Origin of the sequence: Aeromonas aquatica, from assembly GCF_000764655.1 — a bacterium.
Lineage (GTDB): Bacteria > Pseudomonadota > Gammaproteobacteria > Enterobacterales > Aeromonadaceae > Aeromonas > Aeromonas aquatica.
Genome location: NZ_JRGL01000099.1, coordinates 1 through 40,717, shown reverse-complemented (window position 1 = coordinate 40,717; position 40,717 = coordinate 1). Strand labels below are relative to the sequence as shown.

At 60.9% G+C, this 40,717-nt stretch carries 31 protein-coding genes and 1 tRNA gene; 12 read left to right on the top strand and 20 right to left on the bottom strand.

Features of this window, described 5'->3' with window-relative positions; genetic code table 11:
• Nucleotides 1-313 precede the first annotated feature (313 nt).
• Nucleotides 314-401 (bottom strand) — tRNA-Ser (locus LG30_RS0111895).
• A 184-nt stretch (nucleotides 402-585) separates the two neighbouring features.
• Between LG30_RS0111895 and LG30_RS0111890 the strand changes: the two genes are divergently transcribed.
• The 3 genes from LG30_RS0111890 (at nucleotide 586) to LG30_RS0111880 (ending at nucleotide 4,046) form a co-directional block, all read left to right on the top strand.
• Nucleotides 586-1,242 carry a Bax inhibitor-1/YccA family protein gene (locus LG30_RS0111890; RefSeq protein ID WP_033130923.1) on the top strand — a complete coding sequence of 219 codons (657 nt, stop codon included), beginning with the start codon at nucleotides 586-588 and terminating at the stop codon, nucleotides 1,240-1,242.
• 268 nt (nucleotides 1,243-1,510) lie between these two features.
• Nucleotides 1,511-3,667 carry a YccS family putative transporter gene (yccS, locus tag LG30_RS0111885; RefSeq protein WP_033130922.1) on the top strand — a complete coding sequence of 719 codons (2,157 nt, stop codon included), beginning with the start codon at nucleotides 1,511-1,513 and terminating at the stop codon, nucleotides 3,665-3,667.
• A 22-nt stretch (nucleotides 3,668-3,689) separates the two neighbouring features.
• A complete protein-coding gene (locus LG30_RS0111880) occupies nucleotides 3,690-4,046 on the top strand; it encodes a TusE/DsrC/DsvC family sulfur relay protein (protein ID WP_033130921.1) in 357 nt (118 codons plus the stop codon).
• Nucleotides 4,047-4,157: 111 nt separating this feature from the next.
• Here LG30_RS0111880 and dedD read toward each other — a convergent pair whose 3' ends face one another.
• The 7 genes from dedD to LG30_RS0111845 form a co-directional block, all read right to left on the bottom strand.
• Nucleotides 4,158-4,928 (bottom strand): cell division protein DedD, encoded by a 771-nt coding sequence (gene dedD / locus LG30_RS0111875; RefSeq protein WP_033130920.1) that lies wholly within the window; start codon nucleotides 4,926-4,928, stop codon nucleotides 4,158-4,160.
• A gap of 54 nt (nucleotides 4,929-4,982) precedes the next feature.
• Complete coding sequence (gene folC, locus LG30_RS0111870; protein WP_033130919.1) at nucleotides 4,983-6,251, bottom strand: bifunctional tetrahydrofolate synthase/dihydrofolate synthase; 1,269 nt, start codon at nucleotides 6,249-6,251, stop codon at nucleotides 4,983-4,985.
• A 1-nt stretch (nucleotide 6,252) separates the two neighbouring features.
• On the bottom strand, nucleotides 6,253-7,116 hold the full coding sequence (gene accD / locus LG30_RS0111865; protein WP_033130918.1) for an acetyl-CoA carboxylase, carboxyltransferase subunit beta: 864 nt from the start codon (nucleotides 7,114-7,116) through the stop codon (nucleotides 6,253-6,255).
• Nucleotides 7,117-7,234: 118 nt separating this feature from the next.
• Nucleotides 7,235-8,044 (bottom strand): tRNA pseudouridine(38-40) synthase TruA, encoded by an 810-nt coding sequence (gene truA / locus LG30_RS0111860; RefSeq protein WP_033130917.1) that lies wholly within the window; start codon nucleotides 8,042-8,044, stop codon nucleotides 7,235-7,237.
• A gap of 158 nt (nucleotides 8,045-8,202) precedes the next feature.
• Complete coding sequence (locus tag LG30_RS0111855) at nucleotides 8,203-10,311, bottom strand: FimV/HubP family polar landmark protein (RefSeq protein WP_033130916.1); 2,109 nt, start codon at nucleotides 10,309-10,311, stop codon at nucleotides 8,203-8,205.
• Between the two features lie 296 nt (nucleotides 10,312-10,607).
• Entirely contained in the window at nucleotides 10,608-11,624 is a 1,017-nt protein-coding gene (locus LG30_RS0111850) for an aspartate-semialdehyde dehydrogenase (protein WP_033130915.1), read from the bottom strand.
• 138 nt (nucleotides 11,625-11,762) lie between these two features.
• Nucleotides 11,763-12,884 (bottom strand): 4-phosphoerythronate dehydrogenase, encoded by a 1,122-nt coding sequence (locus tag LG30_RS0111845; protein WP_033130914.1) that lies wholly within the window; start codon nucleotides 12,882-12,884, stop codon nucleotides 11,763-11,765.
• Nucleotides 12,885-13,201: 317 nt separating this feature from the next.
• Here LG30_RS0111845 and LG30_RS0111840 point away from each other — a divergent pair, with 317 nt between their 5' ends.
• Nucleotides 13,202-13,924, top strand: coding sequence for a phosphatase PAP2 family protein (locus LG30_RS0111840; RefSeq protein ID WP_033130913.1), 723 nt, complete (start codon nucleotides 13,202-13,204; stop codon nucleotides 13,922-13,924).
• A 177-nt stretch (nucleotides 13,925-14,101) separates the two neighbouring features.
• On the opposite strand, the gene LG30_RS0111835 is transcribed toward LG30_RS0111840, so the two are convergent.
• Nucleotides 14,102-14,923: a MetQ/NlpA family ABC transporter substrate-binding protein gene (locus tag LG30_RS0111835; protein ID WP_033130912.1), complete on the bottom strand. Its 822-nt coding sequence runs from the start codon at nucleotides 14,921-14,923 to the stop codon at nucleotides 14,102-14,104.
• 288 nt (nucleotides 14,924-15,211) lie between these two features.
• On the opposite strand from LG30_RS0111835, the gene def reads away from it, so the two are divergent.
• From def to LG30_RS0111820, 3 genes are read left to right on the top strand one after another with little or no spacing between them, the layout of a single operon-like run.
• Nucleotides 15,212-15,715: a peptide deformylase gene (gene def, locus LG30_RS0111830; RefSeq protein WP_033130911.1), complete on the top strand. Its 504-nt coding sequence runs from the start codon at nucleotides 15,212-15,214 to the stop codon at nucleotides 15,713-15,715.
• Between the two features lie 44 nt (nucleotides 15,716-15,759).
• On the top strand, nucleotides 15,760-16,299 hold the full coding sequence (locus LG30_RS0111825) for an isochorismatase family protein (RefSeq protein WP_033130910.1): 540 nt from the start codon (nucleotides 15,760-15,762) through the stop codon (nucleotides 16,297-16,299).
• Between the two features lie 5 nt (nucleotides 16,300-16,304).
• On the top strand, nucleotides 16,305-16,505 hold the full coding sequence (locus tag LG30_RS0111820; RefSeq protein ID WP_238566428.1) for a hypothetical protein: 201 nt from the start codon (nucleotides 16,305-16,307) through the stop codon (nucleotides 16,503-16,505).
• Nucleotides 16,506-16,527: 22 nt separating this feature from the next.
• Here the strand turns inward: LG30_RS0111820 and modF are convergent, their stop codons facing one another.
• Nucleotides 16,528-17,991: a molybdate ABC transporter ATP-binding protein ModF gene (gene modF / locus LG30_RS0111815; protein ID WP_052101008.1), complete on the bottom strand. Its 1,464-nt coding sequence runs from the start codon at nucleotides 17,989-17,991 to the stop codon at nucleotides 16,528-16,530.
• 327 nt (nucleotides 17,992-18,318) lie between these two features.
• On the opposite strand from modF, the gene asp reads away from it, so the two are divergent.
• Together asp and LG30_RS0111805 are read left to right on the top strand one after the other, a co-directional pair.
• Complete coding sequence (asp, locus tag LG30_RS0111810) at nucleotides 18,319-20,196, top strand: serine protease Asp (RefSeq protein ID WP_033130909.1); 1,878 nt, start codon at nucleotides 18,319-18,321, stop codon at nucleotides 20,194-20,196.
• A 19-nt stretch (nucleotides 20,197-20,215) separates the two neighbouring features.
• On the top strand, nucleotides 20,216-20,677 hold the full coding sequence (locus tag LG30_RS0111805) for a serine protease chaperone (RefSeq protein ID WP_033130908.1): 462 nt from the start codon (nucleotides 20,216-20,218) through the stop codon (nucleotides 20,675-20,677).
• Between the two features lie 220 nt (nucleotides 20,678-20,897).
• Here LG30_RS0111805 and LG30_RS0111800 read toward each other — a convergent pair whose 3' ends face one another.
• The 4 genes from LG30_RS0111800 to LG30_RS0111785 all read right to left on the bottom strand — a co-directional run bounded on the left by LG30_RS0111800 (nucleotide 20,898) and on the right by LG30_RS0111785 (nucleotide 25,315).
• Nucleotides 20,898-22,457: a sensor domain-containing diguanylate cyclase gene (locus LG30_RS0111800; protein WP_161785829.1), complete on the bottom strand. Its 1,560-nt coding sequence runs from the start codon at nucleotides 22,455-22,457 to the stop codon at nucleotides 20,898-20,900.
• A gap of 304 nt (nucleotides 22,458-22,761) precedes the next feature.
• Complete coding sequence (locus LG30_RS0111795; RefSeq protein ID WP_033130907.1) at nucleotides 22,762-23,466, bottom strand: EAL domain-containing protein; 705 nt, start codon at nucleotides 23,464-23,466, stop codon at nucleotides 22,762-22,764.
• A gap of 753 nt (nucleotides 23,467-24,219) precedes the next feature.
• Nucleotides 24,220-24,915: an EAL domain-containing protein gene (locus tag LG30_RS0111790; RefSeq protein WP_033130906.1), complete on the bottom strand. Its 696-nt coding sequence runs from the start codon at nucleotides 24,913-24,915 to the stop codon at nucleotides 24,220-24,222.
• Nucleotides 24,908-25,315 carry a winged helix-turn-helix domain-containing protein gene (locus LG30_RS0111785; RefSeq protein ID WP_033130905.1) on the bottom strand — a complete coding sequence of 136 codons (408 nt, stop codon included), beginning with the start codon at nucleotides 25,313-25,315 and terminating at the stop codon, nucleotides 24,908-24,910. The genes LG30_RS0111790 and LG30_RS0111785 overlap by 8 nt, the downstream gene beginning before the upstream one ends.
• A 943-nt stretch (nucleotides 25,316-26,258) precedes the next feature.
• Here LG30_RS0111785 and LG30_RS0111775 point away from each other — a divergent pair.
• Nucleotides 26,259-28,646 carry a beta-glucosidase family protein gene (locus LG30_RS0111775; protein ID WP_033130903.1) on the top strand — a complete coding sequence of 796 codons (2,388 nt, stop codon included), beginning with the start codon at nucleotides 26,259-26,261 and terminating at the stop codon, nucleotides 28,644-28,646.
• Nucleotides 28,647-28,724: 78 nt separating this feature from the next.
• On the opposite strand, the gene LG30_RS0111770 is transcribed toward LG30_RS0111775, so the two are convergent.
• Together LG30_RS0111770 and ppsA are read right to left on the bottom strand one after the other, a co-directional pair.
• Nucleotides 28,725-29,702: a helix-turn-helix transcriptional regulator gene (locus LG30_RS0111770; RefSeq protein WP_033130902.1), complete on the bottom strand. Its 978-nt coding sequence runs from the start codon at nucleotides 29,700-29,702 to the stop codon at nucleotides 28,725-28,727.
• A 318-nt stretch (nucleotides 29,703-30,020) separates the two neighbouring features.
• Nucleotides 30,021-32,396, bottom strand: a complete 2,376-nt coding sequence (gene ppsA, locus LG30_RS0111765; protein WP_033130901.1) for a phosphoenolpyruvate synthase — start codon at nucleotides 32,394-32,396, stop codon at nucleotides 30,021-30,023.
• Nucleotides 32,397-32,705: 309 nt separating this feature from the next.
• On the opposite strand from ppsA, the gene ppsR reads away from it, so the two are divergent.
• Nucleotides 32,706-33,518 (top strand): posphoenolpyruvate synthetase regulatory kinase/phosphorylase PpsR, encoded by an 813-nt coding sequence (gene ppsR / locus LG30_RS0111760; RefSeq protein WP_033130900.1) that lies wholly within the window; start codon nucleotides 32,706-32,708, stop codon nucleotides 33,516-33,518.
• A 113-nt stretch (nucleotides 33,519-33,631) separates the two neighbouring features.
• On the opposite strand, the gene LG30_RS0111755 is transcribed toward ppsR, so the two are convergent.
• On the bottom strand, nucleotides 33,632-33,925 hold the full coding sequence (locus LG30_RS0111755; protein ID WP_238566427.1) for a hypothetical protein: 294 nt from the start codon (nucleotides 33,923-33,925) through the stop codon (nucleotides 33,632-33,634).
• Nucleotides 33,926-34,281: 356 nt separating this feature from the next.
• On the opposite strand from LG30_RS0111755, the gene LG30_RS0111750 reads away from it, so the two are divergent.
• Complete coding sequence (locus LG30_RS0111750) at nucleotides 34,282-35,658, top strand: amino acid permease (RefSeq protein WP_033130899.1); 1,377 nt, start codon at nucleotides 34,282-34,284, stop codon at nucleotides 35,656-35,658.
• 138 nt (nucleotides 35,659-35,796) lie between these two features.
• Here LG30_RS0111750 and LG30_RS0111745 read toward each other — a convergent pair whose 3' ends face one another.
• The 3 genes from LG30_RS0111745 to LG30_RS22395 form a co-directional block, all read right to left on the bottom strand.
• Nucleotides 35,797-37,182, bottom strand: a complete 1,386-nt coding sequence (locus LG30_RS0111745) for an SVAGG family GlyGly-CTERM protein (RefSeq protein ID WP_033130898.1) — start codon at nucleotides 37,180-37,182, stop codon at nucleotides 35,797-35,799.
• Between the two features lie 107 nt (nucleotides 37,183-37,289).
• Complete coding sequence (locus tag LG30_RS0111740) at nucleotides 37,290-38,195, bottom strand: ROK family protein (protein ID WP_052101002.1); 906 nt, start codon at nucleotides 38,193-38,195, stop codon at nucleotides 37,290-37,292.
• An 82-nt stretch (nucleotides 38,196-38,277) separates the two neighbouring features.
• Nucleotides 38,278-40,717 (bottom strand): hypothetical protein (locus tag LG30_RS22395; RefSeq protein ID WP_033130897.1); only part of this gene is annotated, 2,440 nt, incomplete at its 5' end.

Below are 40,717 nucleotides of genomic sequence, written 5' to 3'. Positions count from 1 at the left end.
TGATGATGAAAGAGAAGGCCCGATTGGAACACGCCTCAGAAGGAGGTGCCGATCAGGGATACTGGGTGCTGATGTAGGCAGGAGGCCGTCTCATGGGATCATGGGATCATGGGATCATGGGATCATGGGATCATGGGATCATGGGATCATGGGATCATGGGATCATGGGATCATGGGATCATGGGATCATGGGATCATGGCCGCTTATAACCAGCGTCTTGGATAAGATGAAGAGCTGTTATACCAACAGCGTGCCAGACACGGCAGATACAAAAAAGCCCAAGCGATGAATCGCTTGGGCTTTTTCTCAAGATGGCGGAGGAGGTGGGATTTGAACCCACGGATGGTCGCCCATCGCCGGTTTTCAAGACCGGTGCATTCAGCCGCTCTGCCACCCCTCCGAACGGCGTGCATACTACGTCAAGCCCTTGTTCATATGCAATACATATTTGTTCTGGAACAATGGGCTACAACTGGTTGGAGAGCCGCTTGAAATCAGCACTCGTCATCCTTACATTCAGTGCATACAATGCGTTAACGAAGCGGAATGTGCCGCCTCAACCCGGAAATCAAGAGGACATCAAGATGGATACCCGTTCTATCTACACTGGCACCCAGAGTGCCGCGCGTGACACCAACAAGGTGCTGCGCAATACCTACATGCTGCTTTCCCTCACTCTTGGCTTCTCTGCCGTGGTGGCCGGGGTTGCCACCGTGATGAACATGCCGCCCCTGCACTGGGCCGTGTTCCTGATCGGCGTATACGGGTTGATGTTCCTGACCCAGAAGAACCGCGACAACGGCATGGGGCTGGTGTTCACCTTCGCCCTGACCGGTCTGCTTGGCTACAGCCTGGGCCCCATCATCAACATGTACATGAACAATGGTGGTGGCGAGATCGTGATGACCGCCCTGGGCGGTACCGCGCTGACCTTCTTCGGGCTGTCGGCCTATGCCCTGACCACCAAGCGTGACCTCTCCTTCATCGGCGGCATGCTGTTCGTCGGTTTCTGGGTACTGCTGGTGGCCATGGTCGCCAACATCTTCCTGCAGATGAGCGCCCTGAGCCTGGCCCTGTCCGCCATGTTCATGCTGTTCTCCTCCGGCGCCATCCTGCTGACCACCCAGCAGATCATCCGCGGCGGCGAGACCAACTACATCTCCGCCACCGTGACCCTGTATGTCTCCATATACAACATCTTCCTGAGCCTGCTCAGCCTGCTCGGTGGCAACCGCAACTAAGCACAACCCGTACAGAAAACCCCGCTTCGGCGGGGTTTTTATTGGCCGCCACCCCTGCTAGGGTGGAGGCGAGTCGGTGCGAAAGCCTGCATGAACAACGCGGCCCTGATTTGGATCAGGGCTCTTTCGTGGCCGACGGACTATCCTCTCGCTTTCGATTCGCTCAAGGGTTGCATCTCTCCCATGCCCATGGTTTTTGTCAGTCTGCTGCACCGTTCACTGATTACTCACTCTACTTATGGCCCTGCACTCAAGGACGGTGTCTCCCATGCCCATTGATCTCGCGGGCCTGCTGCGCCGTCTCCTTAGCGACAGCCATATCTACTTTGCCCTCAAGGTGTTGCTGGCCATAGTGGGGCTGCTCGCCTTCGCCCTGGTAAGCGGCGACATCTCGCTGACCGTGTTGCTCTCCCTCGGGGTAGTCGCGGGCGCCATTGCCGAGACAGACGACAGCCTCTGGGGCCGGGTCAAGAACCTCGCCATGACGCTGGTGTGCTTCCTGTTTGCCTCCCTCTGCGTGCAGTACCTCTTCCCCACCCCCTGGTTGTTCGCACTTGGGCTTGCGGGCTCGACCTTCATCTTCGTGATGGTGGGGGCGCTCGGCCAGCGTTACGCCACCATCAGCTTCGGCGCTCTGCTCATCGCCATCTATACGATGCTGGGGGCCGCCAAGGCGCCGGATCTCTTCTACCAGCCGCTGGCCCTCGGCGCCGGCGCCCTCTGGTACGGGCTGGTGTCGCTGCTCTGGCTCTGGCTCTTGCCCTACAAGACGCTGCACGAGCAGCTCGCACAGAGCTACTTCGCCCTCGGCCGCTACCTGCTGGAAAAATCCCGTTTCTTCCCGGCCGACGAACACGGCTCCCAGGCTATTCGCCACAACCTGGCCCAGCTCAACATCAACCTGGTAAACGCCCTCAATCTGACCAAGACGGCGCTCAACGCCCGCCTCAGCACCCGCCATCAGGCGGCGCCCGAGCTCGCCAGCCTGCTGCGCCTCTATTTGCTGGCGCTGGAAATTCAGGAGCGCGCCACCTCCAGCCACTACCCCTACAGCAAGCTGGAGGCCGAGCTCAAGCAAGGCATCGTCCTCGACGGCTTCCAGGAGGTGTTTCTGCAACTCTCCGAGGCGTGTCAGCAGCTGGGCTACGCCATCCTGGTGCACAAGCCCTACGTCCATCACAAGCGCATCCACTGGACCCTGGAGGCCCTCGGCGATCAGTTGGAGTTCACCCATCTCAAGCAGCACTATCCCAAGACGCTGCTGACGCCGATGAAGTTCCTGCGCCGCAACCTCGCCAACATCAACCAGCTGCTGGCAAGCGCCGAGGAGTTGCAAAACCCGGCCCTGCCCCCCCAAAGCCTGCCCATCCTGGCGAGACCTGCGCCCCTGCCGCTGCTGACCCTGTTCAAGCAGCACCTGACCCCGAACTCCATGGTGTTTCGCCACGCCCTGCGCCTCACCCTGGGGCTGGTGGTCGGCTATGGCATACTGCAGGCGTTCCATCTGGACAAGGGCTACTGGATCCTGCTGACCGTCTTGTTCGTCTGTCAGCCCAGCTACAGCGCCACCCGGCGCCGGCTGGTGCAACGGATGCTCGGCACCTTCGCCGGCATCCTGATCGGCGTGCCCGTGCTCTGGCTGTTCCCCGAGTTGCATCTGCAGCTGGGGATCATGGGACTCGCCGCCTTCCTGTTCTTCACCCAGGTGCGCAGCAACTACAGCGCCGCCGTCTGCTTCATCACCCTCTATGTGCTGATGGCGTTCAACCTGCTGGACGGCATCGGCTTCGCCATCCTGGGCCCGCGCCTGCTCGACACCTTCCTCGGCTGCCTGCTCTCCTACGCCCTGGTGGCCTGGCTGTGGCCGGACTGGCAATACAAGCGGCTGCCCAGCCTCATCGCCAATTCGCTGTCGGCCAACGCCCGTTATCTCTCTGCGGTGCTCGCCAGCCTGCATCGCCAGCGTGACGAGTCCCTCGACTACCGGGTCGCCCGCAAGTGTGCCCATCTGGCCGACAGCGAGCTGGCCATGGCCTGGCAGAGCATGCTGGTGGAGCCGAGCAAGCGCCGCCGCTTCCTCGAACTCTGTTTTACCCTCACCTGGCGCAACCACGCCCTGCTCTCCTACATCTCGGCGCTGGGGGCCCATCGCGACAAGCTCGAGCCTATCCCCGAGCTCGACGAGATCAGCCGCCACATCAGCCATACCCTGGAGAGCGCCGCCGGCCACATGGCGGGGGAAATGCCGGCGCAGCTCGAGGGCCAGTGCCCGCTCATCGCCCCGGACAGCAGCGAGGAGCAGCTGATGCTGACCCAGCAGCTCAACCTCATCAGCCAGCTGGCGGACGAGCTGCTGGAACTCGCCAACGAGAGCCGGTTGCTCACGAGAGATCAAGACGCTACCATGCCCGCCCAATCCCGATAGCCTTATTTGCGAGGAGCCCCCTATGTCTGAGCCGCAGTCTGAACATCATCAGCTGGCATTCAATGGCCACACCATCGAGACCGATGCCAAGGGTTATCTGCGTCACATCGAAGACTGGAGCGAGGCGCTGGCACTGGTGCTGGCCGAGCGGGAAGGCATAGTGCTGGAGGAGCCGCACTGGGAAGTGGTGCGCTTCGTGCGGGCGTTTTATCTGGAGTTCAACACCTCCCCCGCCATCCGCGCCCTGGTCAAGGCAATGGAGAAGCAGTACGGCCCCGAGAAGGGCAACAGCCGCTATCTCTACAAACTGTTCCCGGAAGGACCCGCCAAGCAGGCCACCAAGATAGCCGGCCTGCCCAAACCGGTGAAATGCATCTAAAAACCAGCCAGGTCTCTCGCCGAGAGACCCTGAACGGGTACCAAAAAAATACCGCGCCCATCTGTGAAATGAGGCGCGGTATTTTTTTGTTCGGCGTTCGTCAAACCCGCATCAGGGGTTGTATGCCACCACAGAGCCACCAAGCCCGGTCATCTGGCTTATTTTGCTCTGCATGCCCTGCAGCTTGGCCTTGGACACATCCGGCCCGACGAAGACCCGGGTTATCTGGCCTTGCACCGGTGTTCGGGGTGAGGTCTGAGCCGAGTAGCCCGCCGCCCGCAGTTTGCTCACCAGGGCATTGACACTGTCTGCGTTCTTGAAGGCGCCGAGCTGCAAGATCCAGCTGCCCTGAGCAGGGGCCGCCGCGGCAGGTGCCGGAGTAGCCGGGGTCGTCATCTTGCTCGCGATGAGATCGTCCATGGACTTGATCTGACCCACCTGCGGCTTGGTTTCCACCGGTTTCTTCACCTCGACCGGTTTGGGGGGAACCGGTTTTGGCTTGGGCTGCTCCACCGGTTTCTTGGCAACCACCTCGGGCTTGGGCTGAGGCTGGGCAACCGGCTGGGTCACGGGCTGCTGTGCCTGGGCGGCTGACGGCTGATTGGCGGCCAGGGTCACGGCACCGCCGATCTCCTCGACCTGCCACTGCTCGGCCGCCGCCGCCTGTTGCTGGCTGGCGACGTGGTCCGCCGGCAGGGTGCTGGCGGCCGAGACCTGCAACGCGGGCTTGGCCGGCTCAAGCTCGGGACGCAACGGGATGTTGGCAAAGGCCTCGTCCTTTTGCTCCAGCTTGTTGCCGTCCATCAGATCCGGCAGAAAAATGACAACCAGGGCGACCAGAATAACGGTCCCCACCAATCTGTTTTGAAACTTCGAAGCCAAGTTAATTTCCACCCATGTTACTTAGAACCTACTGCTATTTTGCGGACACCAAACTCAGGCATTCACCGCCAGCACGTCGGCGACAGTGTAAAACGAGCCGAAGACAATGACCATATCATCAGGACTCGAAACGGCCAGCGCAGCCCGATAAGCCTCAGTCACCGACTCAAACAGCACGGCCGGCCCCTGCTCGCCCGGCGTTGCAACCAGGAGTGCGGCAGCCAGCTGAGAGGAAGTGGCGGCGCGCGGACCCTGCAGGCTCGCGAGATGCCAATCGTGGATAAGATCGCCCAGCTCAGCAAGGGAACCCGCCATGTCCTTGTCTTTGAGCATGCCGACCACGGCACGCCGTTTCCCCTTGCAAGGGATCAGGCGCAACTGGCTCGCCAGATAGGCCGCAGAATGCGGATTGTGGGCCACATCGACGATCACCAGAGGCGCGCTTTGCAGCCGCTGCATCCGCCCGGCCAGCCGAGCCTCCGCCAGCCCCTGCCGGATGGCAGTCTCCGGCAGCGGCAGTCCCAGGGACTCCAGCGCCGCCAGCACGGTCACCGCGTTCATCAGCGGCAGCGCGGGCTTGGGCAAGCCCTGCCAGTGGTGCAGGCCGTGGTAATCCCAGCCCTCGTCGCGCTCATCGGCAAAAAAGTCCACCCCGACCTGGCGCAAGCAAGCCCCCAGACGCAGGGCTTCGCTCGCGATGGTCTCAGGTGGGTTTGGCTCGCCGCTGATGGCGGGTTTACCCGCACGATAGACACCGGCCTTCTCCACCGCCACCGCCTCGCGGGTATCCCCGAGCCAGTCACAGTGATCCAGCGCGATGGAGGTGATCATGGCGACATCGGATTCCACCACGTTGGTGGCATCGAGCCGACCGCCCAACCCCACCTCCAGCAGCAGCACGTCCGGCGCGGCGCGCCCGAACAGCCACAAGCCCGCCAGGGTCGCAAACTCGAAGAAGGTGAGCGCTATCTCGGCGCGGGCCGCTTCCACCGCGGCGAAGGCGTCGCAGTGATCTTGCTCTGAGAGCTCCTCACCATCGATCCGCACCCGCTCGGTGAAGCGCAGCAGGTGCGGCGAGGAGTAGACCCCCACCCGGTACCCGGCGACCATCAGTATGCTGGCCGCCATGGCGCAGGAGGAGCCCTTGCCATTGGTGCCCGCCACCGTGATCACCTTGAAGGGCAGCTCGGTGAGGCCCATGCGGCGGGCGACGGCGCCGACCCTGTCCAACCCCATGTCGATGTTGACCGGGTGGATCTGCTCCAAATAAGAAAGCCAGTCGACCAGCGACCGGCTTTGGGAAGATTGCATCTGTGAACTCATCTTACTCTTCGATGACTTGGGTGTTCATCAGCTTGGCCAACAGGCTGGCCAGGCGGTTGCGCATCTCGCGGCGGTCGATGATGAGATCGATGGCGCCTTTCTCCAGCAGGAACTCGGAACGCTGGAAGCCTTCCGGCAGCTTCTCGCGCACCGTCTGCTCGATGACCCGCGGGCCGGCGAAGCCGATCAGCGCCTTGGGCTCGCCCACGTTGATGTCACCCAGCATGGCCAGGCTCGCGGAGACGCCACCCATGGTGGGGTCGGTCAGTACAGAGATGAAGGGCAGACCCGCCTTGGTGAGCCGGTCCAGCGCCGCACTGGTCTTGGCCATCTGCATCAGGGAGAACAGCGCTTCTTGCATCCGCGCCCCACCGGAGGTGGAGAAGCAGACCAGGCCGCGACCTTCCTTGATGCACTCCTCGACGGCGCGCACGAAGCGGGCACCGACCACGGAGGACATGGAGCCACCGATGAAGGAGAACTCGAATGAACAGGCGACGACCGGCACCCCCTTGAGGGTCCCCTTCATCACCACCAGCGCATCTTTTTCTCCCGTCTCTTTCTGAGCGGCAGACAAACGATCCTTGTAGCGCTTGGAATCCTTGAATTTCAAGATGTCCTGCGGCTCCAGCTCGGCCGCGACTTCGCTGCGGCCTTGCTCGTCGAGGAAGCTCTCGAGGCGGGCGCGGGCGCGGATCCGCATATGATGATCACACTTGGGGCACACTTCGAGATTGCGCTCCAGTTCTGCCCGGTAGAGCACCTGTTCGCAAGCGGTACACTTGGTCCACACCCCTTCCGGAATGTTGTGACGACGCGGTGTAGTGATCTTGCTCTTGGGAAGGATCTTCTCAAGCCAGCTCATGGAATTCCTTAATGCTTTTGTGCCTGACAAAACGCATCGGGCCTTGGTAGTTCAATGACTTACGGCGCGATGGCAATAAATGACGGATCATTAAACCACAAATTTTCGGGGCCAGTTACTAAAAACTGGTCGTACCCGGTGCCGAGTCCGGCAGCCAGAGCGGGCCGAGTGGCAACTGCGGCAGGGCGAACTCCGCCGGGTAATCCACGTCCACCAGATAGAGGCCCCCCGCCTTGGCGGTCGGCCCGGCCAGATTGCGATCCTTTGCCGCCAGCACCTCGGCAATCCACTCCACCGGTTTGAGGCCCTGCCCCACCAGCAACAGGGAGCCGGTGATGTTGCGCACCATGTGGTGCAAGAAGGCGTTGGCCTTGATGTCGAGCACGATGTAGGGGCCGGAGCGGCTGACGCACAGGTGGGTCACGTTGCGCCAGGGGGTGTTGGACTGGCAGGCGATGGCCCTGAAGGTGCTGAAGTCGTGCTCCCCGAGCAGACTCTGGCCCGCCTGGTGCATCAGCGTCGCGTCTATGGTCTCGTGGTAGTGGCTGACGCCGCTGCCGAGGATGGCCGGGCGATAGTTGTGGTTGTAGATGACGTAGCGGTAGCGACGGGCGGTGGCGCTGAAGCGGGCGTGGAAGCTCTCGTCCACCTCCTTCACCCAGCGCACGGCGATGTCCGGCGGCAGGTTGGAGTTGAGCCCCAGGGTCCAGGCCCCCTCGGCGCGGTTGGCGTGGGTATCGAAATGGATCACCTGGCCGGTGGCGTGTACCCCGGCATCGGTGCGACCGGCGCACTGGATGGACACAGGGTGGTTGGCGATGCGGCTGAGGGCAGTCTCCAGCTCGGCCTGTACGCTGATCACTTCTCGCTGACGCTGCCAGCCGAAATACCGGCTGCCGTCATATTCAATACCTAGGGCAATTCGCATGGATGACACTTGTCTTATGGGAAACGGTGAAAGAAACGGGGCGGATTATACGCGCTTGAGTCAAAAAGTCCCAAACCTGCCGGATCCTGGCGACCCGGCACAGGCCCCATAACAAAGAGGGCAGCCCACGGGCTGCCCTCTTCATCGTCACAAGCGCCTTAACCCAGGCGTTTGAGCAGCCTCTCGGCTTCGGTGCGCTGGTGCTCGCTGCCCTGGGCCGCGGCCTCTTGCAGCAGCTCGCGGGCGCTCTCCTTGTCGTCGATCTCGAGGTAGGCGCGGGCCAGATCCAGCTTGGCTCCCACCCCGCCATCGTCCGCATCCACATCGAAACCTGTGGACTGGGGCAACACCTCGGGAAAACCATCCAGCCCTACGTCCAGGGAGAAGCCCTGATAAGGCTCCTGCTCCGAATTGCTGGCGTTGGCCTCGGCCAGGAGCTTGTCGATCTCCACGTAGTCGTTCGCCTGAACCTGCTCGCGGGGCTTCACCTTGCCCGGATGAGAGTCCACCTCGGTGAAGGCATCCTCGAAATCGGCGAGGGCCAGCTCGTTGGGATCCCAGGCCGACGGTTGGGCAGCGCCCTTGGCCTGCGTCGGTTCGAGTCCGAGCTCGGCCAGCATGTCGTCCACATCGCTCTTGCCGTAATCGGCCGCTTCACTCTTCGCCGTCGGCGCCTTGTCGGCGGGCTCGTCGAAGGCTGAGCCAAAATCGCTCAGATCGAAATTGGCGAGCTCCTCGTCACGGCGGCGAGCGGTGGCCGTCGACAGCTGATCCTGGGCCAGATCGGTATCCAACTCCGCATCCAGCTCGGCAAACAGGGCGGCTTGCAGCTCCTCCTCGCTCATCAGGTCATCGGCCGGATCATGCCTGGGCTTGGAGGTATCGAAGGCGCCCTCGTGGGCCAGGTCGAGCTCGGGCACCAGATCCGGATCCCGGTTGGCCGTGGCCACCGCCGGCTCGATGTCGAAGGCGGACAGCGCCAGATCCCCATCGTCGCTGAAGATGACATCGTGGGATTCTGTGAATGCCGCGGGGTCATCCGGCACATTGAGATCCGGCTTGGGGTGCATGGGTTCATCGTCGGCGATGCCGACCGTCATCAGCTGATCGAACTCGCTGCTCTCCTCCCCCATCACCATAGCGGTGGATTCGGACAGGCTCTTCTCCTGCTCTTCCAGCTCACGGCGGGCACGGGCCCGCAACCAGAGTGTCACCAGCGCCAGCACCAGCAGCACGGGCAACAGGATGATCATGGCGAGGTTGAGCGGTGAGGCAAGCAGCTCCATCAGCCAGTTCTGCTTGTGTACCGGGGCCACCACCGGCGGTACCGGCTTGGCCTTGAGCTCGGCCACCTCTTTCTCGAGTGCAGTCTGATCCAGCAACTGGGCCTTGAGGGTCTCCACCTCTTCGGTCAGGGATTGCAACCGCAGCTTGAGCCTGTGGTTCATCTCGGTGACCTGACCGAGCTGGGCATTGGCATCTTCCAGCGCCAGCGCCATCTCGGTGGAGGGCTTGCCGACCGGGGCCGCGACATCCGCAGGCAGAGGGGCTGGCACGCTGGCCACGGCCGCGCTGGTTGCCACCGCCGCGCTCGGGGCTGGCTCGGCAACCTTGACCTGCGCCGTCACTTCGCTCGCCGCGGGCGGCGTGCCGACCTTGGCCGTGGCCACGGGGATAGGCGCAGCCTTGGGCGCCGTGGCGGCAGAGGCCTTGGTGGGCGCGGCGGCGACCTGAGTCTCGACCGGCTTGGCGGGCTGGGCATGTTTGTTGGCCAGGTATTTGGGGCTCAGCCCCTTCCAGCTGGCGTTGTCGCTGTTGAAGCGCTGGCGAGCCTGGGCATCGGTGATGCGGCTGGCCTCGGCGGCGCTTGGCAGCAGAATATGGGATCCCACCAGGATGTGGTTGATGTTGCCATCGGCAAAGCTGCGGGGATTCTTGTCGTAGATCGCCACCATGGTCTGGTAGACGCTAACCCTATTAGAGGGTCTGTGCTTGCTCGCCAGGCTCCAGAGGGTGTCGGTAGGACGGACGGGGCCATAACTGCCCGCCTGGGCGGGGGCGACCTGACGCACTATGGGCTGCGCCTTGGGCAAGGCGACGGGAGCCACGGGCTGGGCCTGAGGCTGTGGTTGCACAGCGGGTGGCGGTGAGCCATCCGGCCCCTTGAGCTCGACAAAGAAAGGCTCGCGCCCCGCCTCGTCGGCCTGAACCGTGCCCAGAAGACCCAATGCGAGTAGCGTTGCCAGCGTTATGCGGGAATGTCCCATGTTCGTTCCTTCGTATGATGGCCCTATCACATTGAAAAATCTGGATAGTTACCCCAAAACAATCGGCTCAATATAAATCAGGCGCCAGTCTCAAGCCAGCGATCCGACATATTTAGCGTTCAACTCGTGCCCGGCGCACGCCCAATGCGGGCCTGCGTACCGGACAGAGTGTAGAAAAAAACTTAATCGACTGATCTCACGCAACATTCCCAACACCGGAGACTGCGTGTCTGGTCACATCTGGAAACGCGGATCCGAGGCGGGGCTCCTTCCCCGCCACCGGGCAACCCCCTGGCTTAGAGGTAGTCACGCACCAGCAGCTCGGCGATCTGCACGCTGTTGGTTGCCGCGCCCTTACGAACGTTATCGGCCACGATCCACATATTGATACCGCTCGGGTGAGAAATATCCTGGCGCACCCGGCCGACCAGCACCTCGTCCTTGCCGGTGGCGTCGCGCACCGGAGTCGGGTAGTCGGCGTCGTCATCGAACAGGGTGACGCCCGGGGCGTTGCGCAGCAGCTCCTTGACCTGATCCGCGTCCAGCGGCTGATGCAGCTCGACGTGCACCGCCTCGGCGTGACCGTAGAACACCGGCACCCGCACGCAGGTCGGGTTCACGGCGATGTTGGCATCCCCCAGGATCTTCTGGGTTTCCCACACCATCTTCATCTCTTCCCGGGTGTAACCGTTGTCGGTGAAGGCGTCGATCTGCGGGATCAGGTTGAAGGCGATCTGCTGCGGGTAGAGGGTCGGCTCCACCGGACGGCCATTGAGCAGGTGTGCGGTCTGGCCAGCCAGCTCGCTCACCCCTTCCTTGCCGGAGCCCGAGACGGACTGATAGGTCGCCACGTTGATGCGGGCGATGCCCACCTCGTCGTGCAGGGGCTTGAGCGCCACCAGCATCTGGATGGTGGAGCAGTTCGGGTTGGCGATGATGTTGCGGTTGCGGAAATCCGCCAGCGCGTCCGGGTTCACTTCCGGGATCACCAGGGGGATGTCTTCGTCGTAACGGAAGCAGGAGGTGTTGTCGATGACGATGCAGCCCTGCTCGGCGGCGATCGGTGCCCACTTCGCAGAGATCTCGGCCCCGGCGGAGAAGAGCGCGATCTGCACCTGGCTCCAGTCAAACTCCTCCACGTCCAGGATCTCGCGGTTCTTGCCACCAAAGCGCACCGTATCACCGGCGCTGCGGCTGGAGGCCAGCGGATAGAGGGTGGCGACCGGGAAGGCACGCTCCTCCAGGATCTCGATCATGGCCTGACCCACGGCGCCGCTCGCGCCCAATACCGCTACGTTGAATTGCTGACTCACTGATGTTCTCTCCTGTGATGATGACGGTGACGGCTGGCGCCACCGCTGGCAGGCAGACCTGCCTGATATGAGGGCTGGGGAGTCGACCTGGGCCGACTCGGGCCGGGCGACATCGCCCTGGCCGATATGGGATCCGGGCTAGCCTGGCCGGACCATGAAACCGAGCCGGGCCAGCGTCTCGCCGGCGAAGGGGCCACACACCTGCAAGGAGGATAGCTCCCGTCGCTCCGGGTAATGTTTGCGCTGCTCATCGAAGCTGCCTGGCTGCTCAATCCGGTTGCGAAAACGGGCGTCGTCCCGGCGCACGTCATAAATAAGGTGGACGAGCTGCTTGATGAGCGCCTGATCGCTGGCCTGACCCGGCGTCAGCTCACGCACCTCGGGGGCAGGCAGCAGGGCTTGCAGATCCTGGCGCGGCGTGCGCCCAAGCTGCTGGCAGAGCGCCTGATACAGCATCCAGGTGCCGCGCGCCTTGCCTTCCAGGCTGTAACCCGCGATGTGCGGGGTCGCTATCTCGGTATGGGGCACCAGGGCACGCAGGGGCTCTGGTTCTCCTTCCCAGACGTCCATCACCAGTCGCAACGGTGCATCGCTCTGCTGGCGGGCGAGCAGGGCCTGGTTGTCCCACACCTCGCCCCGGGAGGCGTTGATGAGGAACTGCCCCGCTGGCCTTGCCGCAATCTCGCTCTCCCCCAATAAATGGAAGGTCGCGTCCAAACCGGTGCGGGTCAGCGGCACGTGGAAGCTGACGAAATCGGCCTCGAGCGCCGTCTGGTAATCCACAAAGCCCGCGGCCCCTTCAGCCCTGGCACGGGGAGGATCGCAGCGCAGCACTCGCATGCCGAGCGCCTCGGCCTTGCCCGCCACGCACTCGCCGGTGTTGCCCGCACCGATGACGGCGAGGCTCATCTCGCTCAAGACCAGCTCATGGCGCTCCGCCAGCACCAGCAGGGCGGACAGCACATAGTCACCGACCGAAACTTTGTTGCAACCGGGGGCGCTGAAGAAGGGGATGCCCCGCGTGGCCAACAGCGACTTGTCGATGTGATCCGTGCCTATGGTGGCGGTGCCGACGAAACCGAGCCGTGGGCTGCTCGCGAGGAGCGCGGCATCGACCCGGGTCACCGAGCGCACCAGCAGCACATCGGCGTCCTGCAGATCCGCCGCCGAGATCTGCCGTCCGGGCAGGGAGACCACCTCGCCGAACTCGGCAAACAGCTCCCGGGCATGGGGCATATTTTCATCAACGACGATTTTCATCAGTTTCTCTTATGAGCTTGAGGGTCACAACCGGCCACAGGGGCGCCATTCTAGCGCAAAGCGCCTCGAGTTTCAGATGCTTATTCTCGACTCGCCAGGGCCATGGCCCGTGCTCGGTGCCCCCCGCTGCCACCTGGTCCATGGCGTTTCACCTCGGAGAGGCGGCCCGCGTGCACCGCACCGGCGGGATCCGCCGCGAACGGGGATTTGTAACCGCATGTTGTTGTCCCTGCCCCGCGACTTGACCCGGGGATCCTGGCTGGCACAATGGCGCCTCTTTTTTAGCGGCCGCTGGCCGCCCCGTTAAGAGCCTCGTCATGACAACGCCACCCTCTTCGCTGCCGCGCCGTCAGGTGCTGGCTTTCAGCGCCGCCCTGATCCTGCCGCTGGTGCTGCTGGCCTGCCTGCCCTGGCAGCCCTTCATGAGCCATGCCCTGCAATCGCCCTGGCTCTGGTGGCCCTATGCCCTCACCCGCATGGTGGACCTGCCCGGCCTCGCCGTCACCCTCGCCGCCCTGCTGCTGCTGACCCGACACAAGCTGACGCTGGAGAGATCCGCCCTGCTGGCCCTGGGGGCGGCGCTGTTTGCCGTGCTGGCGGGGGATTGGGTGATCAAGAGCCTCATCAAGCAGCTGACCGAGGAACCCCGCCCCTATCTGCTCTGGCTGGAGGGTCAGAACCTCATCCCCGCCATCCGCCAGTTCTACGCCGCCAGCGCCGAGCTGCGCAGCGAGCAGGTCCACGCGGCGAGCCAGTTGCTGGCGCTGCCCCAGTGGCTCGGCAACCACTGGCAGGGGGAGGTGAACTACGCCTTCCCCTCCGGCCATAGCATCGCCGCCATGAGCCTCGCCCAGTTCTTCGGCCTGATCTGGCTGGCCCGCGCCCCGCGCGGGGTCTGGTTGCTGCCGCTCTGGGCCGTCGGCATCGCCCTGTCACGCACCCTGATCGGCATGCACTGGCCGCTGGATGTGCTGACGAGCGCCCTGCTCGGCAGCCTGACCGCCCTGCTGGCCGCCCGCTGGTGGCTGCACCGTTACTGACCCAGTACCTATGCGGTAAGGACACAAGGCACACTCTGTTTAACAGGCAGCCTGACCCATCTGCTTCTGGCCGCCCGCCGGTGGCTGCACCGTTACTGACTCGTCGGCAAGATACGCAACGCATCAATGACAACGGGCACCCTGGGGTGCCCGTTATTCTATCCGTCGTGCGGGCTATCAGCCCTTGCTCTGCCAGCCCTGGGGGTACTTGTAACCCTGGAAACGCTTGGCGGCGTAGGCCTTGAACTCGGGGGAGTTATAGGCGGCTATCAGATCCTTGGCGAACGGCTTGGCCGCGTCATCGCTCTTCACCACCACCCAGTTGATGAAGTCGTAGCTGCGCTCGAGGAAGAGCCCCTCACTGAACGGGATGCCGCTCGAGGCGGCGAAGTTGCCGTTGATGACGGAGAAGTCCACGTCTTCACGGGAGCGGGGCAGTTGCGCCGCCTCCAGCAGCACCAGCTTGATGTCGTGGGGATTGCTCACCACATCGAACTCGCTCGCCTTGAGGGGGTTGATCCCCTCTTTCAGGGTGAGCCAGCCGAGATCTTGCAGCATCAGCAGGGCCCGCGCCTGGTTGGTAGGGTCGTTGGGGATGGCGACAGTGCTGCCTTCTTTGAGCGCCTTCAGCTCACCCAGCTTGCCCGCATAGAGCCCCATGGGACCGGTCGGCACCTGGGTGATGGGGGCCAGGGAGAGGCCCCTGTCTTTGGCGAAGCTCTCCAGATAAGGCTTGTGCTGGAAGCAGTTCACATCGAGCGAACCGTCCGCCAGGGCGATGTTGGGGGTCACGTAGTCGGTGAACTCCACCAATTTCACCTTGTAACCCTTGGCCTCCAGCTGCGGCTTGATGGAATCGGTCACCATGTCGGCAAAATCCCCCACCGTGGTGCCGATGACGATCTCCTGCTTGGCGGGATCGGCGGCAAGGACGGTGAAAGAGACGCTGCTGGCGAGCAGAGCAAGGGCGGAGAGCTTGAAGAAGGAACGGCGCTGCATGGGGACTCCTTGTCGTACTGATCATCGAAACGGTGGCCGGGTTGCGGTCTTTGCCACAACGAGCAGAACCACCACAACCATCTAGCCATCCAAATGGCTAATTGCAGCCACCATAACAGAGCCTTTCGACTTCGCCAAGCAACAAAATAAGACATGTTTATGAGCCGATAGCAAAAAGCCCTGATATAAAAGGAGTACCGATTGAGATTCATCAAGATACCCAGTGATCGGCATGCACGTAAAACATCGATGTATCCCTGGGTAAAAACCATTTGAAGATGAGATGAAATGTCCATTTTGACTATCCTGACGATCCCGGATCCTCGCTTAAACCTGCCAGCCACGCCTGTTACCGATATAGCAGCAGTACAAGACCTTATCAGTGACATGCTCGAGACCCTGTATGCCACCAGCAATGGTATTGGACTGGCGGCATCTCAAGTGGGCCGACAGGAGGCTGTCGTCGTGATCGATATCTCGGAAGAGCGTAATAATCCGCTGATATTGATCAATCCCGAGGTTATCTCCGGTGAACAGAAGACCATGGGAGAAGAGGGCTGTTTGTCGGTACCCGATTATTACGCCGACGTTGAGCGCTTCACCAAGGTCACTGTCAAGGCGCAGGATCGCCATGGCCAACCACTGCTGCTGGAGCAAGATGGCTTCCTGGCTATAGTGCTCCAGCACGAAATCGATCACCTCAAGGGCAATCTCTTTATCAACTATCTGTCACCGTTGAAACGCCAGATGGCATTGAAGAAGGTCAAAAAAAGCCTGACACGCAACCGTTGAAGAGAGTCCCATTTTACCTGTCAGATCCCATCAAAGGAGCCACCATGCTGACTACCTCCACCATCGGCCTCTTGGTCGTCGATATCCAGGGCAAACTGGCCCGCCTGGTCGAGGGGAGTGAGGAGCTGATCGCCAACACGGCGCGGCTGGTGCAGGGGGCGCAAGCCCTGGGCTTGCCGGTGATCTGGCTGGAGCAGAATCCGGACAAGCTCGGCGCCACCGTGTCCGAGCTGCAGCCGCTACAAGCCAGCAGCCCAGTGCTGGCCAAGTTCAGCTTCGGCGCCCTGGGGGAGCCACAAGTGGCAGCGATCCTCGCCCAGAGCGGGGTCAAGCACTGGCTGGTGTGCGGCATCGAGGCCCATATCTGCGTCTACCAGAGCGTGCTGGGACTGCTCGATAGCGGGGCCAGCGTCTCGCTGGTGACCGATGCGGTCTCATCCCGCGATCCAGCCAACCGGACGCTCGCCATCGGCCAACTGGCGGCACGGGGCGCGGCCCTCACTTCGGTGGAGATGTGCCTCTACGAGCTGATGGGGGACTGCCGCCATCCGGCGTTTCGCCAGATCCTCTCCTTGGTGAGATAAGCGCCATGATGGATAACATGGCGCCCTTTATGTTTGGTCTGTTCGCTTTCCAGGTCGCACTGGTAGTCACCATGATCGGCATGGCGGCGACTCGTCTCTATCTGGGCTGGCTCTGGCTTGGTTCCATGCTTTTTTACGCGCTCTGGTGGCTGCTACTCGGCTATCCCCCACTCCTTCCCGAGGGGTGGCCAACGCTGTCCCAATAAATAGCACCGAGGCCTGGGCCAATCACAATGATTCGCCCTCCCCCAATCGCTCCTGCAGATAGCGATAGCCGCCGGCGCCATCCGGCACGAAGCTCAGGCGGTGGCTGAGGCCGGGGGGCGCATCCTCGGCGTGATGGGAGACGAACAACAGCTGGGTGCCCTCGCCGATGAGGCGCACCACCATCTCCCGTACCAGATGGCGGTTGAGGGGATCCAGCCCCTGCAGCGGCTCATCCAGGATCAGCAGCGGCGGATGCTTGACCAGGGCGCGGGCGATGAGCACCAGCCGCTGCTGGCCGAAGGAGAGGCTGTGAAACGGCAAGGCCCCCTGCTCCCCCAGCCCAAGCAGGGCCAGCCACTGGTTGGCGAGGGCCAGCTGGCGATCCCCGGGGCGGCTGTAGAGGCCGATGGAGTCGTAGAAGCCCGACAAGATCACCGTCTGCACCGAGCAGTTGACGCGATAGTCCAGATGCAGGGCCGGGCTGACCAGCCCGATGTGGCGCTTGATCTCCCAGATGCTCTCGCCGCTGCCCCGGCGCACTCCGAAGAGATGCAGATCGTTGCTGTAGCCTTGCGGATGATCCCCGGTGATGAGGGAGAGCAGGGTCGACTTGCCCGCGCCGTTGGGGCCCACCAGTTGCCAATGTTCCCCCTCCGCTATGGTCCAGTCGAGCCCGTCGATGACCACCTGCTCCCCGTAGGCAACCCGCAGCTTGCGCATCTGCACCCGGGGACCCGTAGGCAAGGGAGTGGGGGCCGCCGGGGGCGGCGGCAGCTCCGCCAGGGTTCCTTCGACCCGTGCCAGCTGGGCCACTTCCCGGCTCCCCAGCACGGCCGCGCGCTCTCCTGCCAGCAGCAGGCAGCGCTCCCCGAGCAGGCCGAGGTGGCTGGCAAAGGGGGGGATCTCGTCGAAGCGGTTGACGATCACCACCAGCCGCAGCCCCTCCGAGGCCAACTGGGCCAGCAGCACCATCAGCTCGTGGCGCGAGCCCTGATCCAGTCCATCGAACGGCTCGTCCAGCACCAGCAGCTCCGGCCTTGCCAGCAGGGCGCGGGCCAGCAACAGCTTGCGCCCCTCGCCACTGGAGAGATAGCGGTAGGGTCTATCCCAGAGCCCTTCGATGCCAAAGCGGGCCAGCAGGGCCCGCGCCTCAGGCTCCTCCCCCTCCTCCAGCATCAGGCTGGATACCTGATAGCCCGCCTCCTCCTCTTCCCCCAGCATGTCGGTGTTGCGCCGCTGATAATCCCGCTCGCCGAGTTGCTGCTGGGATTCGAACGACAGGCGCGCCGCCGCCAGTTGCCCCCGGGCCTGCCCCGAGTGCAGGGCGAGCTCGCCGCACAGGGCCGCGGCCAGCGCCGTCTTGCCGCTGCCGTTGCTGCCGACGAAGGCCCAGCACTCCCCCGGGGAGAGGGTCAGTTCGGGAATGAAGAGGGTGCGATCGCCGCGAAGGGCCAGCCTGGCCGAGTGCCACTGCAATAGGGTCATGAGTCCATCCTGTTAACCTGTCTGTCGCTACCTTAACAGGGATCGCGGCGGACAGCAGCCATGGACGGCACAGGGGAAGACGCAGAACAGATAGCCCTGGCACGGGTTAAAAACAGGGCGATCTATAGACAAAAAGATCACTAGCAATGGATGCGAATAGCTCTCAATAAAACATGATCTCCATCCCGTTTATACCCCCATATGGGTCAAGGTGAGATTTATATGAACCCCATCACAATGCTGAATTGAGAGCCTTTTGAATCGTAATTTCTCATGTATAGATGCCAGCGCACCTCGGACGGTGCGCCCTTAAGATGGAGTTTATCAATGAGAAAAACATCACTAGCCTTGGCAATCACGGCCCTGCTCTCGGCCCTGCCTGTCACTTCGGTTCAGGCCAATGAGAGTTGTACCCCCCTCACCGGCAGAGAAGCCAATCTGGATACCGGCCGCGCCAGCGCAGAGCGCTGCCTGCCCGGCATCAATCCTCTACAGGATCAGCAGTGGCACCTGCTCAACAGCGGTCAGGATTCCTTCAGCGCCCGTGGCGGCGTGGCGGGCAATGACCTCAACCTCTGGTGGGCCCACCGCACCTCGGTACTCGGCCAGGGTATCAACGTGGCCGTGGTAGACGATGGTCTGGCCATCGCCCACCCGGACCTGGCGGACAACATTCGCCCCGGCTCCAAAAACGTGGTGACCGGCAGCAATGACCCGACCCCGACCGATCCGGACAGTGCTCACGGCACTTCGGTCTCCGGCATCATAGCCGCGGCCGACAACACCATCGGCACCCGGGGGGTGGCGCCCCGCGCCCAGTTGCAGGGCTTCAACCTGCTCGACGACAATAGCCAGCAGTTGCAGCAAGACTGGCTCTATGCCCTCGGCAGCAGCCAGGCCAGCCGTGACAACCGCGTCTTCAACCAGAGCTACGGCATGAGCCTGGTCGACCCGCAAGGGGCCAACGGGCTGGATCAGGTACAACTCGATCGCCTGTTCGAGCAGATGACCCAACAGGATCAAGGGGCGGCCTATATCAAGGCGGCGGGCAACGGCTTCAGCCGCATCGCCGCCGGCAACTATGTGCTCAACCGCACCGGCGGCGAGCTCAGATTGCCTTTTGAAAACAGCAACATCGATCCCTCCAACAGCAACTTCTGGAACCTGGTGGTCAGTGCCAGCAACGCGGATGGCGTGCGCTCCTCCTACTCGAGCGTCGGCAGCAACGTGTTTCTGACAGCCCCGGGCGGCGAGTACGGCACCGCCTCACCGGCCATGGTGACCACCGACCTGCCCGGCTGCGACATGGGCTACAACCGGGTAGACGATCCCAGCACCAACCGGCTGCACGGCAACCCGGCGCTGGATGCCAGCTGTGACTACAACGGCACCATGAACGGCACCTCCTCGGCCACCCCGAACACCGCCGGCGCCATGGCGCTGCTGATGTCGGCCTATCCGGATCTGTCGGTGCGGGATCTGCGGGATCTGTTGGCGCGCAACGCCACCCGCATCGATGCCAATCAGGCCCCGGTGCAACTGAGCTACAGGGCAGCCAACGGCCAACAACGCCAGGTGATCGGGCTGGAAGGCTGGGAGCGCAACGCCGCCGGAGTCTGGTTCAACCCGACCTATGGCTTTGGCCTCATCGATGTGAACAGGACCCTGGCGAGCGCCGCCACTCACAATCCCTTGCCGCCGCTGGTCCAACTGCCGTGGCAGAAGGTGACGGTGCAGGATCGCGTCGCGGGCGCCATCCCGGATCTGGGCAGCAGCCCGACCACCTCCAGCACCCGGGTCAGTCAGCCGCTGACCGTGGAAGCGGTACAGGTGCTGGTCACCCTGGATCACCAGCGTCTGCCTGACTTGCTGATCGAGCTGGTCTCCCCCTCCGGCACTCGCAGCGTGCTGTTGAACCCCAACAACAGCCTGGTGGGGCAATCCCTCGACAGGCAACAGCTGGGATACGTGCGCACCAAGGGGCTGCGCGACATGCGCATGCTCTCCCACAAGTTCTACGGTGAATCCGCCGAGGGAGAGTGGCAACTGGCGGTGACCGACGTCGCAAGCGGCACCCGTCAGGTCTCCTTGCTCAATCGCGGCACCAATGTGCGCAGCACCCTGACCGAGCGCAACAACAGTCAGCCGGGTCAACTGCTCAACTGGTCCCTCAAGGTGATCGGCCATGACGCAGCCCCCCTCTAACGTGCACAGGAGTCACAACATGAAACACAGCTTACTCAGCCTTGCCCTGGCAAGCCTGCTGGCCTCGGTCTCTATTCAGGCCACGGCCGACGAGTCGGTGGTTGTCGATGGCAAGCAGTACCGCACCATAGAGGTGAACGGTCAGACCTATCTCACGCCGGATAACGGCAGCAAGAAGCGCGTCGCCCGCAGCCTGGACGGCCAGGCAACCCAACCCAGCCTGCGCAGCGGTGACGTCTTGTTGCAGGGGGTCGCCAGCCCCGAGCTGATTGTCAGCGGCACCCTGCTGGTGGCGGCCGAGGACGCCGAGGCGAAGGCGCTGGCGAGCCGTCACGGTCTGCGCTTCAAGCAGAGCAGCGGCGGCATCGCCCTGTTGGAGGCCAAGCCCGGCACCGATCTGAACGCCATCGCCAGCCAGCTGAAACAGGAGGGTATAGAGGTGCAGATCGAGCTGGGGGGCGCCCAGCAGCAGCCCAAGTGAGCTAGCATCCGATCCAGCGGGATCATCTCAAAGGGGCCGCTGGCCCCTTTTTCATGGTCGGCCAGCCGCCGATGGATATGGTGAGAGAAGAAGCCAGGATCCTGGCGATGGAAGATGGCCCGCATCTGGGCACCCTCTGCCACGCCTCGCGCCCGGCCGGCAAACGGGCGCGGTCAACTCCCACCAGCACCACCGTAGAGAAGGGGGCAGGGTTGTCCCATCAAAGACCTGTGGCGCGATAAATGCGATCCTTGCCATCTTGCTTGGCGCGGTACAAAGCCTGATCGATCTGCTCCATCAGCTCTTCCGGAGTGCGCCCCTCGGCCGCACCGATGCCGCCGCTGAAGGTTACCTTCATCGCATCATCCCGCCATTTCATCTCACCCACCCCTTGGCGCCACTGTGTCATCAGCCACTCGGCCTCGGCCAGGGTGCAATGTTCGAACAGGGCGACCAGCTCCTCGCCACCATAGCGGCACAGGGACGCCGCATTGGCAAGCCGCTCCTGCCCCAGCGAAGCACAACGGCGCAACACCACATCACCGACGCCATGGCCATAGCCGTCATTGATGCTCTTGAAATTGTCGAGATCGACCAACGCCAGCACGAACGACCTCCCCTCGCTGTGCAGTTGCCTGAGCCGTTCATCCAGGAAGCGTCGATTGTAAAGGCCGGTCAGCGCATCCCGGTTGGCCGCATCGTGTGACGCCTGCAAGCGATCAGAGACCAGATTCAGCTCCTCGTGCAGCTCCGCTATCTCCGGAAAATCGGGCAAAATCATCGTTGCTCTCTCCTGCGTCGAACTCAAACGCAGCAGGCGCACCATCTGGATAAGCCCCCCGATCAGCGCCGACAGGCGCAAGCGAAAGAGGATAGCCATCACGGTGAACAGAGCGCTCGATAACAGCAGCAGCACCATGACGGCACCACCCCCCACCACGGCCACCGCGTCTCGCCTCGGCTGCGTCGTGATGGCCAGTATGTTCGAGCGCCCCGGCAGAGCCTGATAAGCCACATACTGACCGACCTCATCCGAGAAGAAGGTGCCGGATGCTCCCTCCAGCCGCGCTATCCAGGGATAGGCGATGACCTGACCATTGAACTCGGCCTGTGAATGGACCAGGATCTGACCCGTGCTTCGGTCAAACAGCAGGTGATTCAAGCCGTTGTCCCGGTAGAGCATGGTGCTGAGCCGCTGCGACCAGGCGGGCAGGTTGATATCGAGGCTGATGACGCGATCCTTCACCCCCCCAAAGGGTCTTAGCCGATGGGAGACGGTCAGGGTATAGGCCCCGGTCAGCGCATCCTGATAGGCCCCGGTCCAGCTGAAGTCGGACGTTCTGAGCGCCCCCTTGAACCAGGCACGGCTGGTCGCGTCAAGCTTGGTGGCGTCCCAGGCCAGATCCTGCTCCTCGTTGTTGGAAAAGCTCTGTCCGCTCGAATCGGCGTAGAAGATCAGGTTCAGCTGATTGCCGAGTGTCACCTTGCCATTCCATAGGTTGCGACTGAAGGCTTTGGTCTCTTCGGAGAAGGTCAGGGGGCGCAGCTGGTCGGCATTGACCTCGGTGGCCAGCACCTGCTCTACCTGCTCGAGGCTCTCCTCTTCGGCGATCGCAATGGCGTGGTTGAGAATGATCAACTTCTGCTCCACCCCGGCGCGATGGTTAAAGATGGAGAGTGCAAACACACCCCCGATCCCCAGCAGCATGGGCATGGCCAGTAACCAGAAGTATTTGGTACTAAAAGCATATTTGGTCGTTGGACGGACAGTGTGAGACATGCAGGAAACCCTCGATACATCCCATGGTATGGTCCCCGACCCGCTCGCTAAAAAGCAGGCATCTGTCCGCCTTGTCCATATTGGCGACATGGCTCACTCAGGTCAGGGAAATTCATTGATGCACAACGACATCACACCGATATTGATATCAGCCATCAATGTATGGTGATTCATCGCCGTTGCTTCCTGTTTATAAGATAAGGGGCGTTGGCGTTTTATTTTCTACATATCCATATTAACCACGACCGAACACACCTAATAGGTACTCACCTCATTCCTTTGGACCAAGGAGGTTATTCAGATATCACTGACTCGAGATGAGATTGCGTGATAATTTGGCCCGCCAATAAAAACCCTGCCCCTGAACATAACCATGCAACTTGACGAAGGAGAGATGATGCTTGTTTTCGATCCCTTCGATGATCACATTGTCATGTCCCCACGCAGCCGTGAGCCTGGTCATAGCGCTGCCATCACACCGGGTGAAGCTGCGCCAGAAGAACTGTTTATTGACTCTGATGCCATCGAACAATGCTGATGATACATGGTCCATGGACAACAATGATTCGTCGGCATTGTTTATCCATAACTTGACCCCTGACTGTCTGAGCCTCGCCATATTACTCAACGCCGTATCAGAGATGCCGCCGGCTATATCCGTCATCTCAAAGGCCATGCTCAGCCCGAAATCCGATATAAACGAAATGAAGTCTTCCCAGGATATAAAACATTCCATCAACTCCATATCGACACTGAGAAACGCCGTGTGATAGAGGCTACTGTCGTTTTTATGCAGATCTTGGAAAAACGCCAGTTGCTGTATGAATAGCCATGCGGCGTAGGGGGTGGTCATGCTGTTGAAATCGGCTTTGGAGAAAACTGCCTTATGTTCTGAAAATGAAATAACTGCAACTGCCATAATATCCCCGGCACGGAAATTGGCAATGGGTTCAATTGTGTGCCTGACATAATGAGAACCTTTGGCGCCATGGCTTATGGTGATCGTCATCCGCTATTATCCCTCCTGAGTGGCGTGGATAGAATAGGGTGACAGTCACCAGACAATGACGACAAAAAGCAACTCGAATGAGTCACCACATCATCTCTGATATCCACACCAAACATGGCCACCGCTTTTCCAACCCATGCCATGACCCTGTCTGGCTCACCGGTATCTCCCCTTATACGGGGCTATTATCAATTCTATTGCTGTATCCAGACTGAATCATTTTATGCTCACAAATAAGGCGATCGGTGAATGGCCATGACATCACTCCGCCACCAATTAACAATAAGGTTGTTATATAACAATGACATATGAGCACGCGACTGAGAGAAGGGGAAAGAATGAGCAAGATGAAAAAAATGAACTTTCAATCTTTTTTGGCATTAAACTCTGAGTTCATTACATTAATTGAAACCAAGGATCACCGCGAGAAAACGCTTTCAAAGTCAGTCTTTATTTCATGACGAGGAGATAGCCCATAAGAAGCCTGGTATCTGATAGGTTCCCATAACCCTCTTATTGCTTGATTTGATATTCAGGTGTTATCGACAGCGGTGACGAATGTTATTTCCATGGAAAACGGCGCCATTGCGGCGCCAATTCATCATTGTTGGGTTGTATCAGCCCGAGCTCAGCCAGCCTTGTGCCGATAGGTGATGAAACCCGGGCCATCGGACGGGCTTCGCATACTCTGGCCCGAACGAGGTCGATATAAGGACGCTGAGTTATCTTCGATGGGCGGGTCCCTGCATGGCTTCAGTGCCAGTGGGCATGCCGCGACAGTTTCGCTCGCCAATGAAATCCCTGCCCTTGCACCAGTCCCCGGGCCCTGACAAAGGAGAGGTGGTGCCTGTTCTCGACGCCCTCGACGATGACGCTCTTGTTGCCCCAGACCGTGAAAGCATGCTCCATAAAGGCCGCGTCATTCCTGTTGAAGCATTGCCAGAAGAAGCGCTTGTTTATCTTGATGCCGCTGAAGGCGTGCAAGATATCGGCAGGCACCTTGTACAAGGCGTCATCGGCATTATTCAGCCAGAGCGTCACTCCCAGCTCCTTGAGCTGCAGGAGACGCTCCAGAGCCGGCGCTGACATGCCATCGACCAGGCTGGCCGTGTCGCAGCCGATGCTCAGCCGGAATTGGAGGATGAAGGGGACGAAGTCTTGCCATGACAACCAGTGCTCAAACAGGCTGGGGGGCACGTTGACAAAGGCCGCACGGTAGAGCTGGGGATCGTGCTTGTTCAGCTTCTGAAAAAACGCCAGCTGTCTCGTCAGCAGCGAGACCATGGGGTACTGCTCGACATCGCCAAAGTACGACTGATCGAGCAGAGCCCTGCTCTCGGAGAATGAGCAGACTTCAAATGACAGAATATGGCCGGCGTCGAGCTCGACGATGGGCTCCAGGGCGTGCCTGATGGCTCCTAACTGTGCCCTCTCCATATGGTCAGTCATGGCTATCCTCGACAGTGAATCCAGAGCGGTAGGGGTAAAATATGTAGCCGGCTCTGGCGACCGTCACCAGACAGCGGCAATCCTGATCCACCCTGCGCAAGAGCTTTCTGATATTGGACAATGCCACCGACACCGTATTTTCACACACTATCCTGCCATGCCAGACACTGTTCAATATTTCATCCTTGGATACCAGATATCCACTGTTGCTGACCAGATATCGGAGAACGCTGGCTTCTCTCGAACCCATTCTTATTATTTGACTCTGCTGCGTACCGGCAAAATACAGAAAGGTAAAAGTCCCATTCATTAAATCAACGACGATGCTTTTGTCCTTGTTTACCAGATAAGTTGCCGCCGCGCGTTCTTTGCGCTCTTTTATCATTTCAAATTCATGCATAACCAGCCTCCGTGTTCACCGTAACCGACGATCTTGCATCCTCTCTGTGCTCCGCAATGACTCACCCAATCGTCGTATTCAGGCTGAACAACGGTATTCTCACAGAAGTGGTGCGTGAATTGATGATAATAAAATAATTTATTAAAAAAATAGTAAATTACATATATAACAGTAACATACATCAAAATGACTGATTAATAGGATTCATACGAGCAGGCTTTAATCTCTTTAAAATGAATTTATGACGATTTATGCAACTACAAATTTTATCTTTGTTAAAAAAGATGATGGAGCTAACACTCAGTATCTGTGTCTGGTGAGTTCCCGCCTGGGTGATATGAGACGAGATGACAAGCTTGATGAGAACAATGCCAATATGACGGGTCTCACTCTGTTGGACGTGGCTCTATTATCACGGTATATGTCAGTGTGGGATCCACATTGCCAATATATCAGGCCAGTTCGACCTTATTAAGGATGGGCTGGACATACCATCTCTGGATAATATGTTGGTTGGCGTCCGCCAGATATCGCCTGAATAATAACCTGGATGACTATTTCTGCCGCTCTCTTTGCCCTCAATCCGATCAGATAATAGGATGAAGAGCCTGCTTTACATGGCCACCCATCACGGTGCCATTACCATAATGTCGCGCTCTCACCGGGCACCATGCCATCAGCCTCGCCATTTCCCCAACCTATGCCGGCCAATGGGATCGGGGTCACAACTTGATCTTCTTGCTCCCAACGGCACATTTCTCGCTCCCCCGGGGCAATGGTGGCCTGCGCCAACTTGTTAACCTGCTCCTGGCCCGCGTCATCACACGCAAGGATGAGCCCGCTCTCTCTGCCCATGGCAAACCGCCACCAGAGCGGCCACGTCACCATGTGGCATAGATATCGTATTTTCCACTTTTTATTCAGACAGTTAGAGGAAGTCTTCATGCCTATCACCACCACAAAAATGAAAGCGGTTTCACTTTCCGTCAGCCTGGCCCTGGCCGGGATCCTGGTCGGCTGCAACCAGAACGACTCCGACGCCCCCATCGTCAAGGATGACGCCTATTACCGTGCTCAGGCCGAAACCATGGTGGCCAGGCTGACCCTGGCCGAGAAGCTGGATCTGCTCTCCGGCCCCGGCTATGGCAGCGCCGACGGTGCCATCAACGTCAAGCAGGACGTTGCCGGGGTGGCGGGTTACATCAATGGGGTGAGCCGCAGCGCCGACGGCATCGATATCCCGGCCCTCAAGCTGGCCGACGGCCCGGCGGGCCTTAGGATCAGCGCCAACCGCGACGACGACAGCGCCACCTACCATGCCACCGCCTGGCCCATCGGCTCGCTGCTGGCCTCCAGCTGGGACGTCGAGCTGGTCGAGTCCGTGGGGGAAGCCATGGGGGATGAGATGCGCCAATACGGCGTCGACATCCTGCTGGCGCCGGGCATGAACATTCAGCGCAACCCGCTCAATGGCCGCAATTTCGAATACTACTCGGAAGATCCGTTGCTCACCGGCAAGATGGGCGCCGCCATCGTCAACGGGGTGGAGAGCAACGGGGTCGGCACCACCATCAAGCACTTCTTTGGCAACAACTCCGAGACCAACCGCAACCAGATCAACGACATCGGCGAGCCGAGAACCTTCCGCGAGATCTACCTGCGCGGCTTCCAGATCGCCGTGGACGAGGCCCAGCCCTGGGCGATCATGACCTCCTACAACAAGGTCAACGGCACCTATGTGAACGAGCGCAGGGATGCGGTGACCGAGGTGCTGCGCGACGAGTGGCAGTTTGACGGCCTGGTGATGTCCGACTGGTTCGCCGGCGACGTGGCCAACAACGCCTACAAGCAGGTGCTGGCGGGGCAAGATCTGATCGAGCCTGGCAACGTCAAGGAGCAGCTGCAGCAATCCATCGACAAGGGGGATCTCAGCGAGGCCAAGGTGACCGAGGCGGCCATCAATATCCTGACCCAGGTGATGAAGAGCCCTTCCTATCAACAGCTGCCCGTCGGCAACAGCCCGGATCTGGCCGCTCACGCCACGCTGGCCCGCCAGGCCGGGGCCGAGAGCATGGTGTTGCTGCGCAACGAAGTCAGCGCCCTTCCCCTTGCCGCGACCAGCAAGGTGGCCAGCTTTGGCATCAACCAGACCAACACCTACAAGGGCGGCACCGGCAGCGGGGATGTCAACGCCGCCAGCCTCACCACCATAGCCCAGGGGCTGGCCAGCCGTTTCCCGGTGAGCGAAGCTCTGCAGGCTTACTACCGCGATTTTTATGAGAACAACAAGGTCTATCACGAGGGGCAATTTGGCGCCAAGGGCTACTACACCTGCGCCGAGGCGGCCGTCAGCCCCGCGCTGGCCAGCCTCATCACCGCCGCCGCCAGCGAACAGGAGGTCGCGGTAATCAGCCTGGGCCGCCAGGCCGGCGAGGGTGCCGACCGCAGCAGTGGCAAGGGCGACTACCTGCTCGGTGATGACGAGAGCGCGCTCATCGACGCGGTGAGCAGCGCCTTCCACGCCCAGGGCAAGAAGGTGGTGGTGGTGCTCAACGTCAACGGGGTGATAGATACCGCCCAGTGGAGCCACAAGGTGGATGCCATCCTGCTGGCCTACATGGCAGGCCAGGAGACAGGCCATGCGGTGGCGGACGTGCTCTCCGGCACGGTCAACCCGAGCGGCAAGCTGGCCCAGAGCTTCCCCGCGAGCTACGCCAGCGTGCCTTCCTCGGGCAGCTTCCCGGGTGAGGACACCGACGGTGACGGCGAGCCGGACGATCTCTACTACAACGAGGGGATCTACGTGGGCTACCGCTACTACAGCACCTTCGAGCAGGCGGTCTCCTACCCCTTCGGCTTTGGCCTCTCCTACACCAGCTTCGGCTACGGCAGCCCGGCGGTTGCCCAGAACACCCTGGCCAGCGGCGCGGCCGGCAACCTGGTGTTGACGGCGACCATCACCAACACCGGTGGCGTGGCGGGCAAGGAGGCGGCCCAGGTCTATGTCAGCGCCCCCGAGGTCAAGCTGAAGAAGCCGGCCATCGAGCTCAAGGCGTTCGCCAAGACCAAGCAGCTCGCCCCTGGCGCCAGCGAGCAGCTGAGCTTCACCATTCCGGCCAGCATCCTTGCCAGCTTCGATGAGGCCGGCAACCAGTGGATAGTGGAGCCGGGCAACTACAGCGCCTACATCAGTCCCTCATCAGACGTGTCGGCCACGGTGCCGGTGACCTTCACGGTGAGCAAGGAGATAGTGGTGAGCCACACCACGGCCGGCGCGCTGGCCTTGCCAAGCGGGGTGGATGCCGCCACCGTGACCACGGTGACCAAATAACGCGGCGGGAGTGGGCGCCAGTGCCCACTTCCATGTTGTGGCCCCATCATCAGGGACCGGGATTGCCCCGGTCCTTTTTTATTGGCGGGAGTTGCGATAGACCAGCGGGGTCATATTGGCATTGGCCTTGAAGAAACGATTGAAGGCACTCTGGGAGGAGAAACCCACCAGATCGCTGATATTTTGCAGCGTCTGCTCCCCTTGCTCCAATAATCTGCAGGCCTCCGTCATTCTGACCTGTTTTAAAATGGTGGAGAAACTGCCCCCCTCCCCCTGTAATTTCCGGTTCAGAGTCCAGCGGCTGATATTCATGGTCGAGCAAACATCCTCGAGCACATTCTCATCGCACTCCATCCCTCCCTCGCAAATTTTGTGACGGATCCGCTCCCCCACCTGATGGGTAAAGGGCACCCGCTCGGCTATCTCGGCACAAATGTGCTCAAGCTGGCCGATTTGCAAGCGGCCAAGGGGCTCGTTGTAGCAATCACTGCGCCTATCCAGCAGGGTGTTGGCGAGGGTCAGGGTATTCGCCTCCTGCTCCCAGCGGCAGCGGCTGCCGAAGAAGTGATCCAGCTGACCGTGGTGTGCAGGTGGCTTGCCGATAAAGCCCAGCGACACCGCAATAGCGGGTTCATAGGCCCGCAGGATCCGGTAGAGGATGACAAAGTTGGGGATGGCCTGGCTCGCCCCCAAGATGGCAGGTCCTTGATTGATGTACTCATATTGGGTATGCAGCGCCCCCAACCTCACCTGGTAATCGTCGCAGTTACCGATGACGGTGCGATAGGCCAGCAGGGCCTCGATGGCCGCCCGAGGAGATGGCCGGTTCAGGCAGAGACTGATGAGCGGCGGGTACTGTGCATAGAGCCGGTCTATGTCATAGGAGAGGATCTCCTGATGAAATCCGCTCAAATAACCCTGCATCAGACTCAGTGCGCGGTAATGGCTCTGGGCCAGGATCCGGCCCTGCGTCCGGTTGATATCGAATGCGGTCAGGCCGGCCGCCATCAATATGGCCTCCGAGTCTCCCCCTTGCTGTTGGCAGGCCGCCAACATTCTTCTGATCACCTGATTTGATACGCTCTGTGACATCCGCCTACCCTGGCAATATTGATGTTGTACATTGATGGCTAGCCCCAAAGAGGCGCTATTTCGCATAGGGGAATATATCCGACCCCATCCGATGACGGGCTCATTATGAAGCGCCGGGAAGACGCGCCGATGTAACGGAGTGTAAAAGCACGCGCTGACACGCTTATTTTGAACGAGCAGCACAGAGGCATCGGACACAATAGATGACACACCTGCTGTCAGATATAAAAACGGCGCCCTGTTGGCGCCGTTTTTATTATCGTCCGCGACTGTCTTGTCGGATCAGTTGGCCTGGTGTTGCTCGGCCAGATAGAGCCAGGTATCGACCACGGTATCCGGGTTGAGGGACACGGAATCTATACCCTGCTCGACCAGCCAGGCGGCGAAGTCCGGGTGATCGGACGGGCCCTGACCGCAGATCCCCACATACTTGCCCGCCTTGCGCGCGGCCTGGATGGCCATGGACAACAGCGCCTTGACCGCCTCGTTGCGCTCATCGAACAGGTGGGCGATGAGGCCCGAATCCCGATCCAGACCCAGGGTCAACTGGGTCATGTCGTTGGAGCCGATGGAGAAGCCATCGAAGTGTTGCAGGAACTGATCCGCCAGCAGGGCGTTGGAGGGCAGTTCGCACATCATGATGACCTTCAGGCCCCGCTCGCCGCGGCGCAGGCCGTTCTCGGCCAGGATCTCCACCACCTGCTCCGCCTCGCCCACGGTGCGCACGAAGGGGATCATCACCTCGACGTTGGTCAGACCCATGACGTCGCGCACCCGCTTCATCGCCTCGCACTCCAGCGCGAAGCAGGGACGGAAGCTGTCGGCGATGTAGCGGGAGGCGCCGCGGAAGCCGATCATGGGGTTCTCTTCGTGGGGCTCGTAGCCACGACCGCCCACCAGGTTGGCGTATTCGTTGGACTTGAAGTCCGACATCCGCACTATCACCCGCTCCGGCCAGAAGGCTGCAGCCAGGGTGGCGATGCCTTCGGTCAGCTTGGCGACGTAGTATTCACGGGGGCTGTCGTAACCGGCGATCATCTTGGTGATGGTGGCCTGCAGCTCGGGGCTCTGCTGATCGAACTCCAGCAGGGCCTTGGGATGCACGCCTATCATGCGGTTGATGATGAACTCCAGGCGCGCCAGGCCCACGCCGGCGTTTGGCAGCTGGGCGAAGTCGAAGGCCCGATCCGGGTTGCCGACGTTCATCATGATCTTGATGGGCAGGCGCGGCATGTTGCCCACCTCGGTCACCGCCACCTCGAAGTCGAGTTCGCCGTCGTAGATGAAGCCGGTGTCCCCTTCCGCGCAGGAGACGGTGATGAGCTGACCCGCCTCGATGCGAGCGGTGGCGTCGCCACAACCCACCACGGCCGGGATGCCGAGCTCACGGGCTATGATGGCGGCGTGGCAGGTGCGGCCGCCGCGGTTGGTGACGATGGCCGAGGCCCGCTTCATGATGGGCTCCCAATCCGGATCCGTCATGTCGGTAACCAGCACGTCGCCGGGCTGTACCTCGTCCATCTGGCTGATGGAGGAGATGACCCGCGCCGGGCCAGAGCCAATCTTGTGGCCGATGGCACGCCCCTCGATCAGCACCTTGCCGCCGGACTGCTTGAGCGCGAAGCGCTCCAGGGTGTTTGCCTCCTGACGGCTGCGCACCGTCTCGGGACGGGCCTGGACTATGTAGAGCTGGCCGTCCTGACCATCCTTGGCCCACTCGATGTCCATCGGGCGGCCGTAATGTTGTTCGATGATGAGCGCCTGTTTCGCCAGCGCCATCACCTCGTCGTCGCTGATGCAGAAGCGGTTGCGCTCGGCATCCTGGGTGTCGACGATCTTCACCTGACGACCGTGACCGGCGTCCTCGGAGTAGGTCATCTTGATGAGCTTGGAGCCCAGCGTCTTGCGCACCACGGCGGGGCGGCCGGCCTTGAGGGTTGGCTTGTGCACATAGAACTCGTCCGGGTTGACGGCCCCCTGCACCACCATCTCGCCGAGGCCCTGGCTACCAGTGATGAAGACCACGTCGTTGAAGCCGGATTCGGTATCCAGGGTGAACATGACGCCGGAGGAGGCCAAGTCCGAGCGCACCATGCGCTGCACCCCGGCCGAGAGCGCCACGCCCTTGTGGTCATAGCCCTGATGCACCCGGTAGGAGATGGCGCGATCGTTGAACAGCGAGGCAAACACATGCTTGATGGCGGTCATGACGGAGTCGATGCCGCGCACGTTGAGGAAGGTCTCCTGCTGACCGGCGAAGGAGGCATCCGGCATGTCCTCGGCGGTGGCGGAGGAGCGCACCGCGAAGGACGCTTCGAGCCCGGCGCTCAGCTTGTCATAGGCCGCACGCACGGCCTGCTCCAGCGCGGGCTGGAACGGCGCGTCCACCACCCAGTCACGGATCTGCTGACCGGCCCGGTTGAGGGCGGCGATGTCGTCCACGTCCAAGCTGTCGAGCAGGTCGTGGATCTTGCCGTTGAGACCGCTTAACTCCAGAAACTCGTTAAACGCAAAGGCAGTGGTCGCAAACCCGCCAGGGACGGATACACCGGCACCGGAGAGGTTGCTGATCATCTCGCCAAGGGATGCATTCTTGCCGCCGACTCGTTCTACATCCTGCATTCCGAGCTGTTCGTACCAGAGTACGTACTGTTGCATTTGCATGTCTCCAGATTGGTGGGCCAGGGTGCCTACGCACCTGCTGTGCCAAATTATGTGTTTTTGTTGGTGTGCTGTTGCCAACGACCATGAAAACGTTTTCTACTTATTGTCAAAAAAATCCCCGTGCAAGATTTGGGGATGGTCGTCTGACACAGACATTCTACAATGCCGATACAAAAAGGTAACGACTCAGGTTTGCAAGCGAGTTCACAACTTGGAAACAGCAGACCGGTTGACAAAAGTGATATGGTTTCGAGAGATACTTCCTGCTCGCAACCCCGCCAGCCCGCATCACAGGAGCGCATCGTGCACACCGTATTCTATGTATCCGATGGCACTGCCATCACCGCCGAGGTGTTCGGCCATGCCGTGTTGAGCCAGTTCCCGCTGGTGTTCGAACAAGTCACCATTCCCTTCGTGGAAACCCTGGAGAAGGCGCGTCAGGTACGGGCCAGGATCGATGAACAGTTTCGCCAGACCGGGATCCGCCCCATCCTGTTTCACACCATAGTCGACGCCCTGGTGCGGGAAGAGGTGCTCAAGGCCCAGGCCAGCAGCCACGACTTTCTCAACACCTTCGTGAGCCCGCTGGAGCAGGAGCTCGGGATCAAGGCCGAGCCCAGGCTGCATCGCACCCACGGCATGGAGAACCGCAAGCTGTATGACGATCGCATCGAGGCAGTCAACTTCGCGCTCACCAACGACGACGGCATCACCACCAGAGAGTACGACGAGGCGGACATCATCCTGATCGGCGTCTCCCGCTGCGGCAAGACGCCGACCAGCCTCTATCTGGCGCTGCAGTTTGGCATCCGCGCCGCCAACTACCCCTTCATCGAGCAGGACATGGGCACGCTCGAGCTGCCAACGCCCCTCAAGGCCAATCGCCACAAGCTGTTCGGCCTCACCATAGCGCCCCAGCGGCTGCACGAGATCCGCAACCAGCGCCGCGCCAACAGTCGCTACTCCTCGCTGGTGCAGTGCGAGCAGGAGCTGGCAAGCGTGGAGCGGCTGTTTCGCCAGGAGGCGATCCGCTTCCTCGATACCAGCTCTCATTCGGTGGAGGAGATCAGCGCAAAAATTCTGGAGGCTACCGGGCTGCGTCGCCAGCTCTGCTGATAGAGCGAGCAGACGCGGCGGCCCTATCGAGGAATAGGCCGCTGGCAAGCTGGCAATACGGATGAGGGGCAGTAAAAACGGAGCCAACAGTGAACCTGTGGCTCCGTTTCATATCAGGAGTGGGGAGGCATGGGCGGGTTGTTGAGCTCTCTGTTGTTCATCAGCATGGCATGAAAGTTCAGCAGGCCATGGCGTCTTCGTATCCGCTCGCTCAACCAGCAGGCGGGCAGCAAGCCCACCCCGGCGGCCACCGCCAGCACCATGGTGACATGCGCCACCAGATAGTCGCCTCCCTGCCATCCCCAGACCAGCCCGCAGGCCGCCGCCATGGTCAACAACATGGGGGAGAGCCAGAGCGCCAGCCAGAGGGCGGCGGTCAGCAGGGCACCCACAATACGCTCGATCATATGAGTCCTTATTGGAGAAATAGCCATAAACCCACAACCAAATCGCAGAGTCAATAACCACAAAACCAATCGAACACAAAACCAGCAATCGCTTCACAACCCCCTTCCCAGATCATGAAAAACCTGATTAGAGCCGAAAAAACCACCCGAACATGAGGAAATCAGGTGCATTGGCGGTCGATTATCACTATTCTGCTCGGGTTGGTAGCTGCCACAAAAAACAACAAGTGGCACACCGTAACGAAATTAATACGGATTTCGTCACGTTTTCAGCACGGAGTGCCGACCGGCTCACAGGATGTGGGGCGGCAGACGAGACGACAGACGAGTGACTTCAGCGACGTAAGGAAGGAAGAATGGATCTTCAACAAAACGGCGAAGAGTTGAAACGCGGCCTGAAAAACCGCCATATCCAGCTCATCGCATTGGGCGGTGCCATAGGTACCGGCCTGTTTCTCGGCATTGCCCAGACCATCAAGATGGCGGGCCCCTCGGTGCTGCTCGGCTATGCCATCGGCGGCTTCATCGCCTTCCTCATCATGCGCCAGCTCGGCGAGATGGTGGTGGAAGAGCCGGTCGCCGGCTCCTTCAGCCACTTCGCCTACAAGTACTGGGGTGACTTCGCCGGCTTCGCCTCCGGCTGGAACTACTGGGTGCTCTACGTGCTGGTCAGCATGGCCGAACTCACCGCGGTTGGCATCTATGTCCAGTACTGGTGGCCCGAGATCCCGACCTGGATGTCGGCCGCCTTCTTCTTCGTGCTGATCAACGCCATCAACCTCTCCAACGTCAAGGCGTTTGGCGAGATGGAGTTCTGGTTCGCCATCATCAAGGTGGTGGCCATCGTTGGCATGATTGGCTTTGGCGGCTATCTGCTGTTCTCCGGCGGCGCCGGTCCGGAAGCCAGCGTGACCAACCTGTGGGCTCAGGGCGGCTTCTTCCCCAACGGCATCAGCGGACTGGTGATGGCGATGGCGGTGATCATGTTCTCCTTCGGCGGGCTGGAGCTGGTCGGTATCACGGCGGCAGAAGCCGATGATCCCGAGAAGAGCATTCCCAAGGCCACCAACCAGGTGATCTACCGCATCCTGATCTTCTATATCGGCGCCCTGGCCGTGCTGATGTCCCTCTACCCCTGGGTCAAGGTCGTCGAAGGCGGCAGCCCGTTCGTGATGATCTTCCACGCGCTGGACAGCAACCTGGTGGCCACGGTGCTCAACATAGTGGTGCTGACCGCCGCGCTCTCCGTCTACAACAGCTGTGTCTACTGCAACAGCCGTATGCTGTTTGGCCTGGCCAAGCAGGGTAACGGCCCGCGCAGCCTGCTCAAGACCAACAAGAGCGGCGTGCCACTGGTCGCCCTCTCGGTGTCTGCCGCCGCGACCCTGCTGTGCGTGCTGATCAACTACCTGATGCCGGGCAAGGCCTTTGGTCTGCTGATGGCGCTGGTGGTCTCCGCCCTGGTCATCAACTGGGCCATGATCAGCCTCGCCCACCTCAAGTTCCGCAAGGCCAAGCAGACCGAAGGGGTAGAGCCCAAGTTCAAGGCATTCTGGTACCCGTTCGGCAATTATCTCTGCCTGGCCTTCATGGCCGCCATCCTGGTCATCATGTACCTGACCCCGGGCATGGAGATCTCGGTGATGCTGATCCCGGTCTGGCTGGTGGTGCTGGCCATCGGCTATCAGTTCAAACTGAAGCGTCGTAGCCCTGTCGCGACCAACCTCGGCTAAGCCTCCCCGCTCTTGTTACACAAATGCCGGTCAATGACCGGCATTTTTCATCTAGAAATACCGTTGATTCAGACGGTTATGCTCATCGTTTGCATCCCCTCCCCCCGCTCGACTATGGTGCCAACCCCATAGCATCCATTAGCGGTACTGTCTGCGCCACCAGGCGAGACAAGCCAGCCCCAGCAGCATCAGCGGGGAGCTGGCGCCCGCACCGAAGCCCTCGTCACTGCTCTTGATCACAGGCACACTCGCGCCATCATCGCTGCTCTGGACGGGCTCGGGCTCGGCCTGGGCAGGTGCCGGACCGGTTCTGGCGACAGTGATGGTGGTTTGAGCGGCACTGACCGCGGTGGCGTTGCCAGCGCGCAGGCCCAGGAGCAGCGTCTTGTTTCCACTGAAGTCCAGATTTTTGCTGGTGAGCCGCAAGGTCTTCACCCAGCCGCCATCGGCCGTGACCTCATAGTCGGGGTTGTTCGGATCGAATGTCAGGGTCTGGGTGACATCATCGAAGTAGTGATCGCCGGCCCTGGCGGTGACGCCCTGGGTATAGAGCTCCACCGCGACGGGTTGCGCATACTGGCCGGCCCCTTTCACCGTGACGCTCAGCGTGAGGAAGGGCACCTCCCGAGAGAGGGTGCTGCCACTCACCTGCAGGCTGGCAACACGGCTGCCATTGGCCGGCGCCCTCATCACCGCCGCCCCCGATGCCTTGAATGCGGAGCGGCTGCGGTTGATGCCGTTATAGGTCCAGTCCTCCATGGTCGAATCGGCCCTGTCGTAGAAGCGTTGCAAGAACAGTTTCTCATCCAGGTACTGAGTGCTGCCAAACAGGTTGGCGTTCGGGACTTGGGGACTGGTACACATCAAACGCCCCGACCAGGCGCCGTCAGACTGACAGAGGGCATTTTCCGCTTTGTTGTACAGGTCGACGCCACCGAAGAAGTGAAGGAACTCGTGTGCCAGGCTGCCGGGGGCATAGTAGCTGCCGGTGGTGGCCACATTGTTGAGCTTCACCTCCGCATCCATCTGGCCTCTCGCCAGCCCGATGGCATAGCCGTGGAGGAAGCCATCGTGCAGCGTGACCCAGAAATCCGCACCAGAGCTGTGCCCCGCAAGCCGGATCAGCTCGGCATCTTCGGGGGAGATGCAGGCGGTGTCGTACCCGGGCTCACTGGGCGCAACCTTGTCCTTGGCCGCAATTTGCCCATCCTGGTACAGCACCATTGCGGTATGCGCCAAGCCATCCAGGCACTCAGCATCGGCAGTTTTGTCGCTGAGCACGAGGATCTGGCGCAGGTTGAAGTGGATATCCTCCGGCTTGCCATTCTTGGTGATCCCCGTGTATTTCGACAGATAAAACTCGTCCACCTTGCCGAGGTTGGCGCGCAAGCCGGCAAACAACGCCTCGCGGCCCTGGCGGTCGGCCATGGCCTGCGGCACCATGAAGTTCACATCTATGGTGGTGGTTGCCATCGCGGCGCCGGTGGCGAGCATCAGGCTCAGAGCAATCAGGTTTCCTTTCATATGCTGCATCCATGTCTCTTATCACGGCCTGACAATCAAGACCCTCAGTCACATCCAGCCAGGCCGCTCAGTGGCTCAGGATGGACCGCCTCCCCGCACTCACGCACTCACGGCAGGGATGGTGTCGCACCTTCCTCTAGGCATTGGCGCGCCAACAGGGCAGCCCCCACAATGCCGGCATTGCCGTCCAGCGCCGCCAGGGCGAAGTGGGTCTTGCCCCTGAGATAGGGGTAAAGCTTCTCATCTGTCTGCCGTTGCAACTCATCCCAGAACAGTGCCTGGGAGTTCATCACCCCGCCCCCCATGACGATGATGTCCGGGTTGAGGGTATGAATGATGTTGGCAACGCCGGTGCTCAGGTTGGCGACGAAACGGGCTCTTGGCTCGGCCTGGGTCAGCAGCGCGGCCGCATCCGCCAATCCCCACGCCATCGCCTGTTGTCCCAGTGCCGTGCCGCTGGTCAGGCTCTCCAGCGCGCCCCGGTTCAGGCCGCCCCCATGGGGGCCCTCTTCGGAGATGATCATGTTGGCAATCTCGCCGGCACAGTTGTGCGCCCCACTGATCAGCTGCTGCTTGTAGATGAAACCACCGCCGACACCGGTACTCACCGTGATGTAGAAGACGCTGGTATGGCCTCTGCCCGCCCCGAGCAGGGCTTCCCCCAATGCGGCGCCATTGGCGTCGTTCTCCAACCGCACCGGCAGGCCGAGCTCGGCCTCCAGCATCGCCCGAAGCGGGACCGCATCCCAGTCCGGCAAGGTGGGCTGCGCATGGATCACCCCATTGACCGCATCCAGCGGCCCCGGGGCTATGACCCCTATTCCGGCGACCCGATACGCCTGTGTCAGGTGCCGGCAGGCGCGCTGCATGTCCGCCACTATGCTCCTGTAACCACGGGCACTGTCGGTCAGCATCTTGAGCTGCTCCAGGATGACGCCCTCCCCCGTGATGGCGGCTACTCGCAGCTGAGTTCCCCCCAGATCGATGCCAATGAAAATGTCTGATCCCTGCATCTTTGATCCTCTCGACAGTCAAACGAGAAAGAGGAGGCAGTCATCTGCCTCCTCCGTTTATGCACTCTGGCAATTCACCCTGTTATTCCGGTTTGGCGAGGAAGCTGTGGAAGCGCCCCATCCAGTACGGCAAGGTGTAGGTGGTCGAGCCTTCGAACGTGGTCGGGCTGCCATAAGCCGGGTTCGGCTTGGTGCCTGTATAGACGCAGGCCGTGCTGGCATCGTTATCGAAGCAAGCGGTGTTCTTATCGAGCCACTGATGATACTGAAGCGGCTTGAAGCCCAGGTTGAAGGTACTGTTGTTGAACTTGGTGAGCATGCGCTCATCCAGCGGCAGGGTGGTGTGTGACCCCTCGGCCAGCACCTGATCACGCATGGTCCGGCTATCGACGATGGCGGAATCATTGGTCCGGATGATGGGGTAACGATCCTCACGGGTCGCGGCTTCCGAACCGATACCGGCTTTCCACACGTCGGGACGGGCGAAGTCATAGGCACCCCATCTTCTGGTGTCGATCGGGTGACGGTGCAGTTGCCAGGCGGCCGTCTTCTTCAGGTTGTTACCCGAGGCGTTGGTCAACTCGGTCTGCGGTTGGCCCAGCTGGCGGACGTAATCGAAGAAGGGGTTCTCCTGGTAGCCCATGGAGCGATACCACTCGTCATAGGCCTCCACGTATTGCTGATGCAGCTCGGTACCCTGTTGCTCCGTGGTGAACAGGATGTACCAGGCCAGCGCCGCCATCTCCTCATCGGAGGTGTTGACCACCTCACGCACCCACTCTTCAACCTGCACCGGATCGTTCGGATCTTCGATGCCATCACCACACATGCCACCACCGTCGTTGCCGCTGGCAAAGGTGCCTATGGAGGGGGAGTTCTTGGTGTTGTCGCCGGTCTCTACGACAGGGGTCGAATCCAGACAGCCGATGATGGAGGTGTCGGCACCATACTGGGCACCCGCGAAGGCAGCCCAACGGCTCCAGTACTCCTTGGCCAGGGTGGCGTAGTCATAGCCCTGTTTGCTGGCGAGCGCCTGATATTCGGACTCGTAACGCTGCTCACCGGTGACGTAGGCGGCCACCTTCATGCCGGCAACCAGCACCACGGAGTTCAGGGCCGCATCTTCCCATGCGTAATCGTTGTTGAAGTAATCACGGGATGTCTTGCCCCACTTGGTCGGCTGGCCACTGGCATCAACAAAGTTGTACTCGTTGGCGATCAGTTGGTCGGCCCACTTCTGCATGGTGGTGCGGATCAGGTCTTTGGTGGCCTTCTCTTCCGGATTGCTCTCGTCGAGGATGTCGTAGGCAATGCGGTAGATGAAGAAGTGGCCGATAGACTCGTCGTTACTGGTGTCCGCCTTGTAGAGCACCTGCTCCTCGGTAAAGATGTTGCCCAGATCGTCTTCCATGGCATTCGCGCAATCGCTCTGTGCGGCGAAGGCACCGGTACACTGCAGCACATCCGGGATCGGCAGCTCGGCATTGATCTCGAGACCGGCCATCTTCTCGCCAACGGGATTGCAGTCCTTGTTACCGCCCAAATCTCTTGGCACGCCATCGCAGTAGACAAACTTGGCAATTTTCTTGCCGGTCAGATCCCCCTTGGTGCCGAGCTCACCCGCACGCGCCACTGTGTGTCCGCCCGGGAAATAGTTGTTGGCACCGCCTTGCACGTAGCCCTCGGTGAAGCCGTTGGTATCGGCGCCCTGGAAGGCATAGGTGCGGGCGAAGAAGCCTTCGATGGTGCGGGTCTTGGTGTCATAGTCGGCATTGGTATCGTTCAGTGCACCGATGGCATAGGGATCGTCGACAAACTGGGTGTCGTCGATCGGTTTCATGTTATAGACCAGACCCACCTTGCCGCCGTTGCCTGTCGGCCCGGTCGGCTTGTTGTTGATGGCGTATTCGCCATCCTTGCGCAACACCAGAGTCTGCAACTTGTAGTCGCCACCGTCCGCCCCCACGATAGGACGAACCTTGGTCTTCACCTCGCCCTTGCGACCCGAGATGTTGCTCAGCAGCAGATCGAATTTGAGTGCACGCAGCGCTGTCTTGCGGGCGGCTTCGATCTCTTCCTGGTCAGCCCCTTCCCGCTTGAGGGTGGCATAACGCATCAGCTCGCCACCACCGTACATGGAGGTCCAGAGGCCATCGTTGTCGGTGATCTCCGGGTGCCAGGTACCGGTGCTGCCATCGGCACGATAGCTGGCATCGGACACAGAGCCGCGGCGATCGACCACGCGCTGGGTCACGTCACTCATCAGGCTTGCCTTGGCATCCGGGTTCATACGCACCATGGCGATATGGCTCAGGGCACCGCTGGCGGAGGTAATCCAGATCCCCTTGTTGCCGTCAGACATGATCTGGGTGGGCACCTGCGGCACATAGTTCACCGGGGCATTGACTTCCACCTCACCGGTCATGGCAATGTTCGCTTCGATGGGCAGATAGCGGTTGCCCATGAAGTACATCATGCGGTCACGGTTGGTGGCGGTTCTGTCTTCCCGCACGATATAGACG

Coding starts and splice junctions, on each gene's coding strand:
- LG30_RS0111890 (WP_033130923.1), top strand. CDS start 586: ATGGATACCCGTTCTATCTACACTGGCACCCAGAGTGCCGCGCGTGAC.
- truA (WP_033130917.1), bottom strand. CDS start 8,044: ATGCGAATTGCCCTAGGTATTGAATATGACGGCAGCCGGTATTTCGGC.
- LG30_RS0111750 (WP_033130899.1), top strand. CDS start 34,282: ATGGATCTTCAACAAAACGGCGAAGAGTTGAAACGCGGCCTGAAAAAC.
- LG30_RS0111740 (WP_052101002.1), bottom strand. CDS start 38,195: ATGCAGGGATCAGACATTTTCATTGGCATCGATCTGGGGGGAACTCAG.
- LG30_RS0111840 (WP_033130913.1), top strand. CDS start 13,202: ATGACAACGCCACCCTCTTCGCTGCCGCGCCGTCAGGTGCTGGCTTTC.
- LG30_RS0111820 (WP_238566428.1), top strand. CDS start 16,305: ATGATGGATAACATGGCGCCCTTTATGTTTGGTCTGTTCGCTTTCCAG.
- LG30_RS0111845 (WP_033130914.1), bottom strand. CDS start 12,884: ATGAAAATCGTCGTTGATGAAAATATGCCCCATGCCCGGGAGCTGTTT.
- yccS (WP_033130922.1), top strand. CDS start 1,511: ATGCCCATTGATCTCGCGGGCCTGCTGCGCCGTCTCCTTAGCGACAGC.
- folC (WP_033130919.1), bottom strand. CDS start 6,251: ATGAGTTCACAGATGCAATCTTCCCAAAGCCGGTCGCTGGTCGACTGG.
- LG30_RS0111800 (WP_161785829.1), bottom strand. CDS start 22,457: ATGTCTCACACTGTCCGTCCAACGACCAAATATGCTTTTAGTACCAAA.
- LG30_RS0111825 (WP_033130910.1), top strand. CDS start 15,760: ATGCTGACTACCTCCACCATCGGCCTCTTGGTCGTCGATATCCAGGGC.
- modF (WP_052101008.1), bottom strand. CDS start 17,991: ATGACCCTATTGCAGTGGCACTCGGCCAGGCTGGCCCTTCGCGGCGAT.
- LG30_RS0111805 (WP_033130908.1), top strand. CDS start 20,216: ATGAAACACAGCTTACTCAGCCTTGCCCTGGCAAGCCTGCTGGCCTCG.
- LG30_RS0111790 (WP_033130906.1), bottom strand. CDS start 24,915: ATGACTGACCATATGGAGAGGGCACAGTTAGGAGCCATCAGGCACGCC.
- LG30_RS0111785 (WP_033130905.1), bottom strand. CDS start 25,315: ATGCATGAATTTGAAATGATAAAAGAGCGCAAAGAACGCGCGGCGGCA.
- LG30_RS0111835 (WP_033130912.1), bottom strand. CDS start 14,923: ATGCAGCGCCGTTCCTTCTTCAAGCTCTCCGCCCTTGCTCTGCTCGCC.
- LG30_RS0111755 (WP_238566427.1), bottom strand. CDS start 33,925: ATGATCGAGCGTATTGTGGGTGCCCTGCTGACCGCCGCCCTCTGGCTG.
- def (WP_033130911.1), top strand. CDS start 15,212: ATGTCCATTTTGACTATCCTGACGATCCCGGATCCTCGCTTAAACCTG.
- LG30_RS0111775 (WP_033130903.1), top strand. CDS start 26,259: ATGCCTATCACCACCACAAAAATGAAAGCGGTTTCACTTTCCGTCAGC.
- LG30_RS0111795 (WP_033130907.1), bottom strand. CDS start 23,466: ATGACGATCACCATAAGCCATGGCGCCAAAGGTTCTCATTATGTCAGG.
- ppsA (WP_033130901.1), bottom strand. CDS start 32,396: ATGCAACAGTACGTACTCTGGTACGAACAGCTCGGAATGCAGGATGTA.
- LG30_RS0111770 (WP_033130902.1), bottom strand. CDS start 29,702: ATGTTGGCGGCCTGCCAACAGCAAGGGGGAGACTCGGAGGCCATATTG.
- accD (WP_033130918.1), bottom strand. CDS start 7,116: ATGAGCTGGCTTGAGAAGATCCTTCCCAAGAGCAAGATCACTACACCG.
- LG30_RS0111880 (WP_033130921.1), top strand. CDS start 3,690: ATGTCTGAGCCGCAGTCTGAACATCATCAGCTGGCATTCAATGGCCAC.
- LG30_RS0111745 (WP_033130898.1), bottom strand. CDS start 37,182: ATGAAAGGAAACCTGATTGCTCTGAGCCTGATGCTCGCCACCGGCGCC.
- LG30_RS0111855 (WP_033130916.1), bottom strand. CDS start 10,311: ATGGGACATTCCCGCATAACGCTGGCAACGCTACTCGCATTGGGTCTT.
- asp (WP_033130909.1), top strand. CDS start 18,319: ATGAGAAAAACATCACTAGCCTTGGCAATCACGGCCCTGCTCTCGGCC.